The organism is Cognatundibacterium griseum, from assembly GCF_014284195.1.
GTDB lineage: Bacteria > Pseudomonadota > Gammaproteobacteria > Burkholderiales > Burkholderiaceae_D > Undibacterium > Undibacterium griseum.
On sequence record NZ_JACOGC010000001.1, the window covers coordinates 1 to 57,671 of the forward strand.

Consider the following 57,671-nt stretch of genomic DNA (forward strand, 5'->3'; position numbering starts at 1 on the left):
TTTCTGAACTCCTTCTTGCGAAGGTGTCGCTCACTCAAAATACTGACAGTTCGGCTTCCATTGCTGAAAACCGTCTTGCTTTGTTATTTCTTGCGAACATTTGATATTTTTTAAGCATGCCGGCCAGTTACACTGACCGGTGCGCTTTCATCAAGTGCCCACATTTATTGACTGTTAATTGTTAAAGATCGCTGTCTTGTCTGCTGGCTTTTAGAGCTTGCTGGCGAAGCGTTTTGTTCGTCAGCAGCAGAGAAACGAGATTATGAACGACTTAACGCACACTGTCAACTACCCGGTTTAAACAATCATCGTCCCGGACAATGTTTGAATGACATGCCCCTCCGATCAATCATTCGCGGTACCAGAAAATAGACGCACTCAGCAACTGCTTACCAGCTTCGATGTCGTGTCATACCATCGAGGAGCAGCACTTTAAGCGCGTCATTTGGAAGAGTTACTTTTCCAATAATTCGGCAGAGCGGATCAGCGTATGAATAGCCCGCTCAAATAAGGGCGCCGTTTCAACCAGCTTTACTGCGCCTTGCTGGGATAGCGCCACGAAACCGGGGGCACTCAGGATAACCGGCACTTCCTGCCCCTCCACACTGAGGACGAAATTACTGTTATTGGGATTGACCCAGTTGATGCAGCCTTGTCCCATCAGATCCGGCATATTAAAAATTACAGGGGTGCCGCTTACCAAAGAACGCGGCAGCGCCTTGGATGATGGTGTTAATTTGACAGGTTCGGCAATACCAGCCATTTGCCCAGCCATCTCTTCTGCTGGCGATCCCTCGTTCAGCAAAATTGCCTCGACCCCGACTTTGGCCAACACGTCTCTCAGGTATACCAGCATTTCTGCATATTCCGCCTCAGTCAGATTAGCAGGTGGCATGACCGGCTGCTGTTGCAGGAATTCCCGAAATGCCTGACGCACCTCCGCCAGCGGCTCGGCCGGCATATCCCGTTCCGTTGTCCGCAGCGCGCGGCCATGCGCATCATTGAGCCAATTTAGTAAGGCATTCTGTTTGAACTGACTCCAGGACAGCAACTCCATCCCAAGCCTCAGGTCGGCCAGTAACTGCGGCAATCTCACCGACAGCTGAGTATTGTCTTCAGGGGACATCTTGGGCAACATGCTCCAGAGAATGTCGGGCACAAACATCCTGAGACGCCGGGCCAGCGCAGCATCACGCCGTTCGGCCATGTAAATGACGCGTATCCAATCATTTTCAAGGATATTGCGGAACTGATCCGGAACTGCGCGGGCACTCAGTATTCTTTTCAGTAAGGCAGCCGTTTGTACAAACTGGGTATAACGAATCTGGGCTTCCTCGATCGATTTAACGACACGCCGGATTTGTTTATTGTGGGATTTCAGTTCCCGTGAAACGAAAGTCTCAAAGCGATGATCAATCCGTTCAAACAATCCCGGCACACTGCAATCATGGCGCGCAAGGGTTTTGAAAATCCGGGTAATCTCTTCCTCCAGACGGGGATTGAAGGCCGGCAGGTGTTGGGCTCCGATGGTTACGGTACTGATTCTGTTCAAGAGTACTTGTGCAGGATGTTCCGGCTGATGCAGAAAATCCGGTTCCAGCAAAGCGAGCTGCAACAGCAGATAGGCCAGCCGCCCCAGTTCCGTGCGCAGGGAGACGGTCAGCAGAGGATCTTTCAGCACAGATGCCATCAACATTGCCATCATGTCGATCGTCATGGATTCTTTACCGGAATCCGCAAGCGCCATCAAGGCTGAACGCTGTTCATAAATCAGGTTGCGGACCTCATCCTCTTTCAGCATTTGAGAACAATCCGGCACCTGAGATTTGTGCATCTCTCCCAGTGTGCGGATGAGCTGGTCACCGTGGGCTGTCTGATCGACCTGATCAACCTCCCCGGACTTGCCGGTCACTGGCGCTGGTGTATTCCCAGCAAAAAACATTTGTGCCAGCTGATCGCGCAAACTGACTGCATGCGGCAACCAGTTTAAAGCCGAAGGTACATGTGCAACAGACTGCGGCATCTGCAGAGATACCTGTGATCCGGGGGCGGCCCGATCAGCCCGTAAAACCTGAAACAGGCGTTCCATGCTGATTGCAGACACGGGTTCCAGCGGCGGAAAATGAGTGCCACTCACTCCGCCTGCATAAGCGCCCGCAGACATCTCAGCAGATGGTGCATAACCGGCAGACGAGGTTGCACCATATCGGAATTCACTTGCCTGCTGACCGACAGGACTGATGCTCTCAGGCGCCTTATTAATCTTCAGCGTCAGCTGGGCATAAATACCTTGCTTTTCAAGGGCGGTATTTGCCTCCTGATAAATGGTGGCAACTTTTTCTTCCAGACATTGCCCCAGGTGTGTCACCAGTATGCCGGTCACCTCCTGATTCAGCCGCAAAGCGTCCACCGACTGGGAAAGCGCGCGCAATAACAGGTAGGGACGAAACGGATTTTCCCGCTCAATGATGTCATCCTGACCGAACAAAACCGCGATGCGGATATTCAGATCAATCAGTTCTTGTCCTGCCGCATCACGCAACAATTGCGTGAGGCTGTTAAAACGCAAAGAGTCTTCAAAAGCCGATGAATCGAGCAAACTCAGGGATTGTGCAGAAACGGATAAAGCAGATGAACTAGGGCGAAACGTCTGATAGGCCGTCTGCATGCTACGGTCAAGCAACTGCTGCATGTTTCCGCCGAGCAGCCGGAACAATTCTTCCCTGCGCTCCTGCAGCACAAGCCGTGCACTGAACACGTCCGCCTTTTCGCCTGCCGGATAATCAGTATCCGATTTCAGATACAGTGACTCAATCGCATTTGGAACAATATCGGTGACCGCGCGTTCAAAGGCATTGAAAAATGCCGTGCGGGTAATCGAGAGAATATCAGTCAGTGCCATCGGTGTTTTTTGATTGCCGGAAATGATCCATACAATATAACGAATCCGTCATCCACTGTACAACCCTAGGCACAAAGCGGTTATAAAACCTCAAAAACCTTCCGTTCAGGCCGCTTTTTTCTTGCGAACGGTTTTCTTTGGCGCGGCAGTTTCAGCAACAGCCTCCGCTTTGGCTGCCGCCGCCGCACCCGTCTTTTTGGCCGCCGGAGCCTTCGCCTTGCGCTCTTCAAATTCGAAGCTGACCTTGCCATCCTTCCCGCGCACCAGAAACGCTTTGAATGGACGGCGCGTGCGCTGAGAAACAAAGCCGGGCAACAAATCCGTTTTGCCATCGACCAGCAGCTTCGTCATCTGCTCAGGTAAAATTTCTTGCTGCAGAATGATACGTCCGCTGCGGAAATCACAAGCCTTGGGTTTGGCAACCGTTTTTTCGCACACGTAAGTCAGCCCCATTTCATACACGCCGCTACCGCATTTCGGACAAGGGCCAAGCGATTGCTGATCACTGAAATCGACGCCTTCGCCATCCTCACCCTCATCCTGGTTTTGTCCGAAATCGAATTCCAGCTTCAGATTATGGTGTTCCGTATCCGGCACGATCTTGAGTATGGCGGCAAACGGTCTTCCCATTTTGGAACGGAATCCCTGCAATGGACCGATCTCGCGTTTCGCCAGCAATTCCTCGACTTCTGCAACTTCAAACTGCCGGCTGCCAGGCGTTTTGCTCATGGAAAATTCGCACTTGGTACAGGCAAAACGACGGTAATTTTCCTTGACCACACCGCCGCAATGCGGGCAGGGCGTATGCAACGTGGCATAGTCGCCAGGGATGGTGTCGTTGTCGTATTCCTTTGCGCGTTTGACGATGATCTGTGTCATCTGGGCAATTTCACGCATGAATTCATCGCGGCTGATCTTGCCTTTTTCCATCTGCGACAGCTTGTATTCCCATTCGCCGGTCAGCTCAGGGGAAGTCAGCTCGTCAACGCCGAGGCCGCGCAGCAAAGTCATCAGCTGAAACGCTTTTGCGGTCGGCATCAGTTCGCGGCCTTCACGCAGTAAATATTTTTCGGTCAGCAAGCCTTCAATGATCGCCGCGCGGGTCGCCGGTGTGCCGAGCCCCTTGCCTGCCATCGCTTCACGCAGGTCGCCGTCATCGACCAGTTTACCGGCGCCTTCCATTGCCGACAGCAGGGTCGCTTCCGAATACCGTGCAGGCGGTTTAGTGACCAGACCATGTGCGGCAATTTCTTCGGTCAGGACTTTTTCGCCTTTGGCGACCGGCACCAGCGTGCCTTTGCCTTCGCCGTCTTTTTCTTCCAGCGCTTCCTTGCCGTAAATTGCCAGCCAGCCGGCATTCGTCATGACCTTGCCTTCGGTTTTGAACTGATGGCCGGAGACTTCGGTGATGCGGGTTGTGACCTGGAATTCGGCCGCCGGGAAAAACACTGCCATGAAGCGACGCGTCACCAGATCGTATAGCTTTTGCTCAGGTTCAGATAAATTTTTCGGTGCCTGGCCGGTCGGGATGATCGCAAAGTGATCGCTGATTTTGCTATTGTCAAAAATCCGCTTGTTCGGCTTGATCCATTTGTTTTTCAGAATCTGGGCGGCGAACTGCTGATAGTTGTGATTTTCAGAAACGGTTTCCAGAATCTGTTTCGTCGTTTCCAGATAGTCTTCCGGCAGATGCCGGGAATCGGTACGCGGATAGGTCAGTACCTTGTGTTTTTCGTACAGGGCTTGCGCCAGACCGAGGGTATTTTTGGCTGAAAAACCGAATCTGGCATTGGCTTCGCGCTGCAGGCTGGTGAGGTCGAATAAGGCCGGCGCCATCTGGGTCGCCGGCTTGGATTCCTCGGTCACCGTACCCTGACGGCTGCGGCAGGCTGCAACGATGGATTCCGCTGCCGCTTTGCTCCACAGACGTTCGGCTTTCTTTTCCGGGTCGTGTTCGTCCTTTTTGAATTGCGGGTCGAGCCAGCGTCCTTCGTAAATACCGGCGGCGCAGACGAACTCGGCACGGACTTCCCAGAAGTCGCGCGAGACGAATTTCTTTATCTTTTCTTCACGCTCAACCACAATCGACAAGGTCGGCGTCTGTACCCGGCCAACCGTGGTCAGATAAAAACCGCCTTCTTTTGAATTGAACGCCGTCATCGCGCGGGTGCCGTTGATGCCGATCAGCCAGTCGGCTTCGGAACGGCAGCGCGCCGCATCGGCCAGCGGCAGCATTTCCGCATCGCTGCGCAATTTATGAAAACCATCGCGGATCGCAGCCGGCGTCATCGATTGCAGCCACAGGCGCTGCACCGGCTGTTTGGCCTTGGCATGCTGCGCGATCAGCCGGAAAATCAGCTCTCCCTCGCGGCCCGCGTCGCAGGCGTTGATCATGTTTGCCACATCTTTACGCTTGATCAGCTTGGTCAGCACTTTCAGGCGCGATTCAGTTTTGGCGATCGGATTCAGCGCAAAATGCGGTGGGATCATCGGCAAATGGGTAAAACTCCATTTGCCGCGTTTGACGTCGTATTCTTCCGGAACGGTAATTTCGAGCAAATGACCAACCGCGGAAGACAGCACGTAGTCGTCAGATTCAAAAAAGTCATCATGCTTGGTGAAGCCCCCCAGCGCTTTCGCAATGTCAGCGGCAACGGAGGGTTTTTCGGCAATGATGAGCGTTTTTGTCATTTCGGAGTTCTCGAATAGTTTTTTGTGCCGCAAAAATGTCTAATAAACAACATTTTTACAAAATAAGCGTAAGACTAACCTAAATCAACGCGGAATGATAAACGTGCAGACCGGAAAATCGCGTTCTGGACACGATTTTTGTCAGAAATCTCCGATTCACGAAAAGATTAATGCAAAAGACGCGGGGCACTGTCGTCATCTGACAACAATAACTCATCAAACATCAGCATATCGGGCTCGGCACCCTGACTCCACAGCATCATCAGGACAATGATCCGCAATTTATCCAACGGTAGCGGCGACTCGTTGACGGCCAGCGCCCGTTCGATCACGATTTCGCGCTGGATCGGAGTCAGCAGGCCTGCAGACTCCAGAAACTGGATAAATCCGATGGCGGACATGCCCAGTGCAATCTGTTCCGGCTGGGCATAAATCCGGAAGCCCTGGGAAGTCCAGGTGGGAGTCTGTGTCTGCTGATTGGTATTGGCCAGGCCTGTGAGCCAGTCAATGGCTTCAGAAATTTCATCTTCGGGAAAGCCGACAGCAGACAGTTTTTTGACCAGCGCCGCCGTGTCCGGACAGGCATCAGGACGATAATACGTTTCGTAGAGGTAAACAAGAATATCAAACATGCCCCTACTCTATCTGCTGAACGCTTTTCAAACAAGCCCCCTGCTCAGATATCCCCGCCTGATAGGGCGTTATCACAGCATAAAGGGGGAGTATCTTTCCTTTTCGACCAGAGCTCCGCATATCGACTGGCTATCCCAATATACTCCCTGGGAGTATATTGGGATACAACTTTGCTCAGCCCAGACGGCGGTAGAAGCCGCCGGGCAAGGATTCCAGTTCGCCTGCCAGTTCCAGCGCCAGCAGCTGGCTGCTGAGTTCGGCAATCTCCAGCCCGCTGCGCATAGCCAGCACATCCAGCGGCAGAGGATCAAACCCCATCACAGTCAGCAAGGCCGGTACATCGGCAGTCTGTAATGCAGCATCGTTCTGGCTGGCAGGCGCTGCCTGCGGTATCGCAGTCAAAAAATAGTCCGGGAGTTCGTCAAGAATATCCTGTGCAGTTTCCACCAGTTTCGCGCCTTGCCTGATCAGCTGATGACAACCTTTTGCCAGCGGAGAATGGATAGAACCCGGAATCGCAAACACATCCCGCCCCTGTTCGGCAGCCATGCGGGCTGTAATCAGGGAACCGGACTGCGCCGCTGCCTCCACCACCAGCACGCCTTTGGACAAACCGGAAATAATCCGGTTGCGACGAGGGAAATTACTGGCAATCGCTGGCGTTCCCAGTGGGTATTCACTCACAAGACAGCCCGTTTCGGCGATCTGATGCGCCAGACTGCGGTGCCGGGCCGGATAGACAATATCGGCGCCGGTACCGATCACGGCAATTGTGGAGCCTGCACCGCGCAATGCTCCCTGATGTGCCGCCGCGTCGATGCCGGCAGCCAGACCGGAAACCACCGTCAGCCCTGCCTGACTCAGTGCCTCGGCGAATTGCGCCGCATCACGGACACCCTGCGTACTGGCATGGCGGCTGCCGACCATGCCAATGCCAGCTGCGCGTAACAGTTCCACGCGGCCTTTCACATATAAGATCAGCGGAGGATCAGGAATTTCGAGCAGGTCAGAGGGATAGCGCGGGTCGGCGCGGGTCAGCACCTGATTCCCGGCTACGGCACACCAATCCTGTATGCGTCCGTGCAGCTGCTGCAACGCTGGGTCCGGGGCGTTCAGCAAGGCGGCCGTCACTCTGGCGGATACCACGCTGCGCAAGGCATCCGGGCTGGCCGTAAAAATGGCTTGCGGGGTTCCGAATGCGGAAAGCAATTGTGCCGCCGTCGCCGGGCCAACGCCCGACGTCTGCTCCAGCCGGAGCCAGGAGAAGAAATCCTGTTCCATCCGGACGTCAGGAATTACTGCTGTGGAGAACGTGCGACGTCGCCCACTTTGACAAAATCAGTCACCTGCATCACCAGACCGTAAGAAATCGTGTCAAAAACACGGAAAATAAACACATTGCCATAATGCACATCCGGCAATTTGATCTTGCGGTTATTATCCGTACGGTCATTCATCACCTGTCCGTAGCGCTCCAGCGACAGCACTGTCCCGAGATCGAGCCCATGCTCCCGTCCGCGGTTGATGGCGATAATCTGGTTCTGGCCCGCTACCGAAACACCGCCGTATACACTGACGACGCGCGCATTGACCTCATCGGCCGGAGGATGCGGCACATAACTCAGGATCGGCGTCGGCGGAATCGGCAGCAAACGGTCGCCGATCGACATTTCTTCTTTGGTATTCACCACGCTGAACGTGTGTACGTCACTACGTTCGGTGTCGTCCGGTTCACGCACCAGCTTGACGGTACCGACAAAAGCAGCTTCATAGCCAATCACACTGCCGTTATCCGGATCTTTCAGCGGTACGCCAGGGCGAAATACCTGGAACGAGGTACCACCATCGAGATCGCCACGGACATACGCCGTTTCGCCCTGCCCCAGATTGACGCGGCTCTCGCTGGCCGAAACGATACGCGGCGTCCGCTCCAGCACTGACGGCTCGACAATCAGCGGCTGCGACAAGAACGGCTCAATCGCAGAAGCCGGAATCGACGGAATCGCATTCGTGCCCAGACCTTGCACCCGCGAACGCGGGGACAGTTTCACCGTTGGCACACCGCCCTCCATGCCGGAGGAGCCGGTGGCATTCGCCAGCCGCAAACGCTGATTGGCCCGGTCAAAATAAATAATCTGCCCCGGATAGATCCAGTGGGGGTTACGGATTTCTTCCCGGTTCATCCCCCATACCTGCGGCCAGCACCAGGGATTCCGGATAAACTGCCCGGCGATTCCCCACAGCGTGTCGCCGCTGACAACCTCATGTTTATCCGGTGCATCCGGCAAAAACGCGCATTGACTGCTGCGGGCAATCGCCTGTGCCTGGGCTGTGGTCGCCTCGCCGGGCGCTGCCAGCGCGAGACTGGTCATCACTGGCAAACCACCAGCGAGAAAAGCGGCTATTGTGCTAAACTTTTTCATGAACATGATCCGATGCAAAGTGCTGCAAAACAGCAAACTGGCCCGCAGACACCTGCGTACAGGCGGCAGCTTGCAAAACTTGCCAAATTGAATCAAATTCTGCCCATAAATCCTTGAACTAGCAAGAAAAACAGCGCAATAGCCATCCTGGTTTGTTGTGAAATGTCTTATGTCTATATTAAATATTTTGCGTTATCCCGATCCGCGCCTGCATAAAGTGGCCAAACCAGTCACCGTTTTTGACGCACGGCTCAAGCAACTGGTGGCTGATATGGCCGAAACCATGTACGAAGCGCCGGGCGTTGGTCTGGCAGCAACCCAGGTCGATGTACATGAGCAACTGGTGGTGATTGACGTATCGGAAACAAATGACCAGCTGCAGGTATTCATCAATCCTGAAATCATCTGGGCCAGCGCAGAAAAAAAGGTCTATGACGAAGGCTGCCTGTCGGTGCCCGGCATTTATGACGGCGTAGAACGCCCGGCTGAAGTCAAAGTCCGCGCGCTGGATGCCGACGGCAATTCATTTGAAATCCATGCAACGGATTTGCTGGCGGTCTGCATCCAGCACGAAATGGATCATCTGAAAGGCAAAGTGTTTGTTGAATACCTGTCGCCACTGAAGCGTAACCGCATCAAAACCAGACTGCAAAAAGAAGAGCGGGAAATGCAGAAAAAATCGGGTGAGCGCCGATGAAAGTCATTTTCGCCGGCACACCGGAATTTGCTGCCGTCGCCCTCAAAGCCCTGCATGAAGCGGGATTCACCATCCCGTTAGTGCTCACTCAGCCAGATCGCCCTGCTGGGCGTGGTATGCAATTGCAGGCTTCTGCTGTGAAGCAGTACGCCATCACGCACGGTATCCCAGTTGCACAGCCACAATCGCTGAAACTGGACGGTAAATATCCTGAGGCGGCAGCGCAGGCGCATGCACTGCTGCGGGAAACCGAACATGATGTCATGGTGGTCGCCGCCTACGGCCTGATCTTGCCCTTATCGGTATTACAGATCCCGCGTCTGGGCTGTCTCAACATTCATGGCTCGCTGCTGCCGCGCTGGCGCGGTGCCGCCCCGATCCATCGCGCCATCGAAGCAGGCGACCATGAAACCGGCATCACCGTCATGCAGATGGAAGAAGGTCTGGATACCGGCCCGATGCTGCTCAGGCAAAGTCTCGCCATTGAAGAAAACGACACGACCGGCAGCCTGCATGCCAAACTGGCGACCCTCGGTGGCCAAATGATCGTGCAAGCGCTGAAGCAACTTGAACAGCAGGCATTACCGTCAACCGTCCAGCCAGAAAACGGTGTGACGTATGCCGCCAAAATCAGCAAAGAAGAAGCCGCACTGGATTTCCGCCTCACGGCATCGCAAATCGCCCGGAAAATCCGCGCATTCACCCCATTTCCCGGCACCCACGCCGCATATCAGGGACAAACGATCAAAATCTGGGCCGCAGAAGCACTCAGCATGCAGTCAGATCAACCCGCCGGACAGATACTCAGCGCCCACCCACACGACGGCGTTCTGGTCGCCTGCGGCCAAGGCGTGCTGAAACTCACCGAACTACAAAAACCGGGTGGAAAACGCTTGCCTGCAGCGGAATTTTTGCAGGGATTTCCGCTTGCATCAGGAACCTGTTTCACAACGTTTTAAGTTCGCTTGCAGCAAAAAAACGACATTTCGGAGGAAATAACGACCGAAATCATCAGCTTAATCAAAAATTAATTCTGTTAGTTATTGGTTAGAAGCAAATTCTTTGTTCCCAGATAAGACTTGTTGTATGCTCTTAGGCTGTTTATCAGCCTCACCGGACTTCTCGGGCCGGGACTCAACAGCAGTAAGTTAAAAAGGTAAGCGCATGAAGAAATTGGTTTCTGTTGTCGTTGCTTCTTTATTGGTAACGGCATGCTCCACGCCGTTACAGCAAGGCAGTTCTGCTAACAATGCCGATGGCAAACATGCCGATCTGCAAGTGGTTTCAAACTGGTTATTAATTGCCAAGGACGTAGCAGATCAGATCAAGCTCGGCACGGACAAAATTGGCGCGCCTGTTTATGTGACGCCACCGGTCAATCCCAGCAATTTCAGTCAGGCGTTTTATACGCAGGTGGTCACCTCTCTGGTCAATCAGGGCGTACTGGTACGTAAGTTCAATGATGGCACCGCGCAAATTATTGATATTGATACGCAACTGGTGCGTTTTTCTTCCGAACGTCAGGTTAACCGGCGCTTCCTCGGTATTCCGGTCGCAGGCAATGGTAGCGGGACAACAGCGGCAACGCCCGCCTATGAAATCATTGTCACGACTTCACTGGTCAAAAATTCTCAGTATGTAGCACGTCGTACAGACGCTTATCCAGTTAATGAATATGACGCCTCGCTGTATAACAGGGATGGCGGGTTTAATTTTAAAGTCACCGGGGGACAATAATGATGAAGAAGCTTGTAATTGCAATCGGCTGCGGTCTGCTGTTCAGCGCATGTTCTAACATGAGCCTGGTAAACACTCCGCCGGCTTCTTCCGGAGTGATGTCCTGGAAAGAAGCTGAATCCAATGAATTTATCCCCATGAACCAGAAGGCCGCTAGCGCGCTGATTACCGCTGCCGGAGCAAGCCTGGATAAATCCCGTCCACTGATCGTTGCCACCCTTGCCAATATCAACGCCCTGGAAGAATCCTCGCCATTTGGGCGGATTGTGGCGGAACAGGTATCCGGACAATTCACCCGTTCCGGCTATCCGATGCTGGAAATGAAATTCCGCGATAAAGTTTTCATCAAACAAAATGTCGGTGAGTTGCTGTTGACCCGTGAGATTAAAGAAGTTGCGCAAAATCACAGTGCACAGGCCGTGATTGTCGGCACTTACGCAGAGAGTGAAAAGCTGGTTTTCGTTAATCTGAAACTGATTCGTCCTGGCGACAATATTGTGCTCAGCACTTACGATTACGCCGTTCCGATGGACCGGACAGTCAAATCGCTGCTCGGTCGCCGCTGATTACACACCAACGGCATCAAGCACACTGGCTTTACAGTCATCCGAATGCACCTGATTTTTCAGGTGCATTTTTCTTTTACACCTCTAAACCGGGGGTGTTTCAACAACAGCCCCGCATAACCGGGCTGCCCAGGTTATGCGGGTTGCGTCCAGTTCTGCTGGGCAGCCTGGCTGATGGCTAATACGGCAGGATGTGTCAATTTGCGCTGGACCGAGATGGCATAGAACTGCTCCCAGATTTCATCGGTCTGCCCGATCAGCTGCACATCGTATTGCCGCATCACCATACTGGCAATGACTGTCGGTGCCGCAAAAATCCCGGCGCCAGCCTGACCGAATGCGCTCATGAGCGCACTGTCATCAAATTCTCCGGCAATCCGGGGATGCAGTTCATGCTGATCTAGCCACTGCAGCAAGCGGGCCCGCAGTGCGGCATCCTCCCCCGGCAACAGAAAAGCTGCGCCTTCCAAGCACGCCGGAAAACCGGAACTGAGTTGCTGTTTTAAGCCAGCCGTGGCAAAGAAACTGATGCCGGACTCACCCAGCAGATGGCTGTAGGCACGCACACTGGCAGTGGCGGGCATCGGACTGTCTGACAGCACCACATCGAGTTTGTGTGCGGCCAGCTCCCCCAGCAAGATTTCCAGTTTTCCTTCACGACAATTGATGCGCAGCGTCTGTGGCAATTGCAGGGCCGACTCTAGCAGACGGTAGGCCACCGTTTTCGGTAAAGCATCCGATACACCCACCCGCAACTGCAGGGTGCGCTCTGTCGGACGGTGGTGTAAGACCTCCTCCAGCTCCTGTCCCAGCGTGAAGATTTCATCGGCATAGCTCAGCACCAGGCGTCCGGCTTCGGTCAGCGCCAGATTTCTGCCATTTTTGCGAAACATCGCTTCGCCCTGCATTTCTTCAAACAAACTCAACTGCGCGCTGATGGTCTGCGGTGTCAGATGCAGCTGCTCGCTGGCGCGGGCGATGCTGCCGGCTTTTGCCACAACCCAGAAATAATGCAGATGCTTGTAGTTCAATGTTGGCATTTGCCTTAACTCATCGATTTTTACGAAGTATTCATCAATTATATTCGACTTTTATTGTTCATCATCCGCCGCTACACTGAATGAGCCTTTATAAAAAAGGTTTTTCAGGCGCATACCCTGCCGACCCTGGCAAGCGCTTTCCAATTTCAGGAGAAAAGCATGAGAATTCTGAATCGCTCTCTGGGCCGCACCGCTGCCCGTGATGTGCAGACCGTTGACTATACCGATATTGGCGCAACGGACAGCCACCGGGTGTTACGCAATACCTATCTGTTACTGTCGATGACGCTGCTGTTTTCCGCGCTGACGGCTGCAGCGACGATCACATTCGCGATTCCCGGTCCCGGCATGTTCCTGACCCTGATCGTCTATTTTGGTCTGCTGTTTGCCACCAACAGGCTGCGCAACAGTGCCTGGGGAATTCTTACTGTCTTTGCGCTGACCGGCTTCATGGGCTACACCCTGGGCCCTGTCCTCAGTCATTATCTGCACATGCAGGGCGGCACCGGCATCGTGATGTCGGCAATGGGCATGACGGGCCTGATCTTTCTCGGATTATCGGCCTATGTGCTGGTCAGCAAACGTGATTTCAGCTTCATTGGCGGCTTTCTGATCGCCGGCATGCTGGTCGCGCTGGCTGCCAGCCTGGGTGCGGTCTTCTTCCAGATTCCAGCGTTGTCGCTGACGATTTCAGCGGTCATGGTGCTGCTGATGTCCGGCATGATTCTGTTTGAAACCAGCAACATCATTCACGGCGGCGAAACCAATTACATCATGGCGACCGTCAATCTGTATGTGACGCTGTTTAACCTGTTCACCAGCCTGCTGCAATTGCTGGGCGTCATGGAAAAAGAGTAAATATGCTGCATTCTGTTGCCCAGCCCTGGATGTGGGTGGTTTTTATCGGTTTTGTGCTGACCATGCTGGCGGTCGATGTCATCGCCCTCGGCGGCTCACGTGCACACAAAGTGAGTCTCCGCGAGGCCGCCGCCTGGTCAGTGGTCTGGGTCAGTCTGGCGCTCGCGTTTGATTTCGGCTTGTGGCTGTATCTGACAGAAACTATTGGCCGCGAGGCGGCAACCGCCAGGGCAATGGAATTCCTGACCGGCTATGTGATCGAAAAATCGCTGTCGGTCGATAATATCTTCGTGTTTTTAATGATTTTCGGGCATTTTGCGGTTCCGCCCCACTACCAGCGCAAAGTGCTGCTGTACGGGGTACTGGGAGCAATCGTGATGCGCATCATCATGATTCTGGCCGGCAGCTGGGTGGTATCGCAATTTGCCTGGGTACTGTATCTGTTTGGTATTTTCCTGGTCATCACCGGCCTGCGCATGCTGGTCTCCAGCGAACAGGAGCCCGATCTGGAAAATAATCCGCTGCTGAAACTGGCGAAAAAACTGCTGCCCTTCACACCGGAATTTCATCAGGAAAAATTCAGCTTCCGGCAGCATGGCAAACGGGTATTTACCCCTTTGCTGCTGGTACTGATCTTAATCGAAGTGTCCGATGTGGTGTTTGCCGTGGATTCCATCCCTGCGATTTTCGCAGTCACGACCGATCCGTTCATCGTGTTCACCTCGAATATTTTCGCCATCATGGGCTTGCGCGCGCTGTATTTCCTGCTGGCGGACATGGCGGACCGTTTTCATTTGCTGAAATTTGGCCTGGCATTCGTGCTGATGTTTGTCGGTCTCAAAATGCTGATCGTGAAATGGGTGCATATTCCCACAGATGTCTCCCTGATGGTCATCGGCGCCATACTGTGCAGCGCCATTACCGCCAGCCTGTTTGTGACACGCCATAAAAAACATTGACATAGCAGCACATCAGCCTGATTTATGCATTCCCTTTGGGTATATCTTTCTTGCGAGGATATGCCCTTTTTTTATTTTCTTTCTGCAAAGAGTTTGTCGTTTTTCCGTAAAATTCATAAGCATCTGCCCAAAATGTATAAACAAAATTTGGCAAAACCTTGCCCTGGCGGGTCCAAGCCCTTGATTTGACGTATAATTTACCATCCAGCGCCGATTTGAGATTCAGATTGCGGGCGCATAATAAATGCTGCTAAAAGGACCCGACCCGATCCGCCTGCATGCATCAGCCGATCGGGTTTTTTATTTTCAGGACGCAAAGCGCAGCAGTCTGGATGACTGACTGCGGCGATCATCCGCCGCACCGTGCCCGCCTCCTTGTTGAACGAGTAAACATCATGACTACAACTGTGCCTGTCTCTGCTACCGAAACCCGTTTGCGCTCCCTGCTGCAACAACGCATCCTGATTCTGGATGGCGCGATGGGCACCATGATCCAGCGTTACAAGCTGACCGAAGCCGATTACCGTGGCGAGCGTTTTCAACACTTCACCGGCCCCGAAGGCGTGCGCGAGCTGTTCGTCAAAGGGAATAATGAATTACTGTCGCTGACCCGCCCCGATGTGATCGCTGAAATCCACGAACAATACCTGGCCGCCGGTGCCGATCTGATTGAAACCAATACCTTCGGCGCCACCACGGTCGCGCAGGACGACTACCACATGGCGCATCTGGCGTATGAGATGAACGTGGAATCGGCCAGAATTGCACGCGCAGCCTGCGATAAATACTCGACGCCGGACAAGCCGCGCTTTGTCGCGGGCGCGCTGGGGCCGACCCCAAAAACTGCCTCCATCTCACCAGATGTGAATGATCCGGCGGCGCGTAATGTCACGTTCGACCAACTGGTGACGGCTTATCACGAACAGGTGCGCGGCCTGGTTGATGGCGGCGCCGATGTGCTGCTGGTCGAGACCATCTTCGATACGTTGAACTGTAAAGCCGCGCTGTTCGCTATCGATCAGTACTTCGAGGAAAGCGACCAGCGTTTGCCGATCATGATTTCCGGTACCGTCACCGATGCTTCCGGCCGTATCCTGTCAGGACAAACAGTGCCCGCTTTCTGGAACTCTGTACGTCATGCCAAACCGCTCACCATCGGCCTGAACTGTGCGCTCGGCGCCACGCTGATGCGTCCGTATGCCGAAGAATTATCCAAGATCGCCGATACCTTTGTCTGTATCTATCCGAATGCGGGTCTGCCTAACCCCATGAGCGACACGGGCTTTGACGAACTGCCGGCCGACACCTCCGCCCTGCTCAAGGAATTCGCCGAAGCCGGTTTCATCAACATTGCCGGTGGCTGCTGCGGCACCACGCCAGCGCATATCAAGGCCATCGCCGATCTGCTGCAAACTCAGGCGCCACGCCAGTTGCCGCAAATCGCACCGGCCATGCGCCTGTCCGGGCTGGAGCCATTCACCATTGATGAACACAGCCTGTTCGTCAATGTCGGTGAGCGTACCAACGTCACCGGCTCCAAAGCCTTTGCCCGTCTGATCCTCAACGAGCAATACGATGAAGCGCTGGCGGTTGCGCGTCAGCAGGTGGAAAACGGTGCCCAGATCATCGACATCAATATGGATGAAGCGATGCTTGATTCGCTGGCAGCGATGACGCGCTTCCTGAATCTGATTGCATCGGAACCCGATATTGCGCGCGTCCCTATCATGATCGACTCCTCCAAATGGTCAGTGATCGAAGCGGGTCTGAAATGCGTGCAGGGTAAGGCGATCGTGAACTCGATCTCCATGAAAGAAGGCGAAGCCGAATTCCTGCGTCAGGCCACGCTGTGCAAACGCTATGGTGCAGCCGTGATCGTGATGGCATTCGACGAAACCGGTCAGGCCGATACCTATGCGCGTAAGACGGAAATCTGCGAACGCGCTTACCGTCTGCTGGTGGATCAGATTCAGTTCGATCCTCAGGATATTATTTTTGATCCGAATATCTTTGCGGTCGCGACCGGTATCGAAGAACACAATAACTACGCGGTAGACTTTATTGAAGCGACGCGCTGGATACGTCAGCATCTGCCGGGTGCCAAAATCAGCGGCGGCGTATCAAATGTGAGCTTCTCTTTCCGCGGCAATGATCCGGCACGCGAAGCCATCCATACCGTGTTCCTGTATCACGCGATTCAGGCTGGCATGACCATGGGCATTGTGAATGCGGGCATGATAGGGGTGTACAGCGAGCTCGATCCTGAACTGCGCGAACGGGTCGAGGACGTAGTGCTGAACCGGCGCGATGATGCAACTGAGCGCATGATCGAATTCGCCGCCACCCTCAAAGCCGGCGGTAAAAAAGAAGAAGCGACGCTGGAATGGCGCAACGACCCGGTTGAAAAACGCCTGGCCCACGCGCTGGTACACGGCATCACACAATGGATCGTGGAAGACACCGAACAGGCGCGCCAGCAATTTGAGCGCCCGATTCAGGTGATCGAAGGCCCGCTGATGGATGGCATGAACATCGTCGGCGATCTGTTCGGACAGGGCAAAATGTTCCTGCCACAGGTAGTCAAATCGGCGCGTGTAATGAAGCAGGCGGTGGCGCATCTGGTGCCCTTCATCGAAGAAGAAAAGAAACGCAGCGGCGACCACAAACCGAAAGGCAAAATCGTGATTGCCACCGTCAAAGGCGACGTGCATGACATCGGCAAAAACATCGTGACCGTGGTCCTGCAATGTAATAACTTTGAAGTGGTGAACATGGGTGTGATGGTGCCCTGCTCAGAAATCCTGGCCAAAGCCAAGGCGGAAAATGCCGACATCATCGGCTTGTCCGGTCTGATCACGCCATCACTCGAAGAAATGGCCTATGTCGCCAAAGAGATGCAGCGCGATCCGCATTTCCGCATGATGAAGATCCCGCTGCTGATCGGCGGTGCCACCACCAGCCGCGCCCATACCGCCGTCAAGATTGCACCGAATTACGAAGGTCCGGTGGTGTATGTGCCGGATGCCTCGCGCTCGGTATCGGTTGCGCAGTCGCTGCTGACACCGGAAAGCCGGGAACAATACATCGCCGAACTCGGCAGTGATTACGACCGCATCCGTACCCAGCACGCAAACAAAAAAACCACGCCGATGCTGACGCTGGAACAGGCACGTGCCAATAAAATGCGCGTCTCGTTCACTGGCGCTGACGCACCGGTCAAACCGAAATTCATCGGCCGCCGCTTGTTCAAAAACGTCGATCTGGCTACCATCGCCAACTACATCGACTGGGGTCCGTTCTTCCAGACCTGGGATCTGGCCGGACCGTTCCCGGCCATCCTGAGCGACGAGATCGTCGGCGATGCCGCGAGCAAGGTGTATGCCGAAGGCCAGGCCATGCTGAAAAAAATCATCGAAGGCCGCTGGCTCACCGCCAATGGTGTGATCTCACTGCTGCCTGCCAACAGCGTCAACGAAGACGATATCGAAATCTATACCGATGACAGCCGCAGCGAAGTCGCATTCACCTATTACGGCGTGCGCCAGCAGACCGAAAAGCCGGTGGTGGATGGCCCCGATGGACAAAAAATCCAGCGCCCGAATCAATGCCTGGCCGACTTCATCGCACCAAAAGCCAGCGGTATCGCAGATTACATAGGGATGTTTGCCGTGACCGCTGGTCTGGGTATAGAAAAACACGAAAAGCGCTTTGAAGACGCGCATGACGACTACAGCAGTATCATGCTCAAATCGCTGGCTGACCGTCTGGCCGAAGCGTTTGCCGAATACCTGCATGAGCGCGTGCGTAAAGACCTGTGGGGTTATGCAGCGGATGAGCAATTGAGTAATGAAGATCTGATCCGCGAAAATTATCGCGGCATCCGCCCGGCTCCCGGCTATCCGGCCTGCCCGGAACACACCGTCAAAACGGCCATGTTTGCGCAAATGCAGTGCCAGGATATCGAGATGTATGTGACCGAATCCTGGGCCATGATTCCCGGTGCTGCAGTGTCCGGTTTTTACTTTGCTCATCCGGCGTCCAAATACTTCAGCGTCGGTAAAATCGGGGATGACCAGGTCAGCGACATGGCTGCGCGCCGCGGCGTGGCCAAAGAAGACGTGGAACGCTGGCTGGCACCGAACCTGTAAACATTTTTCCGGTCGCGGACTGCAGTTCCTGTGACCGAACTGTGACCGGAACATCGATGTTGTTCCAGACGAAATATTTTTTTTATGCACTGAACACTGCCTTACAATAGCAGCTACGTCATTGCATGAGAAATGAAATGGTGCTGGATAATTTATCGTACGGTTCCGATCAGTCTGGTCTGGTGTGTGGTTACCTGTTTGAGCGCGGACAGGCCGGACGGGCGTTACCGACCCATGAAGCACTGGAATGGCTGCACCAGCCGCATCATGCCAAAGAAAACAGCTTCATCTGGCTACACTTCAATCTGAGCAATGTCGCCGCTGAAAAATGGCTGCACGAACATCTGCAATTGCCGCAGGAGTTTTACGAAACCCTGCATGAAGGCTCGCGCTCCAGCCGCATCGAACACGCCGGTCATAATCTGATCGCGGTGATCAATGACGTTCTGCATGATTTTTCCTTTGAAGCATCCGATATCGCCACACTCTGGCTCAGCGTTACCAGCAATGTCATGATCAGCGCGCGGCGTAAGCCTTTGCAGGCGATCGACCGCCTGCGCAATGCGGTGAATCGCGGCGAATCATTTCATTCTCCGGGTGCGCTGCTGATTCATCTGCTGCATGATCAGGGTGACGTGCTGGTCGGTATCGTGCGCGAAGTCGTCCGCAAGATTGACGAGATCGAAGACACGCTGCTGGCCGACCGGCTCAATCATAAACGCGCTAATCTCGGCGCCATCCGGCGGGTATTGGTACGTCTGCAGCGCCTGCTGGCGCCGGAGCCGGCTGCCTTGTTCCGCTTATTGCAAAAACCTCCGGTCTGGCTGGAAGAACACGACGTGCAGGAATTGCGTCAGTCCACCGAGGAATTTGCCGTAGTACTGAGCGATATGGCAGCGTTGCAGGAGCGCATAAAATTATTGCAGGAAGAAATCGCCGCCAGTGTCAATGAACAAAATAACCGTTCATTATTTGTCCTGACCGTCGTCACCGTTCTGGCATTACCGATTAATATGATTGCCGGTCTGCTGGGAATGAACGTAGGCGGCATTCCATTGTCACAGCATGAGCACGGATTCTGGATTATCGTCGCTATCGTGGTGACCTTTACTTTTATGGCCGGCTGGCTGGCATTCCGTAACAGGGATAGAGACTGAAATTTATTCCCCTTTGCCAGATCATTCGATGTTTGCACGATAAAAAGTCAAATCAATAAAAAAATTCGCTTTTTTAGATGTTTAATGATAAATATACAACTAGACGATTCATTGCAATATTTCCCGGTTTTCTTTGACGGATACCATGGCTGATATCCATACACAGTTCATCGACCTTTCCCAGTTGCGGGTAGGGATGTTCATTTATCTCGACGTGGGCTGGATGGATCATCCATTCCCGGTCAGCAATTTTAAAATCAGCAGCCAGGAACAGATTGATTCCATACGCTCACTGGGTATAGAACGTATCCGTTATGCCCCCGACCGGAGCACGCCTGTGGTGGCGGAAACGGAAAAAAACGAATCTGCCGTCAATTCCAAGCCTGAAGAAACACCGGAAGAAACCGCCGTCAGAAAACGGCGCGACCTGCTTGCCAGCCAGGCTGCCAGCCTGCAGGTCTGTGAACGCCAGTTCAACCATGCAGCACAGACATTCAAGCAGATTACCGATGTGGTACACGCGCAGCCGGCCTTTGCCAAGCAGCTCACCGAGCAGCTGATACAGGGCTTTCTCGGCCAGATACTGGGAGAAGACGAAGCAGCAATCCGTCTGCTGTCCGAAAAGGCCGGGGAAAAAACCTCGCTGCATTCGATTAATGTGACCGTCATTTCCCTGCTGCTCGGCAAAGCATTAAATCTCAGCAAAACAGACATGCTGAATCTGGGTGTCGGAGCGCTGGTGCATGACATCGGGAAAATCGAACTGCCTGACCGCCTGCGCTGGATGGATGAGCATTTCACTTCGGCAGAAAAACAGATTTACCATGAGCATGTGATGCACAGCGTCAATCTGGCGCGCAAAATGGATCTGGCACCGAACTCCATGCTGCTGATGGCGCAACATCACGAACATTTTGATGGCAGCGGCTATCCGAGCCGGATTCCGGGTGAAAAAATGTCGCCGCTCAGCCGGATCGTCGCCCTGGTGAATCATTACGATAATCTCTGCAACCCGACGAATCCGGCACAGGCGATTACACCGCATGAAGCCCTGTCACAGATATTCACCCAGTACAAAGCGCACTTCCATGTCCCGACACTGACTTCCTTCATCCGCATGATGGGTATTTACCCGCCCGGCTCCGTCGTGCAGCTGACGGACCAGCGCTATGCACTGGTGGTCTCCGTCAATTCCTCACGTCCCATCAAGCCCAAAGTAGTGATTCACGACACATCGGTCAACCGGGAGGAAGCGCTGGTGATTAATCTCGAACATGAACAGCAGCTCTGCATCCACCGCAGCCTTCGTCCGGTGCAGCTGCCAAGAGCTGCCTATGATTACCTGTCGCCACGCAAGCGTCTCTGCTATTTCTTTGAGCGGGGTATGGAAGCCGACGATGCGGCTGAAAGCCAGTCATGAAACCGCATCAGCTGCAGGCGCTCATCGAAGGCATGCTGGAAGCAGTGATTCTGGTTGATCCGATCAGTCTGCGCATTGTTGCCGCCAATCATTCGGCACATCAGTTACTGAAAGTTCCGGAAAACAGCCTGCGCGACAAAGGTATCGTCGAACTGACCGCCGCGCCGGAAGACCTGTTTTTCTGGGAAGACGTCGCTGCCGGTTTATCTGAAAACATTTATTCGGAAACATTGCTGGAATGTGCCGACAAAACCGTGATCCAGGTTGAGCGCCGGGTCAAACTGGTGCGCGTCGGTATGGACACCTCTATCTTTGTAGTCGCAATCCGTGACCGGACCAGCCAGAAACAGACTGAGAATGAACTGGAAAAACTGATTGCCGAACTGCGGGCCACGCTGGAATCCACCGCCGACGGCATCCTGGTGACCGATCTGAACGGCGGTATACGGAGTTATAACCATCTATTCGCAAATCTGTGGGGGCTGCCTGACGAACTGATGACGCAGCGCGACGATCAGGCGATTTATGCCTGGATGGACAAATGCATGATCGATCTGGTGCATTACAGCGAACGCCTGGACATGATTGCGCGCACGCCGCTGATGGAAGCCAGCGATGTGCTGGTGCTGCGTTCAGGAAAAATTCTTGAGCGCGTGACCTTGCCTCAGTACGCCCGCGGCAGACCGATCGGCCGGGTTTTTTCTTTCCGCGACATGACGCAGAAAGTCACGGACGATGTACGTCTGCAACTGGCCGCCAAGGTTTTTGAATCCAGCACCGACGCCATCTTCGTTACCGATGCCGATCAGAAAATCATTACCACCAACCCCAGTTTTGAAACACTGAGCAGTTATTCCGAACTGGACATGCGGCAAAAAACACCGCGTGATTTTTTCGGGAAAGAAAGCGATGTCACGCTGATTGACCAGTTGCTCGATAAGCTGGAAAAAGAAGGTGCCTGGGAAGGTGAACTCTGGAACCGCCGCAAAGATGGTTCCGCTTATCTGGCGATGGTCACACTGGTCAAAGTGCAGGATGAGCTCGGTAATACGCTGCATTACATCGGCTTTCTGAAAGACCGCACAGAAACCCACGCGGCCAAGCAAAAAATCGAGGAACTGGCGTTTTCCGACGCGCTCACCGGCCTGCCAAACCGCCTGTTGCTGTCCGAACGGATTCACCAGTGTATTACGATTTCCAGCAGAAATCACAGCACCTTTGCCCTGCTGTTTCTTGACCTCGATCACTTCAAGCAGATCAACGATGCGCTTGGCCATCCTTTCGGTGACCGGGTTTTATTGCAGGTCACCGAGCGTCTGCAGCGCTGTGTCCGGCAGGTCGATACGGCGGCGCGCCTGGGCGGGGATGAATTTATCCTGCTGCTGCATGAAGCCGATGCAAACGGTGCTGAAATCTGCGCCCAGCGGGTGCTGGAAGAACTGGCGACGCCCTTCAATCTGGATGGCATGAATTTTACGGTGACCGCCAGTATCGGGATTGCGCTGTACCCGGATGACGGCACCAGCATGGATGATCTGATCAAAAATGCAGACAGCGCCATGTATCACGTCAAGGAACGGGGGCGTTCCGATTTCCGCTTTTATCAGCGCCAGATGAACATCGGCCTGCTGTCCCGCATGAAACTCGATCACGCTATGCGGCAGGCGCTGGAGCACCAGTTATTCCGTCTGCATTACCAGCCCCAGATCAATTTGCATACCGGTGAAATTTTTGGCGTCGAAGCCTTATTGCGCTGGAACGATAAGGATCTGGGCGAAATCAGCCCGAGCCAGTTTATTCCGATCGCCGAAGAGTCCGGCGTGATCGTGCCGATCGGTCAGTGGGTCATTCAGCATGCGATACGTCAGGCGGCACAGTGGAATCAGGCCGGCCATGTGCTGCGCATGGGATTCAATGTATCAACGCTGCAATTCCAGCAGGCGAATTTTGTTGACCTGATTGCCACCACGCTGGCGGAAAATCAGCTCAGTCCGGACCGGATTGAACTGGAACTGACCGAATCGGTCCTGATCCGCGATGTCGATGAAAATCTGAAGAAACTCGAATCGCTGGCAAAACTGGGGGTGAAGTTATCGATTGATGATTTCGGGACCGGTTATTCCAGCCTCAGTTATCTGAAGCGTTTTCCGATTCACAAACTGAAAATCGACCGCTCTTTTGTCGACGATCTGCCGCAGGATGACAGTGATGTCGCCATCGTTACCGCAATTATTCATCTGGCACATGCCTTAAAACTGCAGGTGATTGCCGAAGGTGTGGAAACGGAAGAGCAAAAAGAGTTTTTGCAGACGATGCATTGCGATGAATATCAGGGCTATCTGTTTTCACCCGCAATTTCTGCTGAAGAATTTGAGCAACAATTTCTTTCGAAAACTCAGAGACCAGACTGCCAGTTGCGCGTCTCGTCCTGAATTTCGGCGATCTGTTCGGCAGTCAGTGTGGCATTGACCAGATCGCGGCTGTCAATCGCCTTGCTGCCGACATGAATGCTGGCCATGATCAGGTACTGGTAAGCAAGCAGCGTATCCTGTGCAACGCCGCAACCATACAGATAATGCCGTCCCAGCTCGAACTGGGCAGACGATAATCCCTGATGCGCCGCCTGCTGCAGCCAGCGCACTGCCATCGGCTCATTTCTGGGAATACCGGATCCGTGGCTGTACAACAAGGCAAGATGATACTGGGCGCTGGCATTTCCCTGCGCAGCGGCCTCCTGATACCAGACCGCAGCATCTGCGTCACTGCGGCTGACGGCCTTTCCGGTTTCGTACAGATAACCCAGCATGAATTCCGCAGCACTGAAGTCCTGACGAGCGGCTTGCTGTAACAACTGGAATGCCCTGGCATCATCCTCCATCTCAATACCGCTGGTCAGGTACAGCAATCCCAGATTGGTCTGCGCCCCGGGATGTCCCTGTTCCGCTGCCCGCTCCAGCCACATCCTGGCTTCGTCCAGATTCTGGTAACCGAAATCGCCATTCATATAAGACAGAGCCAGTGCATTCTGTGCCTGCGTATCTCCCAGCAATGCCCAGTGCTGGATCTGGTAGGCATCTTCATCCAGATCATCATCACCGACCGCTGTTGCGCACGAAGACATGATTGCGATAGCCAAGAAAACATGGCGCCACTTTTTCATGATTTTCTCCTGCGATTCATTTTTTTCAATGATGTTACGTCGCCCCGGCTGACCGGCATATTTCCGTCCTGACTGTTTCAGTAACAAAATGTAGGGAAACTACTGACGGCAGAAACAAGTCCCGCTACACTGCCGGATATCCGCAACCGTTTCAGGATTTTACTGTGACTCTGCCATCTGTGAAAAAATTACGTATCGGCCTGATCGCCAACCGCTCTCATCAGGATGCGGCAAATTCCGCCCTGGTGCAACTGATCAGCGGCGCACGCCATGCGATTCATTTTCTGCAGCCTGAATTCGTGGTCGTCGGCCGTACACTGGATGCCATGATAACGCATGGCCTGCTGGATATCTGCCAGCATGTCGAACGTTTTCCTTATGGCCGCGAAGGTGGCCTGATGAAACTGGTGTCGCGGGTTGTCGATACTGATCCGGCGCGTGCCGTCGATGCAGTGATTTATCTGATTGATCCGGTCGATCCTTCTTCCGTGTTTCCTGAGGCCGTCGCGCTGAAACGGCAATGCGTGATTCATAAAAAACCCTTTCTGGCCACACTGGCCAGCGCCCGCGAATGGCTGGAACTGGAAGCCGTTTCGCGCGGTGCAGCGGCCGATGCCAGTCTGCAGTCCAGCTTCGATTTGCAGCACGAAGGCATCGCCCTGATTGCGCATGATGCAATGAAAGAAAAAATGCTGACGCTGGCTGAAAAACACTTTGCCCTGCTGGACCGTTTTGCACACCGCTACGCCACCGGAACCACGGGCGGATTACTGAATCAGCTGGCACAGAAAATCAAAGGCGAGGAAGCCGGTCGCAACTGGGTCAGACCTTTTCTGTCCGGCCCGCTGGGTGGTGATGCCCAGCTTGCCGAACTGGTGCTGGAACGCGCAATCCGCCGCATTCTTTTTCTGGAAGACCCGCACGTGGCACGCCAGCATGAAGCGGATATCCAGCTGCTGGAACGTGCTGCCCGCACCGTGACCGGCTTTGCACAGGTCGTCAGCGAAGTGGGTGGCGCAGACCACTGGCTGACTTGCCTGAACCAGCGTGCCCGCCTGTCCTGATCTGTTTTCCGGTGTGATTTTTCCGTTAATTTTTGAGTTTATTTTTTTTCAGCCATTTTTATGACCCGCAAATATTCCGATATGAACCAGCACGATGCGCTGTATAAGGTTGCCCGTGCCTACCCCGGTGGACTGGAGGCACTGGCAGCCCGTCTGGATATGTCGGTCAATGTTCTGAGAAATAAACTGGCGCCGGGCATTGAAACTCATTACCCGTCTTTTGAAGAACTGTCACTGATCATTGAGCATTGCCATGCAGCAGGCGTCAAAGAAGCCCATCTGCCTTTGCACGCACTGCTCGGCAGACACGGACTGGCGGCGTTTGTCGTCCCGGAACCGGCCGAAGTCAGCGAAGACGATCTGTCGCAAACCGTGTGCCGGGTGATGAGCCAGGTCGGCGATGTGGCCGAAGCGGTTTCCACCGCCCTGCTTGATGGCATTATCACGGATGCCGAAGCGGACCTGATTGAACGGGAATTTCAGGGTGCGCTGACTGTGCTGGGCGAGTGGCGCGCCCGCATCCGCGCGCGCCGCCGCGCGCAGGACTGAAAACGGGCGATTGCCAGCACAAGCGCCAGCACCGCATTACAATCAGGGCTCCAGCACCATTTCACAGCCGACGATGTCCAGCGAACCGACCGAACCTCACCCGCAACCCGCTTCCCTGGCGGATCTGTTTTTTTCTTTCACCCTGCTTGCCTTGCAAGGTTTCGGCGGCGTGCTGGCGATTGTCCAGCATGAGATCGTGGAGCGCAAACGCTGGCTGACGCCGGAAGAATTTGTCGAGGACTGGGCAGTGGCGCAAATCATGCCGGGCCCGAATGTCATGAATCTGTCGATGATGGTCGGCAGCCGTTATTTCGGCCTGCCGGGTGCCATCACCGCGCTGGCCGGCATGCTGCTGGTGCCCATGATGATCGTCTTGCTGCTGGCGCTGGTATATGCGCAATACGCCCAGCATCCGGGCGTCACTGGTGCGTTGCGCGGCATGAGTGCCGTCACATCGGGGCTGATTTTTGCAACCGGTCTGAAATTAATCCCTGCGCTCAACAACCATCCTCTGGGACGCCGGCTGGCGCTGCTGTTTAGCCTGTTGTGCTTTATCTGCGTGGCCTTGTTCCGCCTGCCGCTGGTTTACGTGTTGCCCGGACTGGGTTCGCTCAGCTGGTTTATGGTCTACAGGAAATTCAAATCATGACTGCCGCACCGCATTTCCTGCATATTTCTATGAGCGGCGCAGAGTGGTTCGATCTGTGGCTGCATTATCTGATGTTGTCGCTGCTGTCGATCGGCGGCGCAATATCGACCCTGCCGGATATGCACCGTTATCTGGTCGATCATCAGCACTGGCTGACGGATGCGCAATTCAATGCTTCCGTGGCGATAGCGCAGGCAGCACCGGGGCCGAACGTGCTGTTCATCGCATTGATGGGCTGGAATGTCGGCATCAATACCGGCAGCATGTGGATGGGACTGTTCGGGGTGTTGGTCACGATGTCGGGCATCCTGCTGCCCAGCACCACGCTGACCTATACGGCAGCGCGCTGGGGTCATAAAAACCGGGAATTACGGGTAGTGCGCAGTTTCAAACTCGGGATGGCACCGATCGTGATCGGTCTGTTGCTGGCAACCGGCTGGATCATGACCAGCGTACACCAGGTGCCGCAGCGCGACTGGCCGCTGTGGCTGCTGTCGGCCTTGTGCGCGCTGGTGGTATGGCGCACGCGGCTGCATCTGCTGTGGCTGCTGGCGCTCGGTGCCGTGCTCGGCTGGTTCGGACTGGTCTGAACCAGCTGCTCAGACAAAACCCAGATTGCGGCTGCTGGCGTTGTAATTCACCAGATTCGGCAACAGCATCAGCAGGTCGCTGTCCGACACGCCAAACCATTTTCCCAGCGTCGCGGCATACTGATCGACCGAAGTAGTCGGCAGCAATCTTCCCTGTCCCACATCATCCGGGCCATTCGAGGCAATAACCGGCGGCGTGCCGAAATAACGCTGGCCGTTCACTGCGCCACCCAGCACAAAATGCATGCTGCCCCAGCCGTGATCGGAGCCGTCATTATTTCCACTCAGGGTGCGGCCAAAATCGGAGGCCGTGAATGTCGTCACCTGATTCGCCACACCCAGCTCAACAGTCGCCTGATAAAAAGACGATAAAGCATCGCCCAGCGTTTTCATCAGATTCGGATGCACGGTCAGCAAACCATCGTGCGTATCAAAACCACCGATAGAAACGAAAAATACCTGCCGCTTTGCACCCAGCGTCCCGGCGACGGAAATCATGCGCGCAACCAGTTTGAGCTGATCCGCCAATCCATTTTTAGCAGGAAAAGCCGTCTGCAGGGCAGGTGCTGCCGCCAGTGCACCGGACAGTACGGCATTGGCATCAATCGCCCGCTGGCTGATGCGGTTATATTCGTTTTCAAACAAATGCGTGCGGCTTTGCGTAACCAGCGTCTGCAGGGCCGCCGAACAGGCAGAAGATCCGAACAAAGGCGCCTGCAGCCCGCTAAAAGGCACCGAACCATTGGTTGATACCTGGTATTGCACCGCGGTATTACCAGACAAATACACTGCATTGCCGGATACATTGACGCAGGTAAATGTCGAATGGGTATTCCCCGCCTGAAACAGGTCACCAATGCGCCCGCCCCAGCCGGTCCGGGCACCTTCCGGCGAACTGGATTGCCAGACCGATTGCTGGTCGTTATGCGAAAACAGTTTAGGCGGCAACGGCACGCTTTTATTCGTGTATTGCAGCTTGCTGGTCGGCTGCACCAATGTACCAACATTCAGCACGACCCCCATTTTCCCGGACTGAAACAGCGGCACCAGCGGCGCCAGATTCGGCGCCAGCGCATATTGGTGGCGAAATCCGGCACTATCGGCCGGATCAGACAAAGCGGTCAATGCGGTCGCTGTCACCGCATCACGGCTGTAACCCAGCGTGGGACGCAGCTGGTAGTAAGCGTTATAGCCGCTGGTATCATAAGGAATCAGCGTGTTGCCGTAGTCATTGCCGCCATACAGAAACACGCAGACCATCGCCTTGTAATCGCTGGCCGTAGCCGCTGCAGCCTCCGACATGGCCGCCAGATTCACCGCCCAGGGCGTGGCGATGCCGGCGACGGACAAAGCAGAAGCACGTTGCAGGAAAGCACGGCGGGAAGCATTCATCGAACCTGGATTGTGCATAGTTTTCTCACTTCTGAACGATAAATTCCGGAGACGCCAGCACCAGCGTCAGGGCTGCGTAGATTCGGTTGTAACGTTTCGCATCGGTTCCCACCGGCATGCTGCTGATCGCTGTGCTCAGCTGGGACAAAGTTGCATCGCTAAGCTGGCCTGCTGCCAGCACTAGATTGATTTCATTCAACAGTGCCCGCTCATTTTCCGCCAGCGGCAGCAAACTGCTGTAGTCCGGCACCAGATCAGCATTTCCCAGACTCACGATACGTTGCATGAAATTCACATAACCCACTACCGTCGATTCATTCGTGATCTGAAATTCCGGTGCAACCAGTGTCGCAGCAGCGATCGATGTATTCGGCGGCACATAACCGGGCCGGAAAAAATTGAATACCGAAGGTGAGCGCAAAGGACTCTGCCCCAACCGGCCGGCCGTATCGCTGGTATTACCGATATTCCACAGGTCGCTGGCAGAACTGACGTTGTACGCTCTGGCCCAGTTTGCAAAACGCAACACCGGTTCACGCAATTTGCCAAACTGCGGACTGCTGGCAATTGACGTATTTCGTGCTTCATCATCGAGCAAAATTGCTTTGATCACTGCGCCGAGAGAGCCCCTGACACCTTTGCCGTCATTCAGAAACACCGCGCTGATACGCTGCACGTAAGCCGGAGAAGGATTGCTGGTCACCAGACGCTGGATCAGTTGGCGGCTGATAAACGGTGCAACATTCGGATGCGCAAAAATAATATCCAGCGCCGCTTTCAGACTTTGCTCACCCGTCAGACCTGCAGGTACGGTGCTGCCGAGAAAAGTCGAAGCGCCGGTTTCATGACGGGCCGCAATCTGAATCATCGGACGGCGCAAGAAATCCGGTGTATCCGTTTTGCTGACCGTCAGGTCAAAATCCCAGCCGGTAAAAACTCTGGCCAGCCCGGTAATATCATTGAGGCTGTAAGTTTCCTGCGGCACGCCATTGGCCAGCGCAGGCGTCCCGTCGGCATTCAGTTTCAGCAGTCCGATGGAAAACAGCTGCATGATTTCACGTGCATAGTTTTCATCCGGCAAAGCGCCGGTTTTCGGATCGTATTTCACATTACCGCGGAATGTCAGGTATTGCCCCATCGCGGCGCTGGTAGAGATCGCCTCCAGCAGGTTGCGATAATTGCCGAAACAGTTGGCTGCCAGCAAATCCACGTAGCTGGCAGCAGAAAAAGCGCGCCAACCGGCACCGACCAGACCATCGATGCTGACGACGAAAATTTCCGATAAAGCCAGCGTGACGCGCTGGCGCAGGGTATCTGTTGAATAGATCAGCTTGCGCCAGATCGCCGAATCAAAACCGTTTTCGGTATTAATGTTCGTCGCTGCGTTATACCCTTTTGCCATCAGCCAGTCCCAGCAGCTCATGGACACAGGCAGCGCCATCTGCTCATCAATCCAGCCGGCATACCCTAAGGTCTGCACCCGCGTAATCTGGTCGTGAGTGGCGCCCATCGAAACCTGCGCCAGAAAACGTGACGCCTGTTGGGCAGAAATCGCGCCTCCGCCGGTATTCGCCGGCGGGGTATTGTCGGGAGGAACCGGACTCTGCGAACCTCCTCCGCCTCCGCCGCAAGCGCTCAGCAAAGCAGCACTGGCGGCCAGCGCGGCAGGTATTCTGGCAGAAAAACCCTCTGCGACCGGCATCGTCTCGGCGAGCGTTGCCGACTTCACATCATTATTCTCATCCAGCATGGAACTCTTCCCTTCTTTCGATACCCAATCAGCAGCACTGCCGTTCGGCAGCAGGAGTCAGACTTGGGCTTAGCTTAGATCAGTTTGAGAAAATTACCTATATGCATTTGTAAAAATGTACACTGAATCTTGTGAGGTTTCGAAAGAATTTTGAAAGAAAACAGCGACATCAGAGGCAAGGTCAGCTTTCCAGTCTGTTTTTACGTTAAGTCTTGTTACATTTTTTTAAAAGGGAGTCCAGTTTGATCGGCCAGGCAATGGAAAATCTTCAATCTTTGTTACAGTGACCGACTGAGATTCGGTTATCCTTGCGAACTCGTCATACAGGCATTCCTGACCACTATCCATGAAGTTGAGTATCGAAGCACCCGGCAATGAGGTGACAGAACCCGGTGAAATTCATCTGCACATCCGGTTCCGCCCTGCCAGCATCACCGGAATAGTGGTTGTTTTGCTGATTCATGCGCTGCTGCTGTATTTTCTGCTCAATATGCATCCGCTCAAGAAGCAGAAACAGGGTGACGATGCCGCCTCGCAAGCGCCAATGGTGCTGATTCTGGATAAAACGGCCATCGCCAAAATGACGCAGCCGGAACCCAAAAAATCCGCACCGAAGCCGCCGGTAATCCCGCACACCAAAAAATCGATCACCCCGCCGACCCCGCAACAGACAGCCCCTGTCGTCACCGCCCAGACCACGGTGACGCCGCCAGCACCGATTGTTGAAACACCGCCGGCACAAGACATGATGAGCATGCTCAATGCTGCCCGCGAACGCCGGCGGGCGCAGGAAGAAGCGAATCAGGATCAGGCCGCCAACCAGACCGGACGCGGCATGACGCCGCAGGAAGTGGCCGAGGCGAATGTGCGGCACAGCATGCAGCGTGCCGCCGGCAGGGAAGGCACTGGCGGTGTATTCCAGATTCTCAGCAAAAGCACGCGCATGGGCAGTTTTTCCTTCCGCGGCTGGCGGCCAAACTCCAATAGCAGCTGGAAGCAGGTCATTGAAGTCGATGCCGGTCTGGGTGGTAATGTCGAGCTCGCCATTGTCCGGCGCATGATTGAACTGATACGCACCCATTATCAGGGTGATTTCAGCTGGGAATCACGCCGCCTTGGCCGCGTGATCACCCTGTCAGCGCGGCCACAGGACAGCGCCGAGCTGGAAGCATTCATGATGAAAGAATTTTTCGACTGAGCATCCGCCATTGCATGCGCAGCCGCGACAGCCACGCGGCACCCAGGCGTATCAGCGCCCCCTGTTCTGCCGGCGGTGCTTCATATAGCAATTCACTTGAGCGGCAGGCCGTCAGCAACAGCCAGCCAGAACGGGGAACCGTATAAATCCCCCCGTCTTGCAGCGGTAGCGCCACATCAAAGCGGAGCCTCTCCAAATCACGGCTTTCGCTCACTGTCACCTGACCTGTACTTAAATGAAGGCGGCTGCCTTTGCTGGCATAGAAATGTACCGTCTGCTGCGCCCGTAACGTCGTGATATGCATGATGACTCCTGTCTGCTGCGTTGGACAACTGGCGCAAATACGCCCGTTGCATGGAAAACCACAGCGTAAACAGAGACTGCCTTGCATAACAGGGACAGAAAAGCACTATCTGTATCGCATCACAGTATTTTTTTTAAAGCTGTTATTATCAAAATTTACTGAAACTGTATCTTTGTCGCCCGCGCTCAAGGATGGATCATCTGTTCATGCACACCACGCCCCTCTACCGCCAGCTTGCCGATTATTATCTGAGCGCCATCCGTGCCGGAACGCTGGCCACCGGCGACCGCATGCCGTCGGTACGCAAACTGATGCAGAATCATGCCGTCAGTCTGTCGACTGCCTTGCAGATGTGCCGCTATCTGGAAGCAGAGGGCTGGCTGGAGGCGCGTCCACGTTCCGGCTATTTCGTGCGCCAGCCGCGCCGCATCCGGCTGGCGCCGGCGTCCGAGCCGCGACCAGCCACCATGATCGATCCGGCGCAGTTCGTCGGCATCCACGAACGGGTATCCGCCATCATCGCGCAGGGTCAGCGGCCAGTGCGGATCAACCTGGCGCGCGCAACCGGTGCGCCGGAACTGTATCCGCACCAGCAATTGCGCCAGCTGGCCAGCAGCCTGCTGCGCCAGCATCCTTACCTGCTGACCAAGGCCATTTCGCCCGGCGGCAACCGCGAATTAAAGGCAACGCTGGCAAAACGGTCACTGGATGCCGGAATCAGCACCTCCGCCGAGGAAATCACTATCACGCATGGCTGCATTGAAGCGCTGAACCTGGCGCTGCGCGCCGTTGCCCATGCCGGGGACATCATCGCCGTTGAATCGCCGACGTTTTACGGTTTGCTGCAGGTACTGGAAAGCCTGGGCATGAAAGCGCTGGAAATCCCGACCAGCCCCAGTACCGGCATCTCGCTGGAAGCGCTGGAGCTGGCCATGCAGACCTATGACAATATCAAGGCCGTGGTGGTGGTGCCGCATCTGCAGAATCCGCTCGGCAGCATCATGCCGGACGACCACAAGCAAAAACTGGTCAGGCTGTGCGAAGCCCGGCAGATTCCGCTGATTGAGGATGACTCGTACAGCGCGCTTGCCAGCAGCGACCGCATCCCGACCGCGGCAAAACACTGGGACCATACCGGCAATGTGATTTATTGCGCTTCCCTGCACAAAGTGCTGGCGCCCGGCCTGCGGATCGGCTGGATGCTGGCGGGGCGCTGGCAGGCGCGGGTCAATATGTTCAAGTATGCACAGACCCGCTATAACGAAGAACTCTCGCAACTGATTGTCGCCACCTTTATGCAATCGAGCAATTACGACCGGCACCTGCGCAAACTGCGCGCCACCCTGAGCGCGCAAAGAGAGCAGATGGCCGAAGCGATTGCCACCTATTTCCCGGAAGGAACCCGTCTGACGGTGCCGGATGGCGGCGTCTCGGTATGGGTCGAAATGCCGGAGCAAGTCTCATCGAAAGCCGTTTTTGAGGCTGCGTTGCAAAAAGACATCCTGATCTCGCCCGGCCTGTTGTATTCCAATTCAAATCGTTTTAACCATTTTTTACGATTGAATTGCGGCACCCGTTATTCTGACGGGCTCGACTCCGCCCTGCGCACACTGGGCAAAATCATTCTGGAAGCCAGAGACGCCACCCAGTCTGCCGCCGCCTGAATAACAACAATCTAACAACAATTTGCTTAACGTGTGGAAAGCCACAATTGCCGCTGTCTGAAGCATTTTCGATAATGCGCCCATCCACGGAAATATATCCGTAGGGCTGTCACATATCTGCGTCCCGATCTGTGACATGGTCACTCACACCGGAGACTCAGTATGCGTTCGCAACCTATTTATAAATCCCTGTATTTTCAGGTGATCTCTGCCATCGTGATCGGCGTTCTGCTCGGTCATTTTTATCCCGAAACCGGCGCTGCCATGAAACCGCTGGGCGATGGCTTCATCAAGCTCATCAAAATGATGATTGCCCCGATCATCTTCTGTACCGTCGTGGTTGGCATCGCGGGCATGGAAGACATGAAAAAAGTCGGTAAAACCGGCGGCATGGCACTGCTGTATTTTGAAGTTGTCAGTACCCTGGCACTGATCGTGGGTCTCGTGATCGTCAATGTGCTGCAACCTGGCGGCGGTATGCATATCGATGTTCACAGTCTCGACACCAAAGGCATCGCCGCCTATACCGGCCCGGGCAAAATGCAGACCGTGACAGACTTCCTGATGTCGATCATCCCCAGCACTTTCCTGGACGCGTTTGCCAAGGGTGAAATCCTGCAGGTTCTGCTGATCGCTGTATTTTTCGGCTTTGCCCTGCACCGTTTCGGCGGGCGCGGCACGCTGATTTTTGATTTTGTTGAAAAATTCTCCCACGTCCTGTTCGTGATCGTCGGCTACATCATGAAAGCCGCCCCGATCGGCGCATTCGGCGCGATGGCATTCACCATCGGTAAATTCGGCGTCAGCTCCCTGCTCTCTCTGGGTTATCTGATGATGACGTTTTACCTGACCTGCCTGATTTTCATCTTTGTCGTGCTGGGTGTGATCGCCAGATTTCACGGCTTCAGCGTCTGGAAATTTGTGAAATACATCAAGGAAGAATTACTGATCGTGCTCGGCACATCCTCGTCCGAATCTGCATTGCCGGGCATCATGGCCAAACTGGAAAAGCTGGGCGTGAAAAAATCCGTGGTAGGTCTGGTGATCCCGACCGGTTATTCGTTCAACCTCGACGGCACCTCGATTTATCTGACCATGGCTGCGGTGTTCATTGCGCAGGCAACCGATACCCCGATGAGCCTGATGCAGCAGATCACCCTCTTGGCCGTGCTGCTGCTGACCTCCAAAGGGGCGGCAGGCATCACCGGCAGCGGCTTCATCGTGCTGGCAGCGACACTGTCCGCGGTTGGCGGCATTCCGGTTGCCGGCCTGGCCCTGATCCTGGGAATCGACCGTTTCATGTCAGAAGCCCGTGCGCTGACCAACCTGGTCGGTAACGGCGTCGCCACCATCATCGTGGCGAAATGGGGCAACGATGTGGATATGCGCAAGCTCAGCGACGGTCTGAATCAGGTCGCACAGGATGATGAAACCGATTATGAACACATGATCGCCACCCAGAAGCATCTGTAAGCCATCACCGGCATAGCCAGCTTTCCCCAACAGGCGGACACAAAGTGTCCGCCTTTTTATTGCCTGCCGAATCCGGCAAGACAACAGCGCTCCTGTCATTTTGCGGATGCCTTCATGGTATATGATCATGACATCTGACGAACTGAGGAGTGAACATGGCTCTGTTTGATCACTTTCTGGTGATTGCCATTCTGGTTGCCTGCAGCGCTTTTTTCTCGATGGCAGAAATCTCGCTGGCAGCCGCGCGTAAAGTCAAGCTACAGGTGCTGGAGGCCGAAGGAGAAAGCCGCGCAGCGCGGGTGCTCGAACTGCAGCAGGACCCGGGGCATTTTTTTACCGTTGTGCAAATCGGCCTGAATGCCGTCGCGATTCTCGGCGGTATTCTGGGTGAACAGGCATTGACCCCGTATTTCGCCGGCGTGCTGCATTCGCTGTTCGGCAACGACGCATGGATAGACAGCGCCGGCTTTCTCGGCTCTTTTCTGTTTGTGACCTCGCTGTTCATTCTGTTTGCAGATCTGATGCCGAAAAAACTCGCGATGATTGCGCCGGAAAAGGTGGCGATGCTGGTCGTCACCCCGATGCAATGGTGCGTGCGTCTGTTCAAGCCGCTGGTCTGGCTGTTTAACGGTCTGTCGGAGCTGCTGTCCCGCGCCCTGCATCTGCCGACCGAACGCGATGAGCAGATCACTTCCGACGAAATCTATGCGATGGTGGATGCCGGTGCGGAAGCCGGCATCCTGCAGGCACGGGAACATCACATGATCGGCAATGTGTTTGAACTCGAAAGCCGCACCGTGCCGAGCGCCATGTCACAGCGCGACAGCATCGTCTACTTCACCCTGCAAGACAGCGATGTCACGATCCGGCAGAAAATTGCCGATCATCCGCACACCAAATTTCTGGTTTGCGATGGCCACATTGATCACGTCGTCGGTTACGTGGAATCCAAAGACATCCTGAAACGGGTTCTGACCAATCAGGCTTTTTCCAAAGTGCAGGAATTATCCATCCGCACCGCGCTGGCGGTGCCCGATTCGCTGACCTTGTCCGAAATGCTGGAACAATTCAAAGGCACGCGGGAAGACTTTGCCGTCATCCTCAATGAATATGCGCTGGTGGTCGGCGTGATCACGCTCAACGATGTCCTCAGCACGCTGATGGGCAATCTGGTGCATCCTTTCCTTGAAGATCAGATCGTCCGGCGCGATGCGGACTCCTGGCTGATAGACGGCGCCACCACGATTGAGGATGTGTGCCGGGCGCTGGAAATCGATGCCTTGCCGGAACAGGGCAGCTATGAGACCATTGCGGGCTTTATGATGACGATGCTCAAAAAAATCCCGAAACGCACTGATTTTGTGATGGTCGGCGATTACAAATTTGAGGTTGTCGATATCGATCATTACCGGATTGATCAATTGCTGGTCGTGCGCTGCGGCGATAAAGCGACTCCGGAAGCGGAACCGGCGCGGAACGCAGCGCGTCAGTCATAACAAGCGCCAAGCGCACCCCGGATTCCGCCGCCACCGTTAACCGTCATGCCCTCTTGCACCGAGAGGCGTATTCGCTATCAGGAAGTTTCATGTCACAGGCTTGTGGAGTAGATTTTGGCACCTCAAATTCAACCGTCGGCTGGCAGCACGCCGGACACACCGGGTTGCTGGCGCTGGAGCAGGATAAGCTGACGCTGCCGTCGGTGGTTTTTTTTAATGCGGAAGATCACCAGACCAGCTATGGCCGCGCAGCACTGGCCGATTATCTGGCAGGCTATGAAGGGCGGCTGATGCGGTCGATGAAAAGCCTGCTCGGTACCAGCCTGATTGATGGCCAGACTGAAGTGGGTGGCAAGGCTCTGCCGTTCCGTGAATTGCTGTCACGGTTTATCGGCGAGCTGAAACGCCGCGCCGAACAGTCGGCTGGCCGTTCCTTTTCGCAGGCTGTATTCGGGCGTCCGGTCTTTTTTGTCGATGACAACCCGCAGGCTGACCGGCAGGCACAGGACACCCTGCAGGAAATTGCGCAGTCCGTGGGTTTCCGGGAAATTCATTTTCAGTTTGAACCGATTGCTGCTGCATTTGATTATGAATCACGGATTGAGCGCGAAGAACTGGTGCTGGTTGCCGATATCGGCGGCGGCACATCGGATTTTTCACTAGTACGCCTGTCGCCGCAAAGAGCCCATCTGACTGACCGGCGTGACGATATTCTGGGTAATGGCGGGGTTCATATCGGCGGAACTGATTTTGACAAATACCTGAGCCTCGCACACGTCATGCCGCTTTTGGGCATGGGCGGACAACTGTCTACCGGCGTGGATGTCCCGTCCAGCTATTACTTCAATCTGGCCACCTGGCACACCATTAATCTGGCTTACACGCAAAAAGTATGGCGCGAACTGCAGGAAGTCTATCGTGACATCCAGAATCCGGGATTGCGGCAGCGGTTTGAACGCCTGCTGCATCTGGTAGAAGACCGTGACGGCCACTGGCTGGCAATCAAATCCGAAGAGGCCAAAATTCTGCTGTCGAGTCAGCCCGATATCCTGCTGCCGCTGGAACGGCTGCGCAGCAAAACGCCGGCGCCCGCCTGCATGCTGGCACTGGATCAGGCCGGGCTGGAATCAGCGATTGCCCATCTGAGCCAGAGCATTGCCGCAGCCGTCACCCAGGTCATACTGCAGGCCGGTGTCGCTCCGGAACAGATTGACACGATCTTTTTCACCGGCGGCTCCAGCGGAGTGTGTGGTCTGCGCCAGCAGATCGCCAGCGTGATTCCTCACGCCCGCCAGGTGGAAGGCGATCTGTTCGGCAGCATTGGCAGCGGCCTGGGCATGGACGCCGCACGACGTTTTTCCTAGGCTGGAACACGCTGACAGTCTGGGTTATACTCCAACGCGGTTCCCCTGCAGGATCATCCAACCGGAGGCGGCATGTCTGATGACAATGATGAGGCGCTGTTCATTGAGGAAGACACCGACGCGCATGCACCGCAACAGCAAGAGCGCTGCTGGAAAATCGCCATCGTCGATGACGATGAAGACGTCCACAAAACCACCTGCTTTGCACTGCAGTTTTCACACATCCTGCAACGCCCGCTGAAATTCATTCATACCTACTCCAAAGAAGAAACCCGCCGCGTCTTTTCCACTGAATCTGATATTGCCGTGATTCTGCTCGATGTCGTCATGGAAACCGAGCATGCCGGACTGGAGCTGGTCAGCTACATCCGAGATGAACTGAAATGGCGCGACACCCGGATTATTTTACGTACCGGCCAGCCCGGTTATGCTCCCGAAGAAGATGCCATCCGCGACTACGACATCAACGATTACAAGACCAAAAGCGAGCTGACCCGTAAAAAATTGCTGACTTCGCTGACCGCAGCCATCCGTTCGTACGAGCAGATCCGGATGATCGATGCCAGCCGGCGTGGCCTGCAACAGATCATCGAATCCAGCGCAACATTGACCTTTGATCACGGCATCCAGGCCTTTGCTGCCGGCGTCATTACCCAGATCGCGGCGCTGTGCGGCGTTCCGCCGGAAGGCCTGTTATGCGCACAGGGAGAGCCGGAAGAAGAAAACCGGATCCAGCAGTTCAATGTGGTCGCTTCCGCCGGACAATACAGCCATCTGATGAATTGCAGCATTAGCGAAATTGCACATTCCGGTATCCGCGATGCCTTGCAATACGTGCTCACACGGCACGAACCGCTGTTCACGGAATACAGCATGACCCTGTATTTTTCCGGCCGGAACAAACGCCCGCTGGCCGCCTATATTGATCTGCCTTATGCCCTTACAGAAATCAATCAAAATCTGCTGGAGATATTCTGCTCCAATATCGGTGTCTGCCTGGATAACCTGAATCTGGTGAACCGGCTCAAGAATCATGCCTTTCACGATCAGTTACTGGATCTGCCGAACCGCGTCAAATTCATTGAAGAAATCAACAACCGCATCACCGCACAATACCGGCATCAGATGCTGGCACTGATTGATATTGATGATTTCGCTGAAATGAACGACGTGCTCGGTCATCACTACGGTGATCTGCTTTTGAAAGCAGTGGCAGACCGCCTGCGTCAGCAACTGGGACAGAATATTTTTCTGGCGCGTATTTCAGGCGACGTGTTTGGCCTGCTCGGCGAAGAACAGCAACTGCTACCGGAAACACTGAAAGCATTGTTCGCCACCCCGTTCAGCTTTGAAGAAACGACCCATGCCGTTTCGTCGTCGGTCGGAATGGTGGCGCTCGACGGCTATGAAGGCGATGGCGCAGAAGCCCTGAAAGATGCCAGCATTGCGCTCAAACGCAGCAAGACAACGCAGCGCGGCAGCTGCACGCTGTTCACCCGTCAAATGGGAATCGAGATCCGGGAACGTGCAACGCTGATGCAGCATCTGCACAAGGCATTTGATGCAAAACGTTTGTTCCTGATGTATCAGCCGCAGCTCGATCTGCGCAGCGGCAGGCTGACCGGACTGGAAGCGCTGATACGCTGGCGCACCGACGATGGCGCGCTGATACCGCCGAATGAGTTTATTCCGCTGGCAGAATATTCCGGCCTGATCGTAAGCCTCGGAGCCTGGGTCATGCGTACCGCCTGCTTCACCATGCGGCGTCTGCAGCAGATGGGTATCGCGCCGGATACCATGGCGGTGAATGTTTCCGTTGTTCAGTTCCGTCAGGATGACTTCATCGACTATGTGCGCCAGGCACTGGAAGACAGTGGATTATCGCCGCACCAGCTGGAACTGGAAATGACCGAATCGGTCACGATGGAAGGTTCAAAGGTATTTGCGCAGCGCCTGCATACGCTGCGGCAAATGGGAGTGCATATTGCGATTGACGATTTCGGCACCGGATTTTCGTCGCTGAGTTACCTCGACAAACTGCCCGCCAACAAGCTGAAAATTGACCGCGCTTTTGTGCGGCAGATCGACACCCCGGACGGGCCGAAAATCGCCGAACTGATTCAGCAGCTGGGTCAGAAACTGGGTCTGCAGGTCATCGCCGAAGGTATAGAAACCCGTCATCACTGGGACACGCTGTTACGCATGGGCTGCGAGCAGGGCCAGGGGTTTTTCATTGCCCATCCGATGCCGGAAGAGGCGCTGACGGCATGGATACAGGCACACCGGTCATCCGCAGGAGACGAAAAAAAGGGCGCTGTTTAAGCGCCCTGAAAGTGAAGAGAACCGGTGTCAGTTCAATGATGCGGGGTGTCGGGTTTATCCATCGGCGGCTTGTCCATCATGCCGGGCATCTGGTCTTTTTTCTGCATCTGCTTTGCCATATTCTGCTGTGCATCCTTGCGCATGCGCTGATGCGCTTCGTCAAACGCTTTCTGCTGTTCTGGCGTCAATACGGCATAGAAAGTTTTCACGGCGGCCAGACGGTCCTGCATCTGCGCCTGATGCTCTTTCATTCTTTCGAGTGATTTTTCCATGCGTTGCGGCGTCGTCATTTTTTCCATCACCTTCGGGTCTTCCGGTACCGGCATGGTCTTTGGCGTCATCGACTGCGTAAATGTCTTCCAGGCAGGTTCCTGGGCCGCAGTGATTTTCAGGCTGTCGTGCAATTCTGCCTGATGCTTTGCCAGACGCTCTTTCATCATTTCACGCATCTGTTCCGGTGTTTTCCCCGGCTCTCCCGCCGGCGGACGCGGCGGACGGGGGTCCGGTGCCGACTGAGCCATAACTCCTGCACTGATGCTGCAACCGGCAGCAATCACGATTGCCAATAAGCGCTGTTTGAAGTGATTCATGATTTTCTCTCTGTTAATGCGTAAAATCCCGGTTCTATTTTCTCACTGGCAAAGGCTGTGTGTAGCCCCGGAAATCAATGCCTGCCACAGAATTTCTGCTCACTGCACCAGGCAACGATGCCATTCTGCATGGCTCTTGTATCCTGTAAATATCAATTTTTCCGTGCTTTGTATCCCTGTGTAACAATGCCAGACTGGCAGTGATCCGGATGTGTCGCACTGTGTCGCTCCGGGTTTATCATAACAAGACGATACAAACACCCCATTTTTTCCCCTGGAAACAAGGTTCATAATGAAAAGCATGGATACTACAAACAAAATACTGATTGTTGATGATGACCGTGAAATCCGCAGTCTGCTGGCGGAATATCTGGATCACAACGGCTACACGGCGATCATGGCAGCCGACGGCAATGCCATGTGGGCGGCATTGCAGGAACACCAGTTTGAGCTGGTGGTGCTGGATCTGAACCTGCCCGGCGACGATGGGCTGACCCTGTGCCGGAATCTGCGCAGCAAGTCCAATATGCCGGTCATCATGCTGACCGCGCGCAGCGAGCCGCTGGACCGGATTCTCGGACTGGAAATGGGGGCCGATGATTATCTGCCGAAACCGTTTGAACCCCGTGAATTACTGGCCCGCATCCGCAGCGTGCTGCGGCGGACCCAGAGTAACCAGATCACACTCAACGCTGATCATCTGCAAAAACTGAAATTCGCCGGCTGGACGCTGGACATGACGGCACGGCATCTGGTCGCGCCCGACGGGATGATCGTGTCGCTGTCCGGTGCCGAATACCGGATGCTGAATATTTTCCTGGAGCATCCGAACCGGATTCTGAACCGGGATCAGCTGCTGAATATGACACATGGCCGCGATGCCGATCCGTTTGACCGCTCCATTGATATTCAGATCAGCCGCCTGCGCCAGAAACTGCGTGAAGATGCCCGTTCGCCGCAGATTATCAAAACCGTGCGCAACGGCGGCTATGTGCTGGCAGTGACAGTCACTGCGGAAAAAAACGGATAAAACCGGATGAGGATTCTGCCATCCATGTGGGCCAGGGTACTGGCGGCGTTGCTGGTCGGCGTATTGCTGTCGGCAGCACTGACCGTATTCCTGGCGTTTGGCGAACGTGAAAAGACGCTGATGCAATACCGCGAGTCCCATTCGATTGAACGGGTCGAGCAACTGGTGCGGGCACTGGATGCGTTGCCGACCGCAAACCGCGAAAGCTTCCTGGAAACCGCACCGCGGCTTGGCCTGAAAGTCACGACCCTGCCGGAACATGCAACAGACACGCCGCCACATTCCGACTATGCGAAAGCCGTCAGCGAAAAGCTGGGGCGGACATTCAAGGTTCATTCCCTGCCGGCCGACCCGTCACTCTGCCCGCCCTCGCCGCCGCAGCAGCATAATCCAAATATTGTCCGTCTTCCCTGCGAAGCATTGAGCATCACCCTGCATGACGGCACCATCCTGCGCCTGACCGTCATGCCGCCGCGCACCCCGGCGCCGCCCTTACGCGATGATTTTGTGCAGTATTTCCTGCTGTTTCTGGTCTTTATTGCGATCCTGGCGCTGATCATCGCCCGCATGACCATGCGTCCTTTGCAGAAAATGGCGGAAGCGGCCACTGCACTTGGCCAGGACATCAACCGGCCTCCGCTGCCGGAAACCGGCGCTTCCGAAATCGTGCAGGCGACCCGGGCTTTCAACGCCATGCAGGCGCGCATCCGCAACCACATTTCTCAGCGCACCCATATGCTGGCAGCCATCACGCATGATTTGCAGACGCCGCTGACACGGCTGCGGCTGCGGCTGGAAAAGGTGAATGATTCCGAGTTGCGCGAAAAGCTGATTAACGATTTGTCCGGCATGCAGCTGATGATCCGGGAAGGGCTCGATCTGGCGCGCAGCATCGAAAGCAGCGAAGGCTTACGTCCGGTCGACATTGATTCGCTGCTGGACAGCGTCTGCAGCGACGCTGGCGAAGCTGGGCAGAATGTCACTTTCGAAGGTAAGCCCGGAATCACCGTCCTGGCCAAACCGCAGGCGCTGCGGCGCTGCCTGACCAACCTGATCGACAATGCCGTCAAATACGGGCATTACGCCAGAGTCAGCCTCACCAAAGGCAAAGCCGCTGGCAACGATGTGCTGGACATCTTTATCCGCGACGGCGGCAACGGCATTCCGCAAGAATTGCAGAGTAAGGTTTTTGAACCTTTCTTCCGGATTGAGACGTCGCGTTCGCGTGAATCCGGCGGTACCGGACTGGGACTGACGATTGCACAGAATATCGTGCAACAGCACGGTGGCCGCCTGCAACTGCACAATCTGCCGGAAGGCGGGCTGGAAGTGCAGCTGACCCTGCCGCTGCCCGCCTGACGCTGCAGCAGCTTACCGCTGGTCTGTCACCACGACCGACATCATGCTGATCGAGCCCAGATCCATACCCTCCGCCACAATGCTGATCTGGTCATCGGCCGTCACGCTGCCTGCGATATACAGCAAGGGCAGGAAGTGTTCGGTGGTCGGCACCGATAAAGCAGCATCCTGACCAAACTGTTCATAGTGAATCAGTTTATCCTTGTCCTGAGCCAGGATCGCCTCCCGCATGACATCGTTGAAACGCTGCGCCCAGTCGTAAGCCGGCGCATGCAGCGCCACCCGGCGCAGGTTATGCACCACGTTACCGCTGCCCATCAGCAGGATTCCCTGTTCCCGTAATGCACTCAGCCGGCGGCCGAGTTCAAAATGCCATTCCGCCGGCTGCGTCATGTCCAGACTGAGCTGCAACACCGGTATCTGCGCCTGCGGATACATTTTGACCAGAACCGACCAGGTGCCATGATCCAGCCCCCATTCCTGATCCAGCGCCACCGGCAGCGGCGCCAGCCATGCTGCAATCTGCGCCGCCAGCGCCGGGTCGCCCGGAGCCGGGTAGCGGATATCAAACAATGCCTGGGGAAAACCGCCAAAATCATGGATAGTGGGAGGCGCAGCCATCGCCGTGATACCGACGCCATGCGTCATCCAGTGCGCAGAAATCATCAGGATCGCCTTCGGCGCCGGAAATCGCTGCCCCAGCTGCTGCCATGCGCGGGTGTAATCATTGTCCTCAATCGCATTCATCGGGCTGCCATGTCCGACAAAAATTCCTGGCATACGCTGGCTGGGTTGCATTATTTTTTCACTCCTGTGTCACAGATCAGGCTTCAGCATAGTGTATTTTCAGAAAACCGGTAAAGTTATGGCGCAAACCGGACACGGAGCAAGGTAAAATTTCGCAACAATGAAAGGACTGCACCATGATCAATCTTCAGCTTGGCGATGTCAGCCACATTATTCAACTGGCGATTGCCCCCGTCTTTTTACTGACCGGTGTCGGCACCAAACTATCGGTTCTGACCAGCCGCCTGGCGCGCATCATCGACCGGGCGCGGGTGGTTGAAAATGCCTTACAGAATAAGGAAACGGCCCGCCCCGGCCTGCAGGAAGAACTGATCGAACTGTACCGGCGTTCCCATCTGATTAACCGGGCGATCACGCTCAGCGCCACCTGCGGCCTGCTGATCTGTCTCGTGATCGCTGCATTGTTCATGGGCGATGCGCTGGGCATCAATCTCGACAAACTGATTGCCGCGCTGTTTGTCGGCGGCGTGCTGTCGCTGATCGGCAGTTTCGTCTTTTTCATGCGTGAAATTTTTGTCGCGACACAGACGCTGTACCGCCAGCATCAGCACGATAAAATCATCCACTGATCCATCAAAAATGGCGTCCGGCAAAGACACCGGACGCCAGCAAATACGTTACACCCAACTATGCTTGCCGTTCAGCTTTTCGGCAATACCTGCACCAGCAGATCCACACTGGCGCTGCCCGGATTGGCCACCGTGATCGGCTGATAATCTGCCGATACCCGGAAAGTCAGGGTGGTAGCCACCGTGACGGTCGGCGCGATGAAACCGGCGATCTGCGAACTTGTCCCCACCAGTGCCACGACTGGCAGGCTGGTCTGGGTCCAGCTGAAATACAAGGGCGCGGACCCTGTGTAATTCGGCGTTTCCGCCTTCAGCTGCACGCTGGCGCCACTCTGCACCACCTGCACCAGATTGTAGGAAGTCAGCGTAATCGGCGGTAACGGGCTGACGACAAACACCACATCGCGCTGTTTCACCGGATCGGCAGAAGTACCGTCTGCGGCTATCGGCGCCGTCGAGGCATTCAGCGTAAACACATACATCGATGTGGCGGTCACCACACTTGGGAAGACGACACTGGCCACACTGCTGGTCGCGTTATACACCTGCAGCGGCAAGGCTGAAGCCGGACCGGATTTGAATTGCCAGAGGTAGTAAATCGTGCCGCTGGTCAGATTGCCATTCGCATCGTACATCACCGTTTTGCTGCCATCGAGCGACACCGCCGCCCCCGGCTGGACGGTGCCGCCGCTGTAAGAAATCGGCACCACGGTCGGTTTCACTACCGGGTTGATGGTGATTTTCTGGATTGCCGTGCCAGTCTTTTGCTTGTCATCGGTCACCCGGCACTGCAGCTTGACGGTCGTCGCTGTCTTGACTACCGGAGCGACAAAACTGTTGGCAGCACCGGTTGTGCCTGCCAGCGAAATCGTCAGTCCGGCAGCATCATTCACCACCCATTGATAGGAATACGCGTCGCCCGTCGCTGCCGGCGTACCGCCGCTGCCGCTGCAGTTCAGGGAAACTTTGTCACCGGAAGTGACCGTGGCATCTGCACCGACCTGCACAGTCGGGTTATTGGTCACCGAAGCTGACTGCAATACCTGCAGTGTGGTGGAAGAACTGGAGGTATTGCCCTTCGCGTCGACCGCAAAAAAGCTGAGCTTGTATGTGTAATCCGCCGTCAGCTTGGCCGGTGGCGTCACTTGCAGGACACAGTTCACCGTATTGCCGGAAGTCGTCGTGCTCTTGCAGTCGGCATTCGTGACCGAGGTCAGCGCATTGGCTCCCAGAGTCAGGGTATCAATCTGCCAGTACATCTTGGTAATCTGTCCTGCCGAGCTGCTGGCCTGCCCGGTAAAACTCAGTGCATCGCCGGAAGAAACGGTCGATGGCGCCGGGACCGAGACGATGACCGGGCTGGCTGCCGAACCGGAAGAGCTGCTGCCGCCACCGCCACATGCGGCCAGCAGCAGACTGGCTGCGGCCAGGAGGGTAAATCTGATTTCTGAGTACACGTGCGCTCCAATCCGGCAGAGAAGATGAATGGCACATTGTAACTTTACCTGAGCGGGATGCGCATTTTCAAAAGCACAATTTTGAAGTCCGCCTGCGCAATTTTCCGAACGATAGTGCAAAAAAAGTTTACATATGGCACTCTACAAAAAACCCATCCGGAAATGGAGAACCGCAAACAGTGCATTCATATGGGTGCCTCGTGCCAGTCTTCGTTCCGGAAAATAATGATTCATTTCCGGAGACGTGCATGAATACTGCGCATTACGCTCACTGGCCCCAGGGCCTGCCGCATCATCTGATTACCCCGTCCACCAGCGTGTATGAAAATTTGCGGATTTCAGCGTTGCGTTATCCGGATAAAGCAGCCATCATTTTTTACGACTCCGTGCTGACATATCGCCAGCTGCACCAGGAAGTGCTGGCATTGGCGGGCTATCTGCAACAGGTTGCGGGAATAGGCAGAGGCGACCGCGTGTTGCTGAACATGCAAAACAGCCCGCAGTTTGTTATCAGCTTTTATGCGATTTTGCGGGCGGACGCGATGGTGGTGCCGGTCAATCCGATGCTGATGACGGACGAGCTGGAACACTATCTGCAGGACAGCGGCGCCAAGGCTGCCATCGTGGCGCAGGAACTTTTCCCGCGCCTGCAACCGCTGATCGGCCATGCAGCGTTAAAGCATGTCATCGTCGCCACCTACGCCGATCACCTGACGCGCGACACCAGTCTGAAAGTACCGGAATTCGTGCAGACTGCCAGCCAGGTTCAGGACAATGCACAGGTATCGGGCTGGCGCACCGTGATGCAGGCGGCATTGCAGCCGTCGGAACACCTGGCAGGCCCTGACGACCTGGCCTGCATGCCTTACACCTCCGGCACCACGGGCAAACCCAAAGGATGCATCCATACCCATAGTTCGGTGATGTTCAACATCGTCGGCAGCCCGACCTGGTCAGGTGCGATCGTGCCGAACCATGTGTCGCTGGCGGTACTACCGTTTTTCCACGTCACGGGCATGCAGTCGGTGATGAACGCCATGATTTACTGCGGCGGTGCCCTGGTCATTCTGCCGCGCTGGGACAGAGACACTGCCGGTCAGCTGATCACCCGCTACAACGTGACCAGCTGGACGCTGGTGCCGTCGATGATGATCGATTTTTTATCGAATCCCCGTATTGATGAATACGATATTTCCCGTCTCAACCGGGTATCCGGTGGCGGTGCAGCGATGCCGGCGGCGATTGCGCAGAAATTACTGGATCTGTCCGGTCAGATCTACATGGAAGGCTACGGCCTGTCCGAAACCATGGCACCCTCGCATCTGAATCCGCCACAGAAAATGAAACAGCAATGTCTGGGTATTCCTTACTTCAACGTCGATTCGCGTATCGTTGATCCGACGACTTTACAGGAAGTAAAGCAGGGCGAAACCGGAGAAATCTGGATACACGGCCCGCAGGTTTTCAAAGGCTACTGGAACGATCCGAAAAAAACTGCCGAAGCCTTTGCGGAGCTGGATGAAAAACAGTTTTTCCGCTCCGGGGACTTGGGCTATATCGACCCCGACGGTTTTTTCTTCTTCACCGACCGCCTGAAACGCATGATCAATGCCAGCGGTTTCAAAGTCTGGCCGGCCGAGGTCGAGTCCATGATGTATCAGCATCCGGCGATTCAGGAATGCTGCATCATTGCGGCGCGCGACGCTTACCGGGGCGAAACCGTCAAAGCAGTGGTCGTGCGCAAGCCAGGCAATGAAGTCAGTGCCGACGAGATCATCCGCTGGGCGCACGAAAAAATGGCTGCCTACAAAGTGCCGCGGCTGGTGGAGTTTGTCGATGCCCTGCCCAAATCAGGAACCGGTAAAGTCATGTGGCGCACCCTGCAGGAAAAAGAAGCCGCAGCGCAGACCAGCTGACACCCGCGTATGGCCGGCAAGCCGGTCAGACCTGCGGCTTTGGATACAACAGCATCTGGGTGCAGCGGAACAGCGCAATCACTTTACCCTGATAACTGACTTCCGCATCCCAAAGCTGCGTCGTGCGTCCCAGATGGCGCGCCGTCGCCAGCACTTCGATACAGCCTTCGCGCGCGGTGCCGGTGTGATTCGATTTCAGTTCGATGGTGGTAAAACTCTGGGCGCCTTCCGGCAGACTGTGCAGGCAACCGTAACCGCAAGCCGTGTCCGCCAGCGTCACCACGCTGCCGGCATGCAGATAGCCGTTCGGCGCCAGCAGATGCGGCAGCACCGGCAGTTCAGCCCTGACCCTGCCCGGTTCCGCTGTCAGGATACGGATACCCAGATACCCCGGTAAAAAGCCGCTGCCTGCAGCATTCATCTGCGCTGCCTTTTCCTCTGCACTGATTGTCATTGCTGTCATTTTTTCCTCATTCATCGTCATGTCTTTCGTTCCGGCCGGGCTACACTCAGCGTCCCGGCAACCGTTATGCCCATCACGTCATTTTGCGCATGGTTGTGCATTTTTTATAGTACCTGTGATTGCCGGCCGCCGCTTTGAGCGGGTATGAGACAGTCACCGCACAATGCGGCAAAACCTGCTTTGCGCTGAAGAAATTTTGGCATAGTATGGACGGGAGGGCACGGAACTTGCGTCACAGCTACACATGCGGAATTCCATCTTTCATGCCCGGATTCTGTTTTGTGTTAATTGATTTACATATATTGATTCACAGGGAGCCGGTATGAATCTTCGTCAGTTGCGCATTGGAACCCGCCTGTCCATTGGCTTTGGCATCATCCTGTTGTCTCTGATGACGATGATCGTCGTTGGCAGCATGCTGAGCGCCCGTAATCGTCAGCAGATGGTCGCCGGCATTGATGCTTCCCATCAGAAAACAACGCTGGCAGTCAGCATGAAAGTCAGCATTCTGGAAGGCGCGCTGGCGGTTCGCAATATCGGCCTGCAAACCGATCTGGGCGAAATCGATAAGCAAAAGCAGCTGGTCAAAAAACAGCACGACAGCTTTGTTGCCGCGCGCGACAAGCTGGTGAAACTGGGGCTGACGGCGGATGAAAAGAAAGTGCTCGACAATGTCTCCGACATCGACAGTCAGACCGATGCGCCGACCAAGGAAGCCTTCAAAATGCTGCTGTCGTTTAACGGCGAGGAAGCCGTCAAACTGATCGCGACCCAGATCGATCCGTTACAGCAGAAGGCACTGCAAGAGATCAATAAACTGATTGCACAGCAGGATGCCGCCTCGGTGACTGTTTCGCAGAGTGCAGAAAGTGCTGCCAGCAAACTGGTGTTCTCGCTCGGTGTGGCCGGACTGCTGATTCTGATTGCCGGCGTCGCGTTTTCGGTTTACCTGACCCGCAGCATCACCACGCCGCTCAAAGGCGCGCTGGAAATTGCCAAGCAAGTCGCCGCCGGTGAGCTGTTTCACCATGACGCGGCTGAAGGCAAGGATGAAATCAGCGAATTGCTGGATGCCTTAAAAGAAATGAATGACAATCTGTACCGGATCGTCAGCGAAGTGCGGCAGGGCACGGATGCCATCGCCACGGCGTCCGGTGAAATCTCGACCGGCAATGCCGATTTGTCATCCCGCACTGAGCATCAGGCCGGTGCGCTGGAAGAAACCGCCAGCTCAATGGAAGAGATTACCGCCACTGTCCGCCACAATGCCGATAATGCCCGCCAGGCCAACGGTCTGGTGATGTCCGCCTCCGGTTTCGCCGTCAAGGGCGGCGAGGAAGTCGGCAAAGTTGTCGACACCATGAATTCGATCAAGGAAAGTTCGCGTAAAATAGTCGACATCATCAGTGTGATTGATGGTATTGCCTTTCAGACCAATATTCTGGCATTGAACGCCGCCGTGGAAGCCGCGCGCGCCGGCGAGCAGGGCAGGGGATTTGCGGTTGTTGCTTCCGAAGTCAGGAATCTGGCGCAGCGCAGCGCCAGCGCCGCCAAAGAGATTAAAACCCTCATCGGCGACTCGGTGGAAAAAGTGGAGGCTGGCGACAAGCTGGTCGAAGCCGCCGGAAAAACCATGCACGAGATTGTCAATTCCGTCCGGCATGTGGCCGATATCATGAGTGAAATCACCGCAGCCGGTCAGGAGCAGAGCGCCGGTATCGAAGAGGTGAACCGTGCCATCACACAAATGGATGAAATGACCCAGCAAAATGCAGCCCTGGTGGAACAGGCTGCCGCCGCCGCGGAAAGCCTGGAAGAACAGGCCGCCAATCTGGCGCAAACGGTGTCGGCATTTAAGCTGGCAAACGATCTGCAGCATCAGCGTCCGGCATACCATGCCGGTCCGGCGGGAACCGGTGCCCATGGCCCGGCATCCATACTGTCCGGTGCTGCAGGAAAAATAGTCAAAGCAATAGGAATGAAAAAAGAATAACCGTGACCCGACTGGCAGCGCCAGCAGGAACCGGTTATTGCTGTCAGTTATGAATAAGTTGGAAGCATTACAAAATATCGTCAGACAGGCCGATGCCGGTGATCTGATTTTTCCCACCAATGTCCGCGCGACCCTGAAAATTCAGGAAGCGCTTGACGCGCCGGATTGCGGCATCGAATCGGCGGCCCGGCTGTTATTGCAGGAGCCGCTGATCACCACCCGCATCATTGCGATTGCCAACTCCGTTGCTTACAGCCGGTTTGGCGGCGGCATCACCAATGTCCGCACCGCGATCACCATCCTCGGCTTCAGCACGTTGCGCTCCGTTGTCGCCGCGATCGTGATGCGGCAGCTGATGCAGGCCGTCACCACGCCAGCGATCGTGGCGAAGATGGAAGCCTTGTGGGAACACTCCGCGCACGTTGCCGCGATGACGCATCTGCTGGCGCGCAAGGTCAGCAAAATCGATCCGGAAACGGCGCTGTTTGCCGGGATCGTGCATGAGGTCGGCTGTTTCTATCTGCTGTCGCGGGCAGAGGAATTTCCCTCCCTGCTCGAACCGCACCTGCCGGTTTCTGACAATCCGCTGGAGGAACCACTGGAAATCGTGATCGGCCGGGCTGTCCTGCATAAGCTGATGGTGCCGAAACGGGTCATCAGCGCGATTGAAACGCTGTGGTACGGCATGCAGATGATTCCGCCGGAAAGTCTCGGCGACACGCTGCTGCTGGCCAACAGCCTGACCATTCCGGCCTCGCCGCTTGATCTGCGCAGCGCCGCCGAGATCGCAGAAACTGCCGGCAAACTCGATTTCCCTCTGGAAACGGGTACCCTGCGCCAGTTGCTGGACGAATCTGGCGACGATCTGCAATCGCTGGCGAACGCGCTGATCCATTGAATCCGGCGCCTCGTTTCCGGGGCGCGACACCGGCAGCGGTACATGCCGCCCGTCTCAGCATGTTTCCGGTTTCTTAGGCATAATCATTGTCTTTGCTTCACCCGTTTCCACATTCATTGCCCCATCACTGATCCCGAAGGAACAACTCATGAAAGCATCGTCACTGATTACCGCCGCTGTGCTGGCTCTGTCGGCAGGCATCACCCTGTCACCGTCCACCGCCCATGCCGCCGCACCGCAGGTCAAGAGCGCCGCTCCCGGCTTTTACCGCACCATGCTGGGCGACTTTGAAATTACCGCCTTGTCTGATGGCACCGTGCAGCTGCCGGTCGATCAACTGCTCAATGCCGACCCAAAAAAAACCGGACAGGCGCTGGCGAAATGGCATCAGCACAGCCCTCTGGAGACTTCGGTCAACGGCTACCTGATCAATACCGGCAGCAAACTGGTGCTGATCGACGCCGGTGCGGGCACGCTGTTCGGGCCGACACTGGGCAGGCTGGCAGCTAATCTGAAAGCAGCAGGTTATCAGCCGGAGCAGGTCGATGAAATTTATATCACGCACATGCATGCCGACCATGTCGGCGGACTGATGAGCGGCGACGCGATGACCTTCCCGCACGCCATCGTCCGTGCCGACCAGCACGATGCCGATTTCTGGCTGAGCCAGGCCAATCTGGATAAGGCACCGGAAGACAAAAAGGGCTTTTTCCAGGGTGCGATGGCTTCACTGAATCCCTATGTCAAAGCAGGTCAGTTCAAAGCCTTTGAGGGTGACACCGAATTGCAGCCGGGCATCCGCGCGATTCCGGCACATGGCCATACCGCCGGTCACAGCATTTACCGGATTGAAAGCAAAGGGCAGGTTCTGGTGTTGTGGGGTGACCTGATGCACGTCGCTGCCGTGCAGTTTGAAAATCCGGCAGTCACCATCAAGTTTGATTCGGACGCCAAGGCTGCCGCCGCCGAACGCAAAAAGGCTTATGCCAGCGCGGCGCAACAGGCCTATCTGGTCGGCGCGGCCCACCTGTCGTTCCCTGGGCTGGGCTATCTGCGCAAAGACGGCAAGGGTTACGCCTTCACACCGCTGAACTACGCACCGCAGCCCTGATCCGCGCGGTCAGCCGCAGGTAATCAGCACAAAACAGCACAAAACACAAAAGGGCGGCAACAGCTGCCCTTTTTTAACCTTCCCAGACTTTCGCTGACGATATCAGTAGTGCGGCGGTTTTTCATCGATCACGGTATTTTTCTGCGCCGCCATCACAGCCAGTTCTTTCAGACGCCCCGCCAGCGCCACGCACAAGGCTTCGAGTTCATCAATTTTCTTTTGCTGGCGGTAGACCTGGGTATTGAGTGTGTCCACCAGGTCATCCTGACGGGACAACCGCAGCTCCAGGTCAATTAAACGTTCTTCGGTATTCATTACATATCCATTCACGGCATCTATTCATGCCGCAGTATGCCATACCAGTTCACGGCAGCGGCGCTGCTGGTCTGCGACCGGTCAGGGAGCGGGCAGGGCAGTGGTATCTGCGCTGATGCCGGCAGATGAAAAACCTGTTGACCGTCGCCGCCTGAAGCCGCATTCTGCGGCCATGAATCTACTGACCCGACTCCTTCACGCCAGCCTGCTGACGATGGCCGCTACCCTTTTACCTGACGCCTGCGCGGCTGGCAGGCCGGTCGTGATCGGCTATTACCATCTGGATACAGCCGACATCAATCAGTATCGCAGTGGCCACATCGATTTTCCGGTCTCGCGCATCACGCCGGAGCAGGCGCGTATGCTGACGCATATTAATTTTTCTTTCATCGCACTGGATCAGCAAGGCCGTTGCAGCTTTCCAGAGGGTACCGATAGCGCGCAGGCGGCCGGGGTGCTGCAGGCGTTGCGTCAGCTCAAGCGTTTTAACCCCGGACTGCGCATCCTGTTTTCTTTAGGCGGCTGGAGCGCCACCAATGACGACAGCCCGGGCGCCGCCCGTTACCGGCAGGCCGCTGCCACAGCGGCAGCCCGCAGCCAGACTGTCGCCTCCTGCATCGCGCTGATGCGGAAACACGGACTGGATGGCATCGACATTGACTGGGAATATCCGCGTGCAGACGATGCAGCGCATTTTGTCGCGCTGTTGCAGGAATTCCGTCAGCAACTGGACCGGCTGACACCACCCGCCACCCGCCGCCGCTACCAGCTCACCATGGCTGCCGCCGGAGGAGCTTTCAATCTGGCGCGAACCTATACCAGCCTTCCCGCGATAGCAGCCCAGCTGGATTACATCAATCTGATGACCTATGACCTGAATGGTCCCTGGGAAAAGAAAACCGGCCACAATGCCCACCTGTTCGGCGATCCGGCGGAAGCCCTGTTCGACAACCCGCTGCGCGCCGTACAGCCGGCACCGGCAGAAGGAACGGGGATTACGGCCCCATCGTTGCCGTCACCGTTTGTACTGACGGTGGATGCCGCCGTACAGCAATACCTGCAGGCCGGCGTGCCGCCCGGAAAACTGGTGCTGGGCGTTCCTTTTTACGGACGCGCCTATTTTGAAGTGGCACCGGAGCAGCATGGCCTGCACCAGCCTTTCAATACACCGGCCGGCGATGATTACCACGGTAACGTGGAGCTGCTGCCGGGCTGCGCATCCTGTCTCCGTCTCCAGGACCCGCGCCTGCCGGCATATGCCGATATCCGGAACATGCTGGCCGCGGATCTGGGTTATGTGCGCTATTTTTCAGAAGACAGCAAAGTTCCCTGGCTTTACCATCCGCAGCAACACATATTCGTGAGCTACGAAGATGCCGAATCGCTGCGCTATAAAGTTGCCTATCTGCGGCAGTATCACCTGGCTGGCGTCATGTTCTGGCATCTGGGTCAGGACGATACGCAGGCGACCCTGTTGCGCACGCTGCATCAGGCCCTGCACCAGCCGCCGCTGCCAGCGGACAAACTGTTTTCCGGTCACGGGCTGCGCTATCTGCCGCGGCCTGTCGCAGACAGGCAAAATCCGTGACCGAACCCGCCGGGCAACACTGATGCAGACACCGTAGTGGCAGATGTATTCAGTCATTGCATCTGCCGCACCGGATGACGCCTGCTGCAGCGGCGAATGGCAGGAACCGGATTATCAAAGCAAAATACACGCAAGCTCAGTGCCGCAGCAGCTCAGGGGGAAGGCATTTCACTTTGCTTTGACAACACAGCCCGTACCGGAGTCATTCTTGCCAGTCATCAACACAGTTCAGATAGCGGAATGGCGGGCGGCGGCGACTGCCACACTTTTCTGTGCAAATTCCTGTTCCTGATCCATGGCCAGCTTCTGTTCTGAAGTCAGTTTTCTGGCGCTGATGACGACCGTCTGAATGCCGGATTCTGCGGCGTCGTAAGCCAGTTTCTGGTCGGATGTCATCCGCGCTGCGGTGATCGTTACAGTCTGCATCGCAGCAGTGGCGCTGTTGCCCGTGGCGGTGCCGGATACGCTGAATGCCGAACCCAGCGCGCAGACAGCGGCAACAACAGCAGTCATGATCACAGCGCGTGTTTTGAATGTAGCAGTCATTTCATTTCTCCTTCAGTGGTGAGTGGATGGTGTCACTGTAGAACACCCCTCACCCAGCTGCGAGCACGATGCGACGAACTGCAGAAAAGCGGGAATAAAAGCACAAATTTGCGTCTTTACCATCCTAGTATCTGCTTTTTCCCAATGTGAACTTTTGTCAGTTTTACTTAACGAAACACTTTTCCGGCAAAGTTACTTTTAAAATCCTATAGTGTAAAAAACAGCGTTGCTATAAACCAGTTTTTGTACGTCCGCCCTCCCTTCATCGCCGATTGCTTTATCAGAAAAAAGGAAAACCACCATGACCATCGCCAGACGGCTGTATCTGCTGATTTTCGTGTCGTTTCTCGGCCTGTCCATCACCGCCGGCATTGGCATATATCAGATGAACAAGGTCTATACGATCACCAATTTTACTAACGTGAATGTTGTCCCGAGCATCATTGAGTTGCAACACAGTAATCGCTATGCCCTCGAAACCCGCTCCAAGATGTGGCAATACCTTATCGCCGATAATGCGGAGAAAAGAGACCGCATTCGTCAGACTATCCAGTCCGATGAGACAAAGTTGCAGGAATCGCTGAACCGCTATGAAAAAAACGACATCGCCGACGAGAAAGATGCTGCCCTGCTGAAAGAAGTCCGCCGGACATACGCCGAATTTGCAGCGCTGCTCGGCAAGGCAATGGCGATGATGGATGAGGGACGGGCGGCCTCCGAAGCGGGTGACTTTATTCTGACCAATCAGGCGACGGTCAATAATTTTCTGAATGCCCTGGAAGCCCACAGCGCGTATAACGCCGAAATCGGACAACACGCTTCCAAAAATGCGGAAGAGACACTGACCAACTCGCATATTTTTGCGATTGTCTCTGCCCTGATTGCCGTCAGCGGTATCAGCGTCATGGGCATCCTGATTATCCGCAATATCGTCGCATCGCTGACCTATGCCGTGGAAGTGGCCGAAACCGTTGCGCGCGGCGACCTGACCAGCACGATCAGTGTGCAATCCGACGACGAAGCCGGTAAGGTATTGCATGCGCTGAGAGACATGAACAACAGCCTGCTCAATATCGTGTCGCAGGTCCGCAGCAGCACCGACCATATCGCATCGGCATCGACGGAGATTGCAACCGGAAATATGGATCTGTCGGCACGCACCGAGCAGCAGGCCGGTTCGCTGGAAGAAACCGCCTCCTCCATGGAAGAGCTGACCAGCACCGTGCGCCAGAATGCGGACAATGCCCGTCAGGCGAATCAGCTGGCAGTGTCGGCATCCGAAGTAGCGGTCAAAGGCGGCTCGGTGGTGTCGGATGTGGTGGATACGATGAACGGCATCAACGATTCTTCCAAGAAAATCGTCGATATCATCAGCGTGATTGATGGCATCGCCTTCCAGACCAATATTCTGGCATTGAATGCCGCGGTGGAAGCGGCGCGCGCCGGCGAACAGGGCCGTGGTTTTGCGGTGGTGGCGGCAGAAGTACGCAATCTGGCGCAGCGCAGTGCCAGCGCCGCCAAGGAGATCAAGACCCTGATTGATGATTCGGTCGAAAAAACAGAACGCGGCACCCATCTGGTGAATGAAGCCGGAATCACCATCAGCGAGGTGGTCAACAGTGTGCGGCGCGTGACGGATGTGGTCAGTGAAATTACCGCGGCCAGCCAGGAGCAGTCTGCCGGTATCGATCAGATCAATCTGGCAATCACGCACATGGATGAGGCCACGCAACAGAATGCCGCACTGGTAGAACAGGCGGCAGCAGCAGCGGCATCGATGCAGGATCAGGCCAATACCTTGGCTCAGGTAGTCAGCGTCTTTAAAATCAACCCGCATCAGGCTGCTGCACCGGCATCGCGCGTGACGCCTGCGCCAGCCGTAACCGCTGCCAGACCGGCGGCGTCGACAACGCAGCGCGCCTTACCGCACAAGACGGCGACGGTGCAAAAACCAGAGAAAGCGGAAAAGACCGCATCGACCAGAAAAGCCATGCCCACCTCCGATGCAGGCGGCGACTGGGAAGAGTTTTAAATATATTTTCTACCCTGATATTGCCGGACAAGGACGCTGAAGCACGCGTCCGGCCATCCCGCAGCGGCGCTGCTCCCGGCGATGGAAAGGGCGGCAGCGCGGCATCAGCGTACAATAGCGGATTGACTGCTGTTTCTGTTGCGCCATGACTATCCTGCTGACCACCCTGAACGCCCGCTATGCCCATGCCTCGCTGGGTTTGCGCTATCTGCTCGCCAACATGGACGAGCTGGCGGCGCAGACGCAGCTGCATGAATTCGTGATCGGGGCGCGCAGCACCGATATCGTTGAAAAAATCCTGAGTTATCGGGTTCCTGGTGAACCGCTGATTGTCGGTTTCGGCGTGTATATCTGGAATGTGACCGAGATCACGCAGGTCGTTGCCGTGCTCAAACGGGTGGCTCCCGAAGTGGTGATTGTGCTGGGCGGCCCGGAAGTGTCGCATGAAACCGGCGATCAGGACATTATCCGCCTCGCCGACTATGTGATTACCGGCTGGGGCGACGTCACGTTTCCGGCGCTGTGCCGCCAGATATTGCAGGGCCCGCAGCCGCTGATGAAAATCCATGCCGGCCAGCAGCCGCCGATGAACGATATCCGCCTGCCTTACCACCTGTACACCGATCAGGATATCCGTCACCGCACACTGTATGTGGAAGCGTCACGCGGCTGTCCTTTCAAATGTGAATTCTGCCTGTCGGCGCTGGATAAAACCGCCTGGCCGTTCGATATCGACCAGTTTCTCGCTGAGATGGAGAGCCTGTACCAGCGCGGGGCGCGGCTGTTCAAAT

The 57,671-nt window shown here is 55.4% G+C and carries 46 protein-coding genes (1 of these 46 running past the window's edge); 30 read left to right on the forward strand and 16 right to left on the reverse strand.

The annotated features are described in order from the left end of the window. Positions 1–454: 454 nt before the first annotated feature. The 5 genes from H8K27_RS00005 to H8K27_RS00025 all read right to left on the reverse strand — a co-directional run bounded on the left by H8K27_RS00005 (position 455) and on the right by H8K27_RS00025 (position 8,649). Positions 455–2,902, reverse strand: coding sequence for a DUF1631 family protein (locus tag H8K27_RS00005; protein WP_186861206.1), 2,448 nt, complete (start codon positions 2,900–2,902; stop codon positions 455–457). Positions 2,903–3,007: 105 nt separating this feature from the next. Then, positions 3,008–5,593 carry a DNA topoisomerase III gene (locus H8K27_RS00010; protein ID WP_186861207.1) on the reverse strand — a complete coding sequence of 862 codons (2,586 nt, stop codon included), beginning with the start codon at positions 5,591–5,593 and terminating at the stop codon, positions 3,008–3,010. Positions 5,594–5,760: 167 nt separating this feature from the next. After that, on the reverse strand, positions 5,761–6,225 hold the full coding sequence (locus H8K27_RS00015) for a Smg family protein (protein ID WP_186861208.1): 465 nt from the start codon (positions 6,223–6,225) through the stop codon (positions 5,761–5,763). 175 nt (positions 6,226–6,400) lie between these two features. After that, positions 6,401–7,507 (reverse strand): DNA-processing protein DprA, encoded by a 1,107-nt coding sequence (gene dprA, locus H8K27_RS00020; protein ID WP_186861209.1) that lies wholly within the window; start codon positions 7,505–7,507, stop codon positions 6,401–6,403. 14 nt (positions 7,508–7,521) lie between these two features. Further along, positions 7,522–8,649: a LysM peptidoglycan-binding domain-containing protein gene (locus tag H8K27_RS00025; RefSeq protein WP_186861210.1), complete on the reverse strand. Its 1,128-nt coding sequence runs from the start codon at positions 8,647–8,649 to the stop codon at positions 7,522–7,524. Positions 8,650–8,818: 169 nt separating this feature from the next. Here H8K27_RS00025 and def point away from each other — a divergent pair, with 169 nt between their 5' ends. The 4 genes from def (at position 8,819) to H8K27_RS00045 (ending at position 11,649) form a co-directional block, all read left to right on the forward strand. Then, the gene (def, locus tag H8K27_RS00030; protein WP_186861211.1) at positions 8,819–9,346 is read left to right on the forward strand and encodes a peptide deformylase; all 528 of its coding nucleotides are present in this window, start codon (positions 8,819–8,821) and stop codon (positions 9,344–9,346) included. Beyond that, the gene (gene fmt / locus H8K27_RS00035) at positions 9,343–10,305 is read left to right on the forward strand and encodes a methionyl-tRNA formyltransferase (protein WP_186861212.1); all 963 of its coding nucleotides are present in this window, start codon (positions 9,343–9,345) and stop codon (positions 10,303–10,305) included. Before def ends, fmt begins: the two co-directional genes overlap by 4 nt. Positions 10,306–10,510: 205 nt before the next feature. Then, entirely contained in the window at positions 10,511–11,083 is a 573-nt protein-coding gene (locus tag H8K27_RS00040) for a hypothetical protein (protein WP_186861213.1), read from the forward strand. A 59-nt stretch (positions 11,084–11,142) separates the two neighbouring features. Then, positions 11,143–11,649, forward strand: coding sequence for a FlgO family outer membrane protein (locus H8K27_RS00045; RefSeq protein ID WP_186861214.1), 507 nt, complete (start codon positions 11,143–11,145; stop codon positions 11,647–11,649). A gap of 134 nt (positions 11,650–11,783) precedes the next feature. Here the strand turns inward: H8K27_RS00045 and nhaR are convergent, their stop codons facing one another. Then, entirely contained in the window at positions 11,784–12,689 is a 906-nt protein-coding gene (gene nhaR, locus H8K27_RS00050) for a transcriptional activator NhaR (RefSeq protein WP_186861215.1), read from the reverse strand. 159 nt (positions 12,690–12,848) lie between these two features. On the opposite strand from nhaR, the gene H8K27_RS00055 reads away from it, so the two are divergent. The 6 genes from H8K27_RS00055 to H8K27_RS00080 all read left to right on the forward strand — a co-directional run bounded on the left by H8K27_RS00055 (position 12,849) and on the right by H8K27_RS00080 (position 23,663). Next, entirely contained in the window at positions 12,849–13,547 is a 699-nt protein-coding gene (locus tag H8K27_RS00055) for a Bax inhibitor-1/YccA family protein (RefSeq protein WP_186861216.1), read from the forward strand. Positions 13,548–13,549: 2 nt separating this feature from the next. Then, positions 13,550–14,506 (forward strand): TerC family protein, encoded by a 957-nt coding sequence (locus H8K27_RS00060; RefSeq protein WP_230418757.1) that lies wholly within the window; start codon positions 13,550–13,552, stop codon positions 14,504–14,506. 395 nt (positions 14,507–14,901) lie between these two features. Continuing rightward, the gene (gene metH / locus H8K27_RS00065; protein WP_186861217.1) at positions 14,902–18,654 is read left to right on the forward strand and encodes a methionine synthase; all 3,753 of its coding nucleotides are present in this window, start codon (positions 14,902–14,904) and stop codon (positions 18,652–18,654) included. Between the two features lie 125 nt (positions 18,655–18,779). After that, positions 18,780–19,811: a transporter gene (locus H8K27_RS00070; protein WP_230418759.1), complete on the forward strand. Its 1,032-nt coding sequence runs from the start codon at positions 18,780–18,782 to the stop codon at positions 19,809–19,811. 145 nt (positions 19,812–19,956) lie between these two features. Then, the gene (locus H8K27_RS00075) at positions 19,957–21,231 is read left to right on the forward strand and encodes an HD-GYP domain-containing protein (protein WP_186861218.1); all 1,275 of its coding nucleotides are present in this window, start codon (positions 19,957–19,959) and stop codon (positions 21,229–21,231) included. Beyond that, entirely contained in the window at positions 21,228–23,663 is a 2,436-nt protein-coding gene (locus tag H8K27_RS00080; RefSeq protein ID WP_186861219.1) for a sensor domain-containing protein, read from the forward strand. Before H8K27_RS00075 ends, H8K27_RS00080 begins: the two co-directional genes overlap by 4 nt. Here H8K27_RS00080 and H8K27_RS00085 read toward each other — a convergent pair. Then, a complete protein-coding gene (locus tag H8K27_RS00085) occupies positions 23,627–24,391 on the reverse strand; it encodes a tetratricopeptide repeat protein (RefSeq protein WP_186861220.1) in 765 nt (254 codons plus the stop codon). The genes H8K27_RS00080 and H8K27_RS00085 overlap by 37 nt on opposite strands. Before the next feature lie 170 nt (positions 24,392–24,561). Between H8K27_RS00085 and H8K27_RS00090 the strand changes: the two genes are divergently transcribed. The 4 genes from H8K27_RS00090 (at position 24,562) to H8K27_RS00105 (ending at position 27,243) form a co-directional block, all read left to right on the forward strand. After that, entirely contained in the window at positions 24,562–25,455 is an 894-nt protein-coding gene (locus tag H8K27_RS00090; protein WP_186861967.1) for a methylglyoxal synthase, read from the forward strand. 60 nt (positions 25,456–25,515) lie between these two features. Further along, positions 25,516–26,004 (forward strand): phage regulatory CII family protein, encoded by a 489-nt coding sequence (locus H8K27_RS00095; protein ID WP_186861221.1) that lies wholly within the window; start codon positions 25,516–25,518, stop codon positions 26,002–26,004. A gap of 73 nt (positions 26,005–26,077) precedes the next feature. Further along, complete coding sequence (locus H8K27_RS00100) at positions 26,078–26,653, forward strand: chromate transporter (RefSeq protein WP_186861222.1); 576 nt, start codon at positions 26,078–26,080, stop codon at positions 26,651–26,653. Then, positions 26,650–27,243, forward strand: coding sequence for a chromate transporter (locus H8K27_RS00105; RefSeq protein WP_186861223.1), 594 nt, complete (start codon positions 26,650–26,652; stop codon positions 27,241–27,243). The genes H8K27_RS00100 and H8K27_RS00105 overlap by 4 nt, the downstream gene beginning before the upstream one ends. A gap of 9 nt (positions 27,244–27,252) precedes the next feature. Here the strand turns inward: H8K27_RS00105 and H8K27_RS00110 are convergent, their stop codons facing one another. Both H8K27_RS00110 and H8K27_RS00115 read right to left on the reverse strand, forming a co-directional pair. Then, positions 27,253–28,653 (reverse strand): DUF1501 domain-containing protein, encoded by a 1,401-nt coding sequence (locus H8K27_RS00110; protein ID WP_230418760.1) that lies wholly within the window; start codon positions 28,651–28,653, stop codon positions 27,253–27,255. 7 nt (positions 28,654–28,660) lie between these two features. Continuing rightward, positions 28,661–30,385 carry a DUF1800 domain-containing protein gene (locus tag H8K27_RS00115; RefSeq protein ID WP_230418762.1) on the reverse strand — a complete coding sequence of 575 codons (1,725 nt, stop codon included), beginning with the start codon at positions 30,383–30,385 and terminating at the stop codon, positions 28,661–28,663. A gap of 346 nt (positions 30,386–30,731) precedes the next feature. On the opposite strand from H8K27_RS00115, the gene H8K27_RS16405 reads away from it, so the two are divergent. Beyond that, positions 30,732–31,583, forward strand: a complete 852-nt coding sequence (locus H8K27_RS16405) for a hypothetical protein (protein WP_186861224.1) — start codon at positions 30,732–30,734, stop codon at positions 31,581–31,583. Here the strand turns inward: H8K27_RS16405 and H8K27_RS00125 are convergent. Beyond that, positions 31,558–31,887: a hypothetical protein gene (locus H8K27_RS00125; protein WP_186861225.1), complete on the reverse strand. Its 330-nt coding sequence runs from the start codon at positions 31,885–31,887 to the stop codon at positions 31,558–31,560. The genes H8K27_RS16405 and H8K27_RS00125 overlap by 26 nt on opposite strands. Before the next feature lie 206 nt (positions 31,888–32,093). Here H8K27_RS00125 and H8K27_RS00130 point away from each other — a divergent pair, with 206 nt between their 5' ends. The 5 genes from H8K27_RS00130 (at position 32,094) to H8K27_RS00150 (ending at position 40,206) form a co-directional block, all read left to right on the forward strand. Continuing rightward, entirely contained in the window at positions 32,094–33,551 is a 1,458-nt protein-coding gene (locus H8K27_RS00130; protein ID WP_186861226.1) for an aminotransferase-like domain-containing protein, read from the forward strand. 162 nt (positions 33,552–33,713) lie between these two features. Next, a complete protein-coding gene (locus tag H8K27_RS00135) occupies positions 33,714–35,024 on the forward strand; it encodes a dicarboxylate/amino acid:cation symporter (protein WP_186861227.1) in 1,311 nt (436 codons plus the stop codon). 155 nt (positions 35,025–35,179) lie between these two features. Continuing rightward, entirely contained in the window at positions 35,180–36,520 is a 1,341-nt protein-coding gene (gene paeA / locus H8K27_RS00140) for a polyamine export protein PaeA (RefSeq protein ID WP_222610556.1), read from the forward strand. 89 nt (positions 36,521–36,609) lie between these two features. Then, complete coding sequence (locus H8K27_RS00145; RefSeq protein WP_186861228.1) at positions 36,610–37,884, forward strand: Hsp70 family protein; 1,275 nt, start codon at positions 36,610–36,612, stop codon at positions 37,882–37,884. 72 nt (positions 37,885–37,956) lie between these two features. After that, complete coding sequence (locus H8K27_RS00150) at positions 37,957–40,206, forward strand: bifunctional diguanylate cyclase/phosphodiesterase (protein ID WP_186861229.1); 2,250 nt, start codon at positions 37,957–37,959, stop codon at positions 40,204–40,206. A gap of 32 nt (positions 40,207–40,238) precedes the next feature. Here the strand turns inward: H8K27_RS00150 and H8K27_RS00155 are convergent, their stop codons facing one another. Next, positions 40,239–40,796 (reverse strand): Spy/CpxP family protein refolding chaperone, encoded by a 558-nt coding sequence (locus H8K27_RS00155; protein WP_186861230.1) that lies wholly within the window; start codon positions 40,794–40,796, stop codon positions 40,239–40,241. Between the two features lie 301 nt (positions 40,797–41,097). On the opposite strand from H8K27_RS00155, the gene H8K27_RS00160 reads away from it, so the two are divergent. After that, a complete protein-coding gene (locus tag H8K27_RS00160) occupies positions 41,098–41,826 on the forward strand; it encodes a response regulator (protein WP_186861231.1) in 729 nt (242 codons plus the stop codon). Between the two features lie 6 nt (positions 41,827–41,832). After that, positions 41,833–43,185, forward strand: coding sequence for an ATP-binding protein (locus H8K27_RS00165; RefSeq protein ID WP_230418771.1), 1,353 nt, complete (start codon positions 41,833–41,835; stop codon positions 43,183–43,185). Between the two features lie 12 nt (positions 43,186–43,197). Here H8K27_RS00165 and ygiD read toward each other — a convergent pair whose 3' ends face one another. Beyond that, complete coding sequence (gene ygiD, locus H8K27_RS00170; RefSeq protein WP_186861232.1) at positions 43,198–43,983, reverse strand: 4,5-DOPA-extradiol-dioxygenase; 786 nt, start codon at positions 43,981–43,983, stop codon at positions 43,198–43,200. Between the two features lie 128 nt (positions 43,984–44,111). Here ygiD and H8K27_RS00175 point away from each other — a divergent pair, with 128 nt between their 5' ends. After that, on the forward strand, positions 44,112–44,561 hold the full coding sequence (locus H8K27_RS00175; protein ID WP_186861972.1) for a DUF2721 domain-containing protein: 450 nt from the start codon (positions 44,112–44,114) through the stop codon (positions 44,559–44,561). 71 nt (positions 44,562–44,632) lie between these two features. On the opposite strand, the gene H8K27_RS00180 is transcribed toward H8K27_RS00175, so the two are convergent. After that, on the reverse strand, positions 44,633–46,018 hold the full coding sequence (locus tag H8K27_RS00180) for a hypothetical protein (protein WP_186861233.1): 1,386 nt from the start codon (positions 46,016–46,018) through the stop codon (positions 44,633–44,635). A gap of 248 nt (positions 46,019–46,266) precedes the next feature. Between H8K27_RS00180 and H8K27_RS00185 the strand changes: the two genes are divergently transcribed. After that, complete coding sequence (locus H8K27_RS00185) at positions 46,267–47,934, forward strand: long-chain fatty acid--CoA ligase (protein ID WP_186861234.1); 1,668 nt, start codon at positions 46,267–46,269, stop codon at positions 47,932–47,934. A 25-nt stretch (positions 47,935–47,959) separates the two neighbouring features. Here the strand turns inward: H8K27_RS00185 and H8K27_RS00190 are convergent, their stop codons facing one another. Continuing rightward, a complete protein-coding gene (locus H8K27_RS00190; RefSeq protein ID WP_186861235.1) occupies positions 47,960–48,397 on the reverse strand; it encodes a PaaI family thioesterase in 438 nt (145 codons plus the stop codon). A gap of 322 nt (positions 48,398–48,719) precedes the next feature. Between H8K27_RS00190 and H8K27_RS16645 the strand changes: the two genes are divergently transcribed. From H8K27_RS16645 to H8K27_RS00205, 3 genes are all read left to right on the forward strand, one after another. Then, complete coding sequence (locus H8K27_RS16645) at positions 48,720–50,390, forward strand: methyl-accepting chemotaxis protein (protein ID WP_186861236.1); 1,671 nt, start codon at positions 48,720–48,722, stop codon at positions 50,388–50,390. 49 nt (positions 50,391–50,439) lie between these two features. Further along, the gene (locus tag H8K27_RS00200) at positions 50,440–51,288 is read left to right on the forward strand and encodes an HDOD domain-containing protein (protein WP_186861237.1); all 849 of its coding nucleotides are present in this window, start codon (positions 50,440–50,442) and stop codon (positions 51,286–51,288) included. 148 nt (positions 51,289–51,436) lie between these two features. Beyond that, positions 51,437–52,399 (forward strand): MBL fold metallo-hydrolase, encoded by a 963-nt coding sequence (locus H8K27_RS00205; RefSeq protein ID WP_186861238.1) that lies wholly within the window; start codon positions 51,437–51,439, stop codon positions 52,397–52,399. Positions 52,400–52,501: 102 nt separating this feature from the next. Here H8K27_RS00205 and H8K27_RS00210 read toward each other — a convergent pair whose 3' ends face one another. Next, positions 52,502–52,714, reverse strand: a complete 213-nt coding sequence (locus H8K27_RS00210) for a SlyX family protein (RefSeq protein WP_176802967.1) — start codon at positions 52,712–52,714, stop codon at positions 52,502–52,504. A gap of 172 nt (positions 52,715–52,886) precedes the next feature. Between H8K27_RS00210 and H8K27_RS00215 the strand changes: the two genes are divergently transcribed. Further along, positions 52,887–54,302: a glycoside hydrolase family 18 protein gene (locus H8K27_RS00215; protein ID WP_186861239.1), complete on the forward strand. Its 1,416-nt coding sequence runs from the start codon at positions 52,887–52,889 to the stop codon at positions 54,300–54,302. A gap of 228 nt (positions 54,303–54,530) precedes the next feature. Here the strand turns inward: H8K27_RS00215 and H8K27_RS00220 are convergent, their stop codons facing one another. Next, positions 54,531–54,848, reverse strand: a complete 318-nt coding sequence (locus H8K27_RS00220) for a hypothetical protein (RefSeq protein WP_186861240.1) — start codon at positions 54,846–54,848, stop codon at positions 54,531–54,533. 301 nt (positions 54,849–55,149) lie between these two features. Here H8K27_RS00220 and H8K27_RS16425 point away from each other — a divergent pair, with 301 nt between their 5' ends. Together H8K27_RS16425 and H8K27_RS00230 are read left to right on the forward strand one after the other, a co-directional pair. Beyond that, positions 55,150–56,880, forward strand: coding sequence for a methyl-accepting chemotaxis protein (locus H8K27_RS16425; RefSeq protein WP_186861241.1), 1,731 nt, complete (start codon positions 55,150–55,152; stop codon positions 56,878–56,880). A 145-nt stretch (positions 56,881–57,025) separates the two neighbouring features. Beyond that, positions 57,026–57,671, forward strand: the beginning of a protein-coding gene (locus tag H8K27_RS00230) for a B12-binding domain-containing radical SAM protein (protein WP_186861242.1). It continues 890 nt past the right edge of the window; the window shows 646 of its 1,536 coding nt (coding positions 1–646); the start codon lies at positions 57,026–57,028; the stop codon falls past the right edge of the window.

Excerpts from the sequence above, each read along its gene's own strand:
- H8K27_RS00005 (WP_186861206.1), bottom strand. The coding sequence starts at position 2,902 with ATGGCACTGACTGATATTCTCTCGATTACCCGCACGGCATTTTTCAAT.
- H8K27_RS00010 (WP_186861207.1), bottom strand. The coding sequence starts at position 5,593 with ATGACAAAAACGCTCATCATTGCCGAAAAACCCTCCGTTGCCGCTGAC.
- H8K27_RS00015 (WP_186861208.1), bottom strand. The coding sequence starts at position 6,225 with ATGTTTGATATTCTTGTTTACCTCTACGAAACGTATTATCGTCCTGAT.
- dprA (WP_186861209.1), bottom strand. The coding sequence starts at position 7,507 with ATGGAACAGGATTTCTTCTCCTGGCTCCGGCTGGAGCAGACGTCGGGC.
- H8K27_RS00025 (WP_186861210.1), bottom strand. The coding sequence starts at position 8,649 with ATGAAAAAGTTTAGCACAATAGCCGCTTTTCTCGCTGGTGGTTTGCCA.
- def (WP_186861211.1), top strand. The coding sequence starts at position 8,819 with ATGTCTATATTAAATATTTTGCGTTATCCCGATCCGCGCCTGCATAAA.
- fmt (WP_186861212.1), top strand. The coding sequence starts at position 9,343 with ATGAAAGTCATTTTCGCCGGCACACCGGAATTTGCTGCCGTCGCCCTC.
- H8K27_RS00040 (WP_186861213.1), top strand. The coding sequence starts at position 10,511 with ATGAAGAAATTGGTTTCTGTTGTCGTTGCTTCTTTATTGGTAACGGCA.
- H8K27_RS00045 (WP_186861214.1), top strand. The coding sequence starts at position 11,143 with ATGAGCCTGGTAAACACTCCGCCGGCTTCTTCCGGAGTGATGTCCTGG.
- nhaR (WP_186861215.1), bottom strand. The coding sequence starts at position 12,689 with ATGCCAACATTGAACTACAAGCATCTGCATTATTTCTGGGTTGTGGCA.
- H8K27_RS00055 (WP_186861216.1), top strand. The coding sequence starts at position 12,849 with ATGAGAATTCTGAATCGCTCTCTGGGCCGCACCGCTGCCCGTGATGTG.
- H8K27_RS00060 (WP_230418757.1), top strand. The coding sequence starts at position 13,550 with ATGCTGCATTCTGTTGCCCAGCCCTGGATGTGGGTGGTTTTTATCGGT.
- metH (WP_186861217.1), top strand. The coding sequence starts at position 14,902 with ATGACTACAACTGTGCCTGTCTCTGCTACCGAAACCCGTTTGCGCTCC.
- H8K27_RS00070 (WP_230418759.1), top strand. The coding sequence starts at position 18,780 with ATGAGAAATGAAATGGTGCTGGATAATTTATCGTACGGTTCCGATCAG.
- H8K27_RS00075 (WP_186861218.1), top strand. The coding sequence starts at position 19,957 with ATGGCTGATATCCATACACAGTTCATCGACCTTTCCCAGTTGCGGGTA.
- H8K27_RS00080 (WP_186861219.1), top strand. The coding sequence starts at position 21,228 with ATGAAACCGCATCAGCTGCAGGCGCTCATCGAAGGCATGCTGGAAGCA.
- H8K27_RS00085 (WP_186861220.1), bottom strand. The coding sequence starts at position 24,391 with ATGAAAAAGTGGCGCCATGTTTTCTTGGCTATCGCAATCATGTCTTCG.
- H8K27_RS00095 (WP_186861221.1), top strand. The coding sequence starts at position 25,516 with ATGACCCGCAAATATTCCGATATGAACCAGCACGATGCGCTGTATAAG.
- H8K27_RS00100 (WP_186861222.1), top strand. The coding sequence starts at position 26,078 with ATGTCCAGCGAACCGACCGAACCTCACCCGCAACCCGCTTCCCTGGCG.
- H8K27_RS00105 (WP_186861223.1), top strand. The coding sequence starts at position 26,650 with ATGACTGCCGCACCGCATTTCCTGCATATTTCTATGAGCGGCGCAGAG.
- H8K27_RS00110 (WP_230418760.1), bottom strand. The coding sequence starts at position 28,653 with ATGCACAATCCAGGTTCGATGAATGCTTCCCGCCGTGCTTTCCTGCAA.
- H8K27_RS00115 (WP_230418762.1), bottom strand. The coding sequence starts at position 30,385 with ATGCTGGATGAGAATAATGATGTGAAGTCGGCAACGCTCGCCGAGACG.
- H8K27_RS16405 (WP_186861224.1), top strand. The coding sequence starts at position 30,732 with ATGAAGTTGAGTATCGAAGCACCCGGCAATGAGGTGACAGAACCCGGT.
- H8K27_RS00125 (WP_186861225.1), bottom strand. The coding sequence starts at position 31,887 with ATGCATATCACGACGTTACGGGCGCAGCAGACGGTACATTTCTATGCC.
- H8K27_RS00130 (WP_186861226.1), top strand. The coding sequence starts at position 32,094 with ATGCACACCACGCCCCTCTACCGCCAGCTTGCCGATTATTATCTGAGC.
- H8K27_RS00135 (WP_186861227.1), top strand. The coding sequence starts at position 33,714 with ATGCGTTCGCAACCTATTTATAAATCCCTGTATTTTCAGGTGATCTCT.
- paeA (WP_222610556.1), top strand. The coding sequence starts at position 35,180 with ATGGCTCTGTTTGATCACTTTCTGGTGATTGCCATTCTGGTTGCCTGC.
- H8K27_RS00145 (WP_186861228.1), top strand. The coding sequence starts at position 36,610 with ATGTCACAGGCTTGTGGAGTAGATTTTGGCACCTCAAATTCAACCGTC.
- H8K27_RS00150 (WP_186861229.1), top strand. The coding sequence starts at position 37,957 with ATGTCTGATGACAATGATGAGGCGCTGTTCATTGAGGAAGACACCGAC.
- H8K27_RS00155 (WP_186861230.1), bottom strand. The coding sequence starts at position 40,796 with ATGAATCACTTCAAACAGCGCTTATTGGCAATCGTGATTGCTGCCGGT.
- H8K27_RS00160 (WP_186861231.1), top strand. The coding sequence starts at position 41,098 with ATGGATACTACAAACAAAATACTGATTGTTGATGATGACCGTGAAATC.
- H8K27_RS00165 (WP_230418771.1), top strand. The coding sequence starts at position 41,833 with ATGAGGATTCTGCCATCCATGTGGGCCAGGGTACTGGCGGCGTTGCTG.
- ygiD (WP_186861232.1), bottom strand. The coding sequence starts at position 43,983 with ATGCAACCCAGCCAGCGTATGCCAGGAATTTTTGTCGGACATGGCAGC.
- H8K27_RS00185 (WP_186861234.1), top strand. The coding sequence starts at position 46,267 with ATGAATACTGCGCATTACGCTCACTGGCCCCAGGGCCTGCCGCATCAT.
- H8K27_RS00190 (WP_186861235.1), bottom strand. The coding sequence starts at position 48,397 with ATGACAGCAATGACAATCAGTGCAGAGGAAAAGGCAGCGCAGATGAAT.
- H8K27_RS16645 (WP_186861236.1), top strand. The coding sequence starts at position 48,720 with ATGAATCTTCGTCAGTTGCGCATTGGAACCCGCCTGTCCATTGGCTTT.
- H8K27_RS00200 (WP_186861237.1), top strand. The coding sequence starts at position 50,440 with ATGAATAAGTTGGAAGCATTACAAAATATCGTCAGACAGGCCGATGCC.
- H8K27_RS00205 (WP_186861238.1), top strand. The coding sequence starts at position 51,437 with ATGAAAGCATCGTCACTGATTACCGCCGCTGTGCTGGCTCTGTCGGCA.
- H8K27_RS00210 (WP_176802967.1), bottom strand. The coding sequence starts at position 52,714 with ATGAATACCGAAGAACGTTTAATTGACCTGGAGCTGCGGTTGTCCCGT.
- H8K27_RS00215 (WP_186861239.1), top strand. The coding sequence starts at position 52,887 with ATGAATCTACTGACCCGACTCCTTCACGCCAGCCTGCTGACGATGGCC.
- H8K27_RS00220 (WP_186861240.1), bottom strand. The coding sequence starts at position 54,848 with ATGACTGCTACATTCAAAACACGCGCTGTGATCATGACTGCTGTTGTT.
- H8K27_RS16425 (WP_186861241.1), top strand. The coding sequence starts at position 55,150 with ATGACCATCGCCAGACGGCTGTATCTGCTGATTTTCGTGTCGTTTCTC.